Here is a 54,778-nt window from a genome sequence, read left to right as displayed (position 1 = left end):
CCTGGCGATGACCGGCTACGAACAGGTCCGCTCCGTCGCCGCCGCCATCGCCGGCGACCTCGACTCCGCCGACCGCGTGGAACTCTCCCTGCCCGAGACCGGAGTCTGCGGTGGCGCCGGCCTGTTCGACGCCCCCGGCACCGCCGAGGCCGACGGCGGCTGCTGCGCGCCCGCACCGCAGCTCGTCCGGCTCACCACCCCCGCCGCGGCCGAGGCGGCGTCCGAGGCGGCCACGGCGGGCGGCTGCTGCGGATCGTGACCGAGGCCGTGGGGGATCTCCTTCTGACTGTGCTCTGCCCGCGTGGCCGGTGCACCCCACGACGACGACAGGAGGCGCAGGCGTGGGTCAACCTGCCCAGCCTCCCGGGTGGGAGGGGCGTGCGGCATCTTCGAGATTGCTGTCGTGCGGGCGGTTCCCGCGAGCCGCTGGCGGCCCGGCCGCCGGGCGGGGCGCTGCGCAAGCGAGGAGATGCGCGGCGGTGCGCGACGCCCCGACGCTGGCCGTATGACTGACTTAGCCAACAACACGTACTTCATCACCGGTGGTGGCAGCGGCATCGGCTTGGCCACCGCCCGCCGCCTGCTCGACGAGGGTGCGAACGTGGTGATCGCCGGCCGCGACGCCGGCCGCCTCGAAAAGGCCGTCACCAAGCTGGACGGCGGCGACCGGGTCCTCTCCGTGACCGTCGACGTGTCCCGCCCGGCGGAGCTGGAGGCGGCCTACGACCAGGTCCGCGCCCGCTTCGGCGTCCTGCACGGCGTCTTCGCCAACGCCGGCATCGGCCTCAACGCCCGCACCGCGGACGTGACCGAGGAGGACTTCGACCAGATCGTCAGCACCAACTTCAAGGGCGCCTTCTTCACCGTGCAGAAGGCGCTGCCGCTACTCGCCGAGGGCTCCTCGGTGGTGCTCAACTCCTCGTGGCTGGTGCACCGCGGCATGGGCGCCGCCTCGGTCTACGCGGCCAGCAAGGCGGCCGTGCTGAACCTGCCGCAGACCCTCGCCCCGGACCTGGCGGGCCTCGGCATCCGGGTCAACGCGGTCACCCCGGGCCACATCCGCACCGAGATGTTCGACGCCGTCGCCCCGGCCGAGGAGGTCCGCGAGTTCTTCCGCGGCCAGGTCGCCCTCGGCTCCCTCGGCACCCCGCAGGACATCGCCGAGACGGTGCTGTTCCTGCTGTCGCCGCGCGCGGCGTACATCACCGGTCAGGAGTTCGTCGTCGACGGCGGTCTCGTCGGCTCCGTCCCCGCCTGACCGGCGCCGCCCCTCACCCGCGACCTCCGGCCGTCCTGACCTTCCCCGCAGGGGCCTGAAGCGGCACAGCACACGAACAGAGGCCCCAGCAAGGCCGCGCACTCGACCGAGCGCCGCCGTCTGGAGATCATTCACGCGACAAGGCTCAAAGGGTGTTGCAGAAGGCTCAGTTCTGGGCATTCTGCAACACCCTTCAGCACCCCGACCGGCGATCGAACGTAACTGACACCTCATCAGGGAAGTCAGCACGCAAGCGGAGAACCGCAGATCAGCGCACCCGCCCCCGCGGCTTCAGCGCCACGTCCGGCAGCGCCGGGGCCGGGATCGGCGGCCCGTCGTAGCCGTGCACGGTGCCGAACCGGTCGCCGCCCATCCAGTCCTCGCGGGCCCGGGCGATCTCCTCCTGGGTCCTGCCCACGAAGTTCCACCACATGATCAGCTCCTCCTCGAACGGCTCGCCGCCCAGGAGCATCAGGCCCGCGTCCGACTCCGCCCGGAGCGGGAGTTCGGTGCGGCCGCAGCCGAGGTAGAGCATGGAGCCGGGGAGGACCGGGACGCCGTCGACCTCGACCTCGCCGGACATCGAGAGCACGGCGTACTCGAAGTCGGGGTCCAGGGGGAGCCGGACCCGTGCGCCTCGGGTCAGGGAGAGGTCGGCGCCCACGATCGGGGTGTACGCGGTGCCGGGCGAGGTGGCGCCGTCGAGGTCGCCCAGGATCACCGTGGCCGTGAGGCCGGGGGCGGTGATCGTGGGCAGGTCGCTGTGGTGCTGGAAGTGGGGCTCGGTGAAGCGGTGCGCGTCCGGGAGCGCCACCCAGAGCTGGGCGCCGTGGAGCAGGGCGGCGTGCCGCGCAGGGCTCTCCTCCGAGTGGCTGATCGCCCGGCCGGAGGTCATGAGGCCGAGTTCGCGCGGGCGGATTGTCCGGAGGCTGCCGAGGCTGTCGCGGTGCAGGACCTCGCCCTCGTGCAGCCAGCTGACGGTCTGGAGGCCCATGTGGGGGTGCGGCGGCACCTGCATCCCGGGTTCGTCGGCGATGTCGTCGGGGCCGTAGTGGTCCACGAAGGCCCAGGCGCCGACCATCCGGCGGCCCAGGTTGGGCAGCAGCCTGCGGACCTCGGTGGACTCGCCGAGCCGCACCGTGCGCGGGGCCAGCAGTTCGCGTACGGGCTCCGCGACGACGAAACCCCGGCCCCCGCAGACGGTGGGGACGGCCTGGCGATCGAGATTGCTCATGGCGCTCAACCTATTCCGATGCGGGCGGGGGCGGGTGACACCCACGCCGAAGAATTAGTGGAATGTTAAACCACCTGTCGGTGTTGTGCGGACCGGACACCCGCCCGACCGAGGAGACGACATGAGCGACAGCTACTACGAGTTCGGTACCGCCGCCGAGCGCTGGGAGCGCGCGGGGTTCTTTTTCGACGCGAAGGAGTACGGGACCGCGGCCCGCATCCTGGACGGCCTCGTCGCGGAGGTCCCGGAGCAGGTGGCGCCCCGGCTGCTGCTGGCCCGCGCCTATTACCACTCGGCGAGCCTCGGGCGGGCCGAGACGGAGCTTCGGGCGGTTCTGGAGCGCGACCCGGTGGAGCACTACGCCCGGCTGATGCTCGGCCGGACCCTGGAGCGCCAGGGGCGGCAGGCCGAGGCGGACACCCAGCTGCGGCTGGCCGCCGCGCTCTCCGGGGAGCTCGGGCCGGCCTGAGCGCGTACCGGCACCCGCCGTATTTCGGGTGCCGGTAACGCCGGCCGCGTGATACTCCACAGGATCATGAACGACCTTGAGACGCCGCGCCTGTTCCTGCATCCGATGACCCCCGCCGACGCCGAGCACGTCGCCGCGGGTGCACCGCCGGCCGGTGCGCGCTGGGCCCCCGGCTACCCCTCCCCCGGCGAGCGGGGCGCCGCCTCGCGCTTCCTCGCGACGTGTGCGGACACCGGCGATCCGAGCCCGTTCTGCTCGTACGAGATACGGCTGCGCGCCGACGGTGTGGTCATCGGCGGCATCGGCTTCCACGGCGCGCCGGACGAGCGGGGCGGCGTCACGATCGGGTACGGGCTCGTGGAATCGGCGCGCGGGCAGGGTTACGCCTCCGAGGCGCTCCGGGCGCTGCTCCGGTTCGCCCGGGACCAGGGCGTCGCCCGGGTGCGCGGGGACGCCGACACCGGCAACCTCCCCTCGCAGCGCGTCATGACCGCGGCCGGGATGCGCCTCGTGGGCGAGGACGCCGCGCTGAAGTACTACCAGGTCGAGTGGGCGACCCGGTAAGCGGCGACGGCCCGGCAGCCTTGGGACTCGGTGACGCCATCGACCTGCGGGGTGGTGCGGGTCGGGTTGCCGTGAGAAGGGGGCGCGGTGTTCCATTCAGCAGGGCAACAGGTTCTGGGCAGGCCGCTACTGCCGCTGCCGTCTCGCTGGCCTCGGCCCGGACCTGATCGTGACGGGTCGTGACGGGGGAGTACGGGGATGCGTCCAGGCGCGGAGCACGGAGCGATGGTGGTACGTAGGGCCGTGCCGAGGGACCTCGAACTGGTTCTGACCGTTCTGGCCGGTGCTCGTGCCGGCCAGGAGCGGCAAGGGCTCCCTCCCTCGTGGCGCGCGCTTCCGCGGGCGGCCGCCGAAGCCGGCATCGCCAGGGGGGAGACCTATGTCGTGCAGCGTGCGGGAGACACCGTGGGCACGTTGGCCCTCGAGGACACCGACCCCGCGGTCTGGCCGGACTCGGAAGCGGTGGGGGCTGTGCATCTCCATCGGCTGGCTGTCGATCCGCGCCACCAGGGCCAGGGCATCGGCAGTTTCGCGGTTGACTGGGCCGCGCGGACCGCGGCCGCGCGGCGACGCTCCCTTCTGCGCCTTGACGCCGTCGCAGCCAACACGAGGCTGTGCACCTGGTACGAACGGCTGGGCTTCGCGGCGAAGGGTGAAGTGCTGCTCCCCGGATGGGTGCGCGCCAGCATGCGCTTCGAGCGCGAGGTGACCGGGCAGGCGGACCTGTGACACGTTGCCGCAACGGCCTCGTGCGGGCGGGAGTCCGCCGGGTGTCCGTCCGGCGGACTCCCGCCCGTCGCCGCGCGTACCGCGGCCGTCAGCCCATGGCGGCGGCCGCCCGGTCGGTCCGGCCGCCCGCGACCGCGTCGGCCTTCGGCACCAGCAGCCGTTCGGTGAGGTGGCCGAAGAACAGACCGAACGCGGTCCACAGCGTGGCCTGCACCGCGAGCGTGGCCAGCCGGAACTGCCACAGCAGCGTGGCCGGGAAGTCCTTGCCGACCTCGTTGAACGAGGGCAGGAACACATAGGCGAGGGCGATCAGCAGGACGTAGCCGGCCGCCGCCGCGACCGTCGCGTTCCAGTTGCCCAGGCGGGGTGCCAGCCGCTTGCCGGCGATGACGGCGGCGACCGCGAGCAGCACGCTGAGGGCGACCATCAGGAAGAACAGCGCGGTGCGTCTGCCGATGGTGTCGGGGTCGCCGACGGCCGGCGGGTTGGCCGGGTACTTCAGGAAGGGCACGACGTACACGCTGAGCAGTGCGGCGCCCGCGATCAGCGCGGCCGTGGCCCTCGGGCCGAACCGGCCCATCCGGCCCAGCGCGTAGCAGAAGACGAGCGCGGCGATGCCGCCGGCCGCGACGCCGAAGACGAGCACACCGGTGGCCAGGCCGGCGGTGGACTGCACGCCCCTGCTGACGAGTTCCTCGCCGGCGCCGTGGTGGTGGCCGTGGGCGCTGTGCGCGGCCTCTTCGAGGGCGATGGCCGCGTCGACCCGGGACTCGCCGAGGAAGTAGGCGACGAGCAGCGCGAGCGCGCCCGCGGCCAGTCCGGCCAGCATGCCGCGGACCAACAGGGCTCTGACGGATATGGAGTTCATGAGGATTCCCCTGGATCAGCCGGTAGGGCGGTCAGTGGCAGGGGAAGCCGAGCAGGTGACGGCCGTCGTGGACCCACTCGTGGACGCCTTCGCCCGAGATGAGGGCGGTGGCACCCTGTTCGGCGCCGACGAAGTAGAGCAGGACCAGCATGAGGATGCCGAAGAAGGCCGCCCAAGGGGCGATGGCCTTCAGGGAGATGGGGGTGACGGCGGGTGCGCCGGTTGCGGGGGCAGCACTCTGTGCCATGGCAGAACCTCCTGTGGGAACACGCGTCCCGTTCGTGGTGCCTGAGACGAAGGTGCTGGGTCTGACTTCCCGCGTGCGCGGGTACACAGTGGCGCGACCGTGCCGGATTCTCACCGGACTTCCGTCACACCCTCGTCATGTCGCCGCGACCATACCGCCTGAGCACCGGGCTCCGCCATGCCCCCCGCAAGCGGCCGGCGGGCCCTGGATGCCATGGTGTGCTCGGCCGTGGGGCCGGTGTTCCGGGAGTGGGGGGCGGGAATGACGGTACGGGTGATGTTGATCTCACCGGCGATGAACGCGGCGTTGCGTGAGGCCAGGTTCGCCGGTGACGCCGCGCTGGACGCGTCGGGTGTGGGTACGGCGCGGCTGGCCGCGCCACACGTCCCGGACGCGGACCGGGCGGTGCACGGCCCGTCCGAGCGGTGTGCCCGTACCGCGGACGCGCTGGGCCTGCGCTCGACGGCCGAACCCGCCCTTCGCGACTGGGAGTTGGGGCGCTGGTCGGGTGCCCGGCTGGACGAGGTGAGCGCGCGTGAGCCGGAAGGGGTGGCCGCCTGGCTGGCCGACCCCTCGGCCGCCCCGCACGGCGGTGAGTCGCTGCTCGGGCTGTGCGCGAGGGCGGGGGCCTGGCTCGACTCGTTGAACGGCGCCGGCCGGGTGCTGGCCGTCGCCGAACCGTCGTTGGTGCGCGCGGCCGCGGTCCACGCGCTCGCGCTGCCGCCGCAGGCGTTCTGGCGCCTCGACGTCGCCCCGCTCACGCTGACGGAGCTGAGCGGCCGGTCGGGGCGCTGGAACCTGCGCGTCGGCCTGCCGCTCAACCCCGCCGGGCTCTAGCCCCGGTACGTCTCCAGCAGCCTCAGCCACACCTCGCTGATCGTCGGGTACGACGGGACCGCGTGCCACAACCGGTCGACGGGGATCTCGCCCGCTACCGCCATCGTCGCCGAGTGGAGCAGTTCGCCGATGCCGGGGCCGACGAACGTGACGCCCAGCAGGACTTCGCGGTCGAGGTCCACCACCATGCGGGCGCGGCCCCGGTAGCCGTCCGCGTACAGCCCCGACCCGGCCACCGAGGCGAGGTCGTAGTCGACGGCGCGGACGCGGTGGCCGGCCTGTTCCGCCTCGGCCAGGGAGAGGCCCACCGAGGCGGCCTCCGGGTCGGTGAAGACGACCTGCGGGACGGCCGCGTGGTCGGCGGTCGCCGCGTGGGCGCCCCAGCGGGCGGTGTCCAGCGGCTTGCCCTGCGCGCGGGCCCCGATCGCGTCGCCCGTGATGCGGGCCTGGTACTTGCCCTGGTGGGTCAGGAGCGCGCGGTGGTTGACGTCACCGGCCGCGTAGAGCCAGTCCGTGCCCTCGACCCGGCAGGTGTCGTCGACGGTGAGCCAGGAGCCGGGTTCCAGGCCGACCGTCTCCAGGCCCAGGTCGTCGGTGCGCGGGGCGCGGCCGGTGGCGAAGAGGACCTCGTCGGCCTCGACGCTCTCGCCGTTGTCGAGTTCCACGGTGACCGGGCCGTCGCCGTCCGCGCGCCGTACGGCGGTGGCCGAGACCCCGGTACGGATCTCCGCCCCGGCCTCGGTCAGGGCCTCGGCGACGAGTTCACCGGCGAACGGCTCCATCCGGGGCAGCAGCCCCTCCCCGCGTACGAGCATGGTGACCTTCGCGCCGAGCGCGTTCCACACGGTGGCCATCTCGACGCCGACGACTCCCCCGCCGACCACGACGAGCCGGCCGGGGACCTCCTGGGCGCTCGTCGCCTCGCGGCTGGTCCAGGGGCGGGCGTCCTCGATCCCGGGCAGGCCGGGGACCACGGCCCTGCTGCCCGTGCAGACGGCGACGGCGTGCCGGGCGGTGAGCCGGTGTTCCGTGCCGTCGGGCGCGGTGACGGTGACCTGCCTGGGACCGGTCAGCCGGCCGTGGCCGCGGAAGATGTCGGCGCCGATCCCGTCGAGCCAGGCGACCTGGCCGTCGTCCTTCCAGTGCGAGGCGTACGCGTCGCGGTGGGCGAGGACGGCGGCGGCGTCCAGCGGTCCCTGGACGGCGCCGCTCAGGCCGGGGACGCGGCGGGCGTCGGCTCGGGCGACGACGGGGCGCAGGAGCGCCTTGCTGGGCATGCACGCCCAGTAGGAGCACTCACCGCCGATCAGCTCCGACTCGACCACCGCGGTGGTCAGCCCGGCGGCCCGAGCCCGGTCCGCCACGTTCTCACCCACCGGACCGGCTCCGATGACCACGACGTCGTACTCGACAGGCTCCGCTCCATGTGTCATGCCGCCCATTCTGGCGGGGGGTGTGGACGACGGCCACATGGGCAGGCACGGAATAGCACGAGAACGGGCACCGTTGACCCGGACACGTCTCATACGGGCACACGAAGAGGGAGCAACGCATGAGCACCGTAGAGCTCACCAAGGAAAACTTCGACCAGGTCGTCAGCGACAACGAGTTCGTCCTGATCGACTTCTGGGCTTCCTGGTGCGGCCCGTGCCGGCAGTTCGCCCCGGTGTACGACGCGGCGTCCGAGCGCCACACGGACCTGGTCTTCGCGAAGGTCGACACGGAGGCGCAGCAGGAGCTGGCGGCGGCCTTCGAGATCCGGTCGATCCCCACGCTGATGATCGTCCGGGACAACGTGGCGGTCTTCGCGCAGCCGGGCGCTCTCCCGGAGGCGGCCCTGGAGGACGTCATCGGCCAGGCCAGGAAGCTGGATATGGACGAGGTGCGCAAGGCGGTCGAGGCCGAGCAGAAGGCCAAGGCGGAGGGACAGCAGCAGTAGCTCCGGCCCTCCCCCGCCGGGCGGCCTCAGGTGTCCGCGGCGCGCTCCGCGACCCGGACCGAGAGGCCGTACGGGAGCTCGGAACCGTCGACGAGCAGGCCCTCGACGGCCTTGGTCCTCGGGTCGATGTCCGCCACCATGCCGTCCCCGGCGTACCGGGGGTAGCCGGTCTCGCCCGTCTCACCCGTGGCGGTGACCACGGCCGACCGGATGGCGGCGCCCGGTCCCCCGCCGTCGGAGCCGCCGGCCGCCGCGCCCCTGACGCTGGCCCCCGTCGCGCCTTCTCCGGCCGCGGGGGCCTTGTCGTCGGTGAACTCGGGGACGATGACGATTTCGTAGCTCTGCGGATCGTTCATGGTCATGACGCTAGGCACGGGCGGGGCGCCGCGCACGTCGTCGGTCCGGCTCAGCTGGATTCCCGTCGTACGGTGCGGGCGCGCAGCAGGTCGTGGCGTTCGGGCGGGGTCCTCGGGTGGCGGACCAGCCGGTCCACCAGGTCGGCCAGCGGCTGGGCGGTCGCCAGTTCCATCCGTACGCTGCTGAGTCTCGGCCGCAGCAGCCGCCCGAGCATCGAGTCGTCGGCGCCCACCACGGCGGCCTCGGCGGGTATCCCGACGCCGGCGTCCTGGAGTGCCCGCATCAGAAGCATCGCGTAGGTGTCGTCGTACGCGAAGACGGCGTCCAGGCCGAGTGCGGGCCAGCGGGCGGCCAGGGTCGCCGCCGACTCCTCCTCGTAGCGCAGCGGCAGCACCTCGATGCGGGCGCCGCCGTGCCGCGCGGCCTCCCGGGCGCCTGCCAGGCGTGGGGCGGCGAAGAGCGCGGTGGCGGGGTCTTCGGGCATCACCACGCCGATGCGGCGCCTGCCGCGTTCCAGCAGATGGCGCACGGCGCTGCCGCCGACCTCCCGCTGATCCATGATCAGGGCGTGCGCGCCCTCCACCGGGTGGGGGCCGAGGGTGATGACCGCCTTGGCGCCGGAGCGCCGGAGCACGGCCGTGCCGCGCGGGGCGAGGGGGACGGAGCCGGGCACGATGACGGCGGCGGGGCGCAGTTCCGCCCAGGCACGGGCGGCGTCGTCGGCGCCGAGGCCGAGCGAGCCGTACTGGACGACCGTGTAGTCGAGGCGCCGCAGCCCCGCCTCCAGTTCGCGCAGGAAGCGGAGGTGCAGGGGCCCGGTCGGCGCGTTGCCGGTGGGCAGCAGCACCATGCGCGAGTGGCCGGCGCGCAGGGTGCGGGCGGCGGCGTGGGGTACGTAGCCGAGTTCGTCGGCGGCCTCCCGTACCCGGCGGCGCGTCTGATCGCTGATCCGCACCTGCGCGTTGTTGTTGAGGACGTAGGACACGGTGGCCCGGGAGACGCCGGCGAGCCGCGCCACGTCGGCGCTGGTCGGCACGGGGCCTTCGGCGGGCTGATCGGGTAACTGACTCATGGCTCCGGGCAGTCTTCCAGACCGTTGCGGCGCACCGGCGCGCAGGCCGGGCGGGGGCACCGCCTGGGGCCTGTCTGACCATTCCCGTCGTCCGCCCGGAGGGCGGGCCGGGCGGCGTCAGGCGGGTGCTCTCGGCGTGCCGGCCCCAGACCCCTGTACTGGATGTACCGGGGTCTGGGGCCGGTGCGGCGAGAGTGCGTGCATGGCGTCGCCCGGCAGACGGGAATGGTCAGACAGGCCCTAGGGTGTTGCGATGACGATCCAGCACCGCAGCGACAGTTACGACGAGCCGGGCGGCTTCCCCGGCCGGACCGGGTCCGCAGCGACCGCCCAGGCCGATCCGCGCGATGTGGGTCCGGTCCGCACCTCGTACGGCCCCGACCGCGACGGCGCTCCCGACCCCGGGGAGATCGTCTGGACCTGGGTGCCGTTCGAGGAGAACGACGGGCGCGGGAAGGACCGGCCGGTCCTGGTCGTGGCGCGGGAGGCGGCGGGCACGCTGCTGGCCGTGCAGCTGTCCAGCAAGCAGCACGACATGGACCGGGAATGGGTGGCGCTGGGCGCGGGCCCCTGGGACAGCTCGGGGCGTCAGTCCTGGGTGGATCTGGACCGGGTCCTGCGGGTGCACGAGGACGGGATGCGGCGCGAGGCGTGCGCCCTGGACCGGGCCAGGTTCGACCTGGTCGTCGGGCGGCTGCGGGAGCGCTACGGCTGGACGTGAGGTCCCGGCGCCGGGACCTCACCCTCGGCTTCAGGGTGAGGGTCGGCCCCGGTCGGCGGACGGGGGCGGCTACCGGTCGGCGAACACCCGGTCGAATACCACTCGGGTGGGTGAATCGTCGTCGCGGCCGAGGATGCCGAAGACGACCTGCTCGAAGTGGCCGGCGAACCGGCCCTCCCCGGTGAGCAGCGCGCGGAAGGCTCCCGCCACCTCCGCCGGGTCGTTGCGGAACACGCCGCAGCCCCAGGCGCCCAGGACCAGCCTGCGGTAGCCGCAGACCGTGGCGACCTCCAGCACCCGTTCGGCGCGGGCGGCGAGCGCGGCCGGAACGCGAGGGGCCTCCTGCGGGGTGCGGGCGCGGATGACCCCCGCGTTGGGGGCCGGCGAGGTGAGGAATCCGGCCGTGTACGGGGCGTCGAGCAGCCGGCCCCGGTCGTCGCGGAAGACCGGCACACCGGGTGAGTGGACGACCCGGTCGGTGTAGAACGCGCTGCGTTCGGCGCGGTGGTGGGCGTAGAAGCCGGGCGCCCGCAGCAGCGTGGCGTACAGCGCGGAGCCCCGGCACAGGGCCTCTTCCTGGGCCTGGGCTCCGTTGAGGTAGCCGCCGCCGGGGTTGCGTGCGGAGGCGTAGTTCAGGACGGCGACCTCGCCGGGCCGTTCGCGGGTCATCCGGGCGGCGGCCCGGAGGCTGCTCTCGCCGGTGACCTCGATGACCGGGGTCCGGTCCCGCCCGGGGGCCGCCGGCACGGGCTCGGGGCCGTACAGCCGCGTGCCCGCGAGGGCTGCCGCCACGTCCTTCTCGATGCTGATCCGGCGTCCGTTCCCGGCGCGGTAGGAACCCGCCCGGACGATGGCCTCCGTCTCGCGCGCGATTCCGCGCAGCCGGGCGCTCATGACCCCTCCCCCTTATGGTGCATACGGGGCATGATCGGCGTTCTTCTCCCGGACACGCAATTGAATATCCGGCGAAGAAGGCACTCTTGTGCGATGCCTCAGCAGCGGTTTGGGTAGGACGGACGCACCGGAACAAGGAGGCCCGGCATGTCATCCGAAACACCCGGCGGCCATGGTCCGCCACCCGGTCAGGCCCCGCCCCTCGGTGAGGGCGAGGCGGAGGATTTACTGCGCGGCATCTGTTTCAAGACCGGCCCGCCGCGCACGGTGGGGGTCGAGCTGGAATGGCTCCTGCACGACCGTGACCAACCGCATCGCACCCTCCCGCCCGAGCTGCTGGAGGCGGCCGCAACGGCCGTCCGGGCGCTGCCCCTGAGCGCGGCGCTCACCTTCGAACCCGGCGGCCAGCTGGAACTCAGCTCGCGCCCCGCCGCTTCCCTGATGGCGTGTGTCGAGGACACCGCCGCCGATCTCACCGCCGTACGCGCCGCCCTCGGCGGACTCGGCCTGGTCCCGGCGGGCCTGGGCGTCGATCCCTGGCAGACACCGCGCCGGCTCCTGCGTCAGCCCCGGTACGAGGCGATGGAGAAAGCCTTCGACCGGTGGGGCCCGGCGGGCCGCGCCATGATGTGCACCACCGCGTCGGTCCAGGTCTGCCTGGACGCCGGGGAGGAGGAGCCCGGCCCGCTGGGGTACGCGCGGCGCTGGCAGCTCGCCCATCTGCTGGGCGCCGTCCTCGTGGCGGCCTTCGCCAACTCGCCGTTCCAGGGGGGCGGGCCGACGCCCTGGCGGTCCACCCGCCAGGCACTGTGGGCCACCCTGGACGCGAAGCGGACGCTGGCCCCGGACGGGCTGTTGCCGCCCCGGGACGGCTGGGCCGCGCACGTCCTGGACACGCCCGTGCTGTGCGTACGGGGCGAGGGGCCCTGGCACGTGCCGGACGGGCTCACCTTCCGCGGCTGGATGCGGTCCGGGGCGCCCGGACGCCGCCCGGACCGCGGCGACCTCGACTACCACGTCACCACGCTGTTTCCGCCGGCCCGGCCGCGCGGGCACCTGGAGCTGCGCATGATCGACGCGCAGTCCGGCGACGACGGCTGGATCGTGCCCCTCGCCGTCACGACCGCCCTGTTCGACGACCCGGAGGCGGCGGAGACGGTGTACCGGACCGTGAAGCCGCTGGCCGAGACGGCCGGTGCGGGCGCCGCCCCGCGCAATCCGCTGTGGACCGCGGCCGCCCGCGACGGCCTGGCCGATCCGGAGCTGCGCCAGGCGGCGGACGCCTGCTTCCGGCTCGCCCTGGAGGCGCTGCCCCGGATGGGCGCGAGCGGCGCGGTACGGGACGCGGTCGCCGGCTTCCACGACCGCTTCGTCGCCCGGGGCAGATGCCCCGCCGACGACCTGCGGGACCTGCTCACCACGGGCGGGGCGCGCCGCCCGGCCCATCCGAAGGGGACCCTGTCATGACCGAATCCCCCGCGCCCCCGCACGCCGGGGACGCCGAGGCGCTGCGCGGGCACGCGCTCGCCGCGTTGCTCACCGCCCGCAGACGCACCGCGCTCCTCACCGACAGCGTCGACGATCACGAACTGACCGCCCAGCACTCGCCGCTGATGTCGCCGCTGGTCTGGGACCTGGCGCACATCGGCAACCAGGAGGAGCTGTGGCTGCTGCGCGGTGTGGCGGGGCGGGAGGCGATGCGCCCGGAGATCGACGGGCTGTACGACGCCTTCGAGCATCCGCGCGCCACCCGGCCGTCCCTGCCGCTGCTGGCGCCCGACGAGGCGCGCTCGTACGCCTCGGAGGTGCGCGGCAGGGCGCTGGACGTGCTGGAGTCCGCCCCGCTCGGGGACGGGCCCGCGCTGGTCAGGTCCGGATTCGCCTTCGGGATGATCGCGCAGCACGAGCAGCAGCACGACGAGACGATGCTGATCACGCATCAGCTGCGCTCCGGTCCGGCCGCTCTGACGGCGCCGGAGCCGCCGCGCCCGGCGGACGACGCCCTGGCGCTGCCCCCGGAGGTCCTGGTGCCCGGCGGCCCGTTCACCATGGGCACGTCGGCCGAGCCGTGGGCCCTGGACAACGAACGCCCCGCGCACCGGCGGGACGTTCCCGGGTTCGTCATCGACACGGCCCCGGTGACGTGCGGCGCGTACCGGGCGTTCATCGAGGACGGTGGCTACGGCGAGCGGCGCTGGTGGTCGCCCGAGGGCTGGGCGATGGTCCGGGAGAACGATCTGGGCGCCCCGTTGTTCTGGCACCGGGACGCCGGGCAGTGGCTGCGGCGGCGTTTCGGGGTGACCGAGCCGGTGCCGGACGACGAGCCGGTGGTGCACGTCAGCTGGTACGAGGCCGACGCCTACGCGCGCTGGGCGGGCCGCAGGCTGCCGACCGAGGCGGAGTGGGAGAAGGCGGCGCGCCACGATCCCGTCTCCGGGCGCTCGCGCCGCTATCCGTGGGGCGACGAGGACCCGACGCCGGAGCGGGCCAATCTGGGGCAGCGCCATCTGCGGCCCGCGCCCGCCGGGGCGTACCCGGCCGGGCGGGCGCCGTGCGGGGCGGGTCAGCTGATCGGTGACGTGTGGGAGTGGACGGCGAGCGACTTCCTGCCGTACCCGGGGTTCACGCCGTTCCCGTACCGCGAGTACTCGGAGGTGTTCTTCGGCCCGGAGCACAAGGTGCTGCGGGGCGGTTCGTTCGCGGTGGACGCGGTGGCCTGCCGGGGCACGTTCCGCAACTGGGACCTGCCGGTCCGGCGGCAGATCTTCGCCGGGTTCCGCACCGCGAGGGACCTCTGATGTGCCGGCACATCGCCTACCTGGGGCCGCCGGTCGCCCTGGGCGAGGTGCTGTCGCGCCCGGCGCACTCCCTGGTGCGGCAGTCCTGGGAACCCCGCCGCCAGCGGCACGGCACGGTCAACGCGGACGGCTTCGGGGTCGGCTGGTACGCGGAGGGCGACCCGGTCCCGGGCCGCTACCGGCGCCAGGGCCCGGTCTGGGGCGACCAGACCTTCGCCGACCTGGTCCGGGTGGTCCGCAGCCACGCCCTGCTGGCCGCGGTCCGGGACGCGACCGGCGCCGATCCGGACGGGGAGGCGGCCGCTGCGCCGTTCGCCGTCGGCCAGGTGCTGTTCAGCCACAACGGCGCGGTGCTGGGCTGGCCCGGTTCGATGGCGTCCGTGGCGGCCACCCTGCCCCCGGCCGAGCTGCTGCGGCTGACCGCCCGCAGCGACTCCGCCCTGGTGTGGGCCCTGGTGCGGCACCGGCTGGCGACGGGCGACCCGCTCGCGCAGGCCGTGGCGGACACGGTGGCCGAGGTGGCGGAGGCGGCGCCGGGCTCCCGGCTCAACCTGCTGCTCACGGACGGCCGCGCCATCGTGGCGACCGCCTGGGGCGACACCCTGTGGCATCTCACCGAGCCCGGCCGGCACACGGTCGTCGCCTCGGAGCCCTACGACGACGACCCCCGCTGGTACGAGGTACCCGACCGCACCCTGCTGACCGCGACCGCCGGCGACGTCCTGCTGACCCCGCTGAAGGAGCCCCGCACGTGAGTCCCTTCCTGCTGACCCGCACCCTGCCCGAGGACGCGACGGACGCGGCGCTGCGCGCCGATGTGCTGCACGGCCTGTCCCGGCGCCCGAAGACGCTGCCGCCCAAGTGGTTCTACGACGCCCGTGGCAGCGAACTGTTCGAGGAGATCACCCGTCTCCCCGAGTACTACCCGACGCGCGCCGAGCGGGAGATCCTGATCGACCGGGCGGGCGAGATCGCCGCCGCTTCCGGCGCCCGCACCCTGGTCGAGCTGGGTTCCGGCTCGTCGGAGAAGACCCGGTATCTGCTGGACGCGCTGACGGATCTGCACAGTTACGTACCGGTCGACGTCAGTGAGAGCGCGCTGCGCGGCGCCGCGGACGCCCTGCTGAGGGAGCGCCCGCAGCTGTCCGTGCACGCGCTGATCGCCGACTTCACCGCCGGGCTGTCGCTGCCGGAGACGCCCGGGCCCCGGCTCGTCGCCTTCCTGGGCGGCACCCTCGGCAACCTGCTGCCGGGTGAGCGGTCGGTGTTCCTGAAGTCGGTACGCGATCTGCTGGTGCCCGGGGACACGCTGCTGCTCGGCACGGATCTGGTGAAGGACGAGGAGGTGCTGGTCGCGGCGTACGACGACGCGGCGGGAGTGACGGCGGCGTTCAACCGCAACGTGCTGTCGGTCGTCGACCGGGAGCTGGGCGCGGACTTCGTGCCGGAGGACTTCGCGCACGTGGCGCGGTGGAATCCGCAGGAGGAGTGGATCGAGATGCGGCTGCGGGCCCGCCGGTCCTTGACGGTGAAGATTCCGGAGCTGGATCTCGTGGTGCCGTTCGAGGCGGGTGAGGAGCTGCGCACCGAGGTGTCCGCGAAGTTCCGGGAGGACGGGGTGCGCGGCGAGCTGGCCGGGGCGGGGCTCCGCCTGGCCCACTGGTGGACGGACGCCGAGGGCAGGTTCGCGCTGTCCCTGTCCACGGTGGACTGACCGGGACGGTACGGGTACGGGGCCGGCGGTGTCCGGTCCCGTACCCGTACCGGGGGTCAGCTGCCGGCGAGCACGGCGGTGATCTTGTCGGAGGCGGTCTTCGCCTCGGTCGCCGGGTCACCGCCCTGGAGGACGGCCGTCATGTACGTCTTGATCGGGTTGTCGGCCTCGACCGCGGCCCACTGCGGGGAGTTGGGCGTGGCGTGGCCCTGCGCCGCGCCCTCGGCCATGGCGGCGGTGCTCTCCTCGCCCTCGATGACGCGGGCGAGGGCGGGCTTGTTGGGCACGTAGCTCATCGTCTTGGCCAGTTCCTCCTGCCAATGGGCCCCGGCGAGCGCCTTGATGACCTCGTAGGCGGCGGCGCGCTGGTCGGACTTCTGCGGGACGATGAGGTCGGAGCCGCCGGTGAACACCGAGCCGGGCGCCTTGGCGGTCTTGCCGGGGATCGGGAAGTAGCCGAGCTTTCCCTTGAGTTCGGGGTTCTTCTTCTCGATCAGGGTCGCCGTACTGGGGGTGGAGATGATCTGGGCGACATTCCCCTCGGCGAACACATTGGCCTGCGGGGGCTTTTCCTCGTCGGCGTCCTTGGGTCCGTCGCCCAGCGCCTGCAGCTCGGAATAGAACTTCATGCCCTTGAGCGCGGCGGGCGTGTCGAGTGTGCCCTCCCAGTCGCCTTCCGCGTCGCTGGCGAGTTGCCCGCCCTCGTCCCAGATGAACCCGGCGAGGACGTACCAGTTCTGCCCCGGCAGATACATGCCCTGGATTCCGTCGCGGTTCAGTTTCTGGGTGTCGGTGATCCACTGCGCGCGCGTCTTCGGCGGGTTCTTGATGCCCGCGTCCGCGAAGATGTCCTTGTTGTAGATCACGACGCGGTTGGCCGCGTACCACGGGATGCCGTACTGGACGCCGCCGATGCTCCCCGGCTCGGCGAGGCCGGGCAGCCAGTCCTCTCTGCCCAGGTCACGCATGGATTCGAGGGTGAGGTCGCGCAGGTTGCCGCTCTCGGCGTACTGGGCGACCTGGGTGTTGCCGACCTCGATGACGTCGGGGGTGTCCTTGCCGGCGAGGGCCTCCAGGACCTTGGGGCCGATGCCGCCCCATTCCTGGATCTTGAACTCCAGTTCGACCGAGGAGTGCTCGTCCTCGTACGCCTTCTTGAAACGGTCCAGGAAGTCGGCGGTAACGCTGTTCTTCATCAGCCAGATCGTCACCTTCTTGTCCCCGGAGCCGCCGGTTCCGGGGATGACGCCGCAGCCACCCAGCGCAGCAGTGGAAATCAGGGCGACAGCTCCGACGAGCATGCGGTTTTTCACGGTTCACCTTCTGCGGAACGGCAGGACGAAATTTGCGGACCCGGTGTGGGGGACTGCGGGCTGCGCTCGCACGGGCGTGGCTGGATTTTGGTATGGACCAATACTTTGGTCAAGCGCCGATCCGGACATGCGTGACGTCCGCGACCTCTCGCGAACCGGGCCGAGGTAGGGCACCTTGGTAGGGACGAGAGGAGACAAACCGTGTCGAATCACACGTATCGCGTCACCGAAATCGTAGGAACCTCCCAGGAGGGTGTGGACGAGGCCATTCGCAACGGTGTCGCAAGAGCCTCGGAAACGTTGCACAATCTCGACTGGTTCGAGATCACCCAGGTGCGCGGGCAGATCGAGGACGGACGGATCGCGCACTATCAGGTCGGCCTGAAAGTGGGCTTCCGGCTCGACGACCCGAAGTGACGCGCCGGCCCGTCATCCCGTGCGGGCGCGACCGGTTCAGGTGCGCCCCTCGCGCTCCTGCGCCTCCTTCAGCGCGGGCGAGGCCGGGGTCCAGCGGGCGCGCACGACGGTGAATCCGGCCAGCTCGGCGGCGTCGCAGACCAGCTCGTCGTCGTCCACGAGCATGCGCACCGTACGGTCTCGGCCGAGCCGCTCCAGGATCTCCAGCTTCGTCCGGCGCGCCGGACGGCGGTCGTCGTTGCGCCGCATGTGCAACCGCCCCTCGGGCAGCCCCTGACGGGCGAGCCAGGCCACGGTGTCCTTGCGGCACCGCTCCGGCCGCCCGGTGAGGTAGACGATCTCGCACTCCTCGGCGCTGCTCAGCGCGAGGCGTACGCCCTCGTCCAGCGGCGGGTCGTCCACGGCGGCGGCGAAGAAGGCGGCCCAGTTCCGGCGGCCCTCCAGATGGTGCTGGCGGTGCGCGGTGTCGGCGAGCGTACCGTCAAGATCGAACACGGCCACGGGCCGGACGTCGTTTCTCATGCGGCCAGCAAACCAAGCGGCGGCACCCTCCGGCGAGCCGGCACGACCACCGGCCGGCCGCCGGACCCGCACCGAGTACGGAGACCCCTCCCCCATGACCTCGCCCCACGATCCGTACGTCCGGGTCCGAGGCGCCCGCGAGCACAACCTGCGGAACGCCGACGTCGACATCCCCCGCGACACCCTCACCGTCTTCACCGGCGTCTCCGGCTCGGGCAAGTCCTCGCTGGCCTTCGGCACGATCTACGCGGAGGCCCAGCGGCGCTACTTCGAGTCGGTGGCCCCGTACGCCCGGCGGCTGATCCACCAGGTCGGCGCGCCCGCCGTCGGCGAGGTCACCGGACTGCCGCCGGCCGTCTCGCTGGAGCAGCGCCGATCGGCGCCGGGGGCCCGGTCGTCCGTGGGCACGGTGACGACGCTGTCCAACTCGCTGCGGATGCTGTTCTCACGGGCCGGGGACTATCCGGAGGGGGCCGAGCGGCTGGACTCGGACGCGTTCTCGCCGAACACCGCCGTCGGAGCGTGCCCCCGCTGCCACGGCCTCGGCCGGGTCCACCGCACCAGCGAGGAGCTGCTGGTCCCGGACCCGGACCTGTCGATCAGGGCGGGCGCGATCGCCGCCTGGCCGGGCGCCTGGCAGGGCAAGAACCTGCGCGATGTGCTGGACGCCCTCGGCTACGACGTGGACCGGCCGTGGCGGGACATCGACCCGGCCGACCGGGAGTGGATTCTGTTCACCGACGAGCAGCCGGTGGTGACCGTCCATCCGGTGCGCGAGGCGGGCCGCATCCAACGGCCCTACCAGGGCACGTACATGAGCGCCCGGCGCTATGTGATGCACACGTTCGCCGACTCGAAGAGCGCCACCCTGCGGGCGAAGGCGGAGCGCTTCCTGAGCAGCGAGCCCTGTCCGGTGTGCGAGGGCAGCAGGCTGCGGCCGGAGGCCATGGCCGTCACTTTCGCGGGGCGCACCATCGCGGAGCTCGCGGGCCTGGCGCTCACCGAACTCGCCGATGTGCTCGCGGCGGCGGGTGGCGACGGGACGGCCCGGGTGCTGACGGCGGACCTGCTCGCCCGCATCGGGACCGTCACCGAACTGGGCCTCGGCTATCTGAGCCTGGACCGCACGGCGCCCACGCTGTCCTCCGGCGAGCTCCAGCGGCTGCGCCTGGCGACCCAGCTGCGCGCGGGGCTCTTCGGCGTGGTGTACGTCCTGGACGAGCCGTCCGCCGGACTGCACCCGGCGGACACCGAGGCGTTGCTCGCGGTGCTGGGGCGGCTGAAGGAGGCCGGGAACACCGTCTTCGTGGTGGAGCACCAGATGGACGTGGTGCGGCGGGCGGACTGGCTCGTGGACGTCGGGCCGCTGGCCGGTGAGCACGGCGGCCGGGTGCTGCACAGCGGGCCGCCCGCGGGGCTCACGGGGGTCGCGGAATCGGCCACCCGGCGCTTCCTGTTCCCGGACGCGCCGCCCCCGCCGCGCGAGGTCCGCGCGCCCTCGGGGTGGCTGCGGCTGCGCGGGGTGGAGCGGCACAACGTGCGCGGGGTGGACGCGGCGTTCCCGCTGGGCGTGTTCACGGCGGTGACCGGGGTCTCCGGCTCCGGCAAGTCGACGCTGGTGGGGCAGGTCCTGGCGGGCGCTCTCGCGGACAGGGGGGCCGGCCCGGACTCCGGCGAGCAGGAGCAGGTGGTGGCCGGATGCGCCCGCGCCGAGGGGCTGGAGGCGGTGGACCGCCTCGTCCAGGTGGACCAGCGGCCCATCGGGCGTACGCCCCGCTCCAACTTGGCGACGTACACCGGGCTGTTCGACGTGGTGCGCAAGCTGTTCGCGGCCACGCCCCTGGCCCGGGAGCGGGGATACCGGGCCGGGCGGTTCTCGTTCAACGTGACCGGCGGGCGGTGCGAGACGTGCCAGGGCGAGGGGTTCGTCTCGGTCGAGCTGCTGTTCCTGCCGAGCACGTACGCGCCCTGCCCGGACTGTCACGGCGCGCGGTACAACCCGGAGACGCTGGACGTCACGCTGCGCGGGCTGGACATCGCCCAGGTGCTGGACCTGACCGTGGAGTCGGCGGCCGGGTTCTTCGCCGAGACGCCGGCCGCCGCGCGCAGCCTGGGGACGCTGCTGGACGTGGGGCTCGGCTATCTGCGGCTGGGGCAGCCCGCGACGGAGCTGTCCGGCGGCGAGGCGCAGCGGATCAAGCTGGCGGCGGAGCTCCAGCGGACGCGCCGGGGGCACACGTTGTACCTCCTGGACGAGCCGACGACGGGGCTGCATCCGGCCGATGTCGAGGTGCTGATGCGGCAGTTGCAGGGGTTGGTGGACGCGGGTTCCACCGTGGTGGTCGTGGAGCACGACATGGCCGTGGTCGCGGGTGCGGACTGGGTGGTCGACCTCGGTCCGGGCGGCGGTGACCGGGGCGGCCGGATCGTGGCGGAGGGGCCTCCGGTGGAGGTGGCGCGGGCGCCGGGGAGCCGTACGGCGGGGTACCTGCGGGCGGCCCTGGGGCTCGCCTGAGCGGCCGTCGGTCCTCAACTCAGCCGGGTGCCGGGCCGGTTGGCGGCCGGTGCGGGGAAGGGAAATGAAACAGTAAAGAATGTTGACAGTTATCTGGTCCATACCAATCATGGGCATGCCACGCGGTCGTACGTCGCCGTGCGGCATGTGACCCCCGGCCGGGAATCACAGGAACGGGCCGCGCCCCTCACCGGGCGCGGCCGAGCCGTGCATCCGCCCGTTGTCCCACCCCGCTGGGAGCTTCCCCATGAGACGTCCAAGCACCGTCGGCGCCGTCCTGAGCGCCTTGGCCACCGCCGTCGCGTCCGCAGGTCTGGTCCTCGGATCAGGCGTCGGCGCGCAGGCCGCCACCACCGCCGCCACTCCCATGCCCGCGCACGTCTTCGCCCCGTACTTCGAGGCGTGGAACGGCGACAGCCCGGCCGCGCTCGCCCAGGCGTCCGGTGCCAAGTACCTGACCATGGCCTTCATCCAGACGGAGTCCCGCGGCTCCTGCACCCCGTACTGGAACGGCGACTCGGGCATGCCGATCGCCCAGTCCGAGTTCGGCGCCGACTTCGCCACGATGCGGTCGCGCGGCGGCGACGTGATCCCGTCGTTCGGCGGCTACACCGCGGACAACACCGGTACCGAGATCGCCGACAGCTGCACCAGCGTGGACTCGATCGCCGCCGCGTACGAGAAGGTCATCACGACCTACGACGTGTCCCGCCTCGACATGGACATCGAGGACAACTCGCTGACGAACAGCGCCGGCATCGACCGCCGCAACAAGGCGCTGAAGAAGGTCCAGGACTGGGCCGCCGCCAGTGGGCGCCCGCTCCAGATCTCGTACACCCTGCCCACCACGACCAGCGGTCTGGCGAGCAGCGGTCTCGCGGTGCTCAAGAACGCGGTGTCCAACGGCACGCAGGTCGACGTCGTCAACCTCATGACGTTCGACTACTACGACGGCGCCGCGCACGACATGGCCCAGGACACCCAGACCGCGATCACCGGTCTGAAGGGCCAGCTGGCGAAGCTCTACCCGTCGAAGACCGACGCCCAGCTGTGGGGCATGACCGGCATCATCGAGATGCCCGGCATCGACGACTACGGACCCGCCGAGACCTTCACCACCGCCAACGCGCCCGTGGTGTACGACTGGGCCGTCTCCAAGGGCGTCGGCACCCTGTCGTTCTGGGCGCTCCAGCGCGACAACGGCGGCTGCCCCGGCACCGGTGGGAGCGACACCTGCTCCGGCATCGCGCAGGACACCTGGTACTTCACGCACACCTTCGCCCCGTTCACCCGCGGTGGCGGCGGCCCGGTGACCGACGACTATTCGGTGGGGGTGACGCCCTCCTCGGCCACGGTCGAACCGGGCAGTTCGACGACCGCCACCGTACGGACGGCGGTGACCTCGGGCGCCGCCAGGACGGTCGCGCTGACCACCCGCGGTGCCCCGGCCGGGGTCACCGCCACGCTCAGCCCGACCTCGGTGACGGCGGGCGGCTCCGCCACGCTGACGCTCGGCGCGGCGGCGTCGACGGCTCCCGGCACGTACACCGTCACCGTGACCGGCACCTCCGGCACCCTCAGCCACTCCGCCTCGTTCACCCTGACGGTGCCCGGTGCCGGCGGTGGCACGGGCGCGCTGGTCAACGGTGACTTCGAGACCGGCGCGCTCGGCCCCTGGACGTGCGAGTCCGGTGGCGCGGTCGTCTCCTCGCCGGTGCACGGCGGTGCCCACGCACTGTCCGTCGCGGCCACCTCGTCGCAGACCGGCGAGTGCGCCCAGACGCTCAGCCTCTCCCCCAACACCGAGTACACCCTTCAGGGTTACGTCCAGGGGAACTACGCCTACATCGGCGTCCGGGGCGGGGCGACGGCGAGCACCTGGGGCCTGTCGAGCGGCTACACCAAGCAGTCGGTGACCTTCACCACCGGTTCCAGCGGCGCGGTCACGGTCTATCTGCACGGCTGGTACGGCCAGGGCACGGTGTACGGGGACGACCTCTCCGTGACCGAGTCCTGACCGCGCGGGGCCCGGAGGCGGGCGGCCTCCGGGGCCCTCGGCCGTGCGGTGGATCAGCGGCGGGCCTTGCGGGTCGCCCGCAGCCACTCCTTGTTCATGGCCGAGATCGACGGCAGCGGGATGCCCTTGGGGCAGGCGGTGGCGCACTCGCCGGTGAGCGTGCAGCCGCCGAAGCCCTCGCTGTCCATCTGCTCCACCATGTCGAGCACCCGGGTCTCCCGCTCGGGGGCACCCTGCGGAAGCACGTTGAGGTGGTTGACCTTCGCCGAGGTGAAGAGCATCGCCGAACCGTTGGGGCAGGCCGCGACGCAGGCACCGCATCCGATGCACTCGGCGTGCTCGAAGGCGAAGTCGGCGTCCGGCTTCGGCACCGGGGTGGCATGCGCGTCCGGGGCCGTCCCGGTGGGAGCGGAGATGTAGCCGCCGGCCTGGATGATCCGGTCGAAGGCGGAGCGGTCCACCACCAGGTCCTTGACGACCGGGAAGGCGGAGGCGCGCCAGGGTTCGATGTCGATGGTGTCGCCGTCGTGGAAGGCGCGCATGTGCAACTGGCAGGTGGTGGTGCGGTCGGGACCGTGCGCGTCACCGTTGATGACGAGGCTGCACGCACCGCAGATGCCCTCGCGGCAGTCGTGGTCGAAGGCGACGGGGTCGTCGCCGGCGAGGATCAGCTCCTCGTTGAGGGTGTCGAGCATCTCCAGGAACGACATGTCCTGCGAGATGCCGTCCACCTCGTACGTGGACATGGCGCCGGGGGCGTCGGCGTTCTTCTGGCGCCAGACGCGCAGGGTGAGCTTCATGCGTAGCTCCGCTGAGTGGGGTGGACGTACTCGAAGACGAGGTCTTCCTTGTGCAGGACGGGGGCCTCGCCGGTGTCGGTGAACTCCCAGGCGGCGCCGTAGGAGAACTCCTCGTCGCGCCGGGCGGCCTCGCCGTCCGGGGTCTGGGACTCCTCGCGGAAGTGGCCGCCGCAGGACTCGGCGCGGTGCAGGGCGTCGAGACACATCAGCTCCGCCAGCTCCAGGTAGTCCACGATGCGATTGGCCTTCTCCAGTGACTGGTTGAACTCGTCGCCGGTGCCCGGCACCTTGATGCGGCGCCAGAACTCCTCGCGGATCAGCGGTATCCGGGCGAGCGCGGTGCGCAGCCCCTCCTCGTTGCGGGACATCCCGCAGTACTCCCACATGAGTTCGCCGATCTCGCGGTGGAAGGAGTCGGGTGTGCGGTCGCCGTCGACGGCCAGCAGCAGGTTGAGCCGGTCCTCGGTCTCGGCGACGGCCTCCTCGACGGCCGGGTGCGAGGCGTCGACGTCTTCGCGGTGCGGGTTGCGGGCGAGGTAGTCGTTGATGGTGGACGGCAGGACGAAGTAGCCGTCGGCGAGCCCCTGCATCAGCGCGGAGGCTCCGAGGCGGTTGGCCCCGTGGTCGGAGAAGTTGGCCTCGCCGATCGCGAAGAGCCCCGGGACCGTGGTCTGGAGGTCGTAGTCGACCCAGAGCCCGCCCATCGTGTAGTGCACGGCCGGATAGATCCGCATCGGGGTCTCGTAGGGGTCCTCGGCGGTGATCCGGGCGTACATGTCGAAGAGGTTGCCGTACTTCTCCTCGACCCCGGCCCGGCCCATCCGGCCGATGGCCTCGGCGAAGTCCAGGTAGACGCCCTGGCCGCCGGGTCCGACGCCGCGGCCCTCGTCGCAGACGTTCTTCGCGGCGCGCGAGGCGATGTCGCGGGGCACCAGGTTGCCGAAGGAGGGGTACTGGCGCTCCAGGTAGTAGTCGCGCTCGTCCTCCGGGATCTCGTTCGCGGGCCGGGTGTCGCCCTTGGCCTTCGGGACCCAGATGCGGCCGTCGTTGCGCAGCGACTCGCTCATCAGCGTCAGCTTGGACTGGTGGTCGCCGGTGCGCGGGATGCAGGTGGGGTGGATCTGCGTGAAGCAGGGGTTCGCGAAGTAGGCACCGCGCCGGTGGGCCCGCCAGACGGCGGTGGCGTTGGAGTTCATCGCGTTGGTCGACAGGTAGAAGACGTTCCCGTAACCGCCACTGGCGAGGACCACCGCGTCCGCGAAGTAGGTGTCGATCCTCCCGGTGACGAGGTCGCGGGCGACGATGCCGCGCGCCCGGCCGCCGACGACGATCAGGTCGAGCATCTCGGTACGGGGGTGCAGTTCGACGTTGCCCGCGGCGATCTGCCGGGACAGCGCCTGGTAGGCGCCGAGGAGCAGCTGCTGTCCGGTCTGGCCGCGGGCGTAGAACGTGCGGGAGACCTGGACGCCGCCGAAGGAGCGGTTGTCGAGGAGGCCGCCGTACTCGCGGGCGAAGGGGACGCCCTGTGCGACGCACTGGTCGATGATCTCGACGGAGATCTGGGCGAGCCGGTGCACGTTGGACTCGCGGGCGCGGAAGTCGCCGCCCTTGACCGTGTCGTAGAAGAGGCGGTGCACCGAGTCGCCGTCGTTGCGGTAGTTCTTGGCGGCGTTGATGCCGCCCTGCGCGGCGACCGAGTGGGCCCGGCGGGGCGAGTCCTGGAAGCAGAACTGGACGACGTGGTAGCCCTGTTCGGCCAGGGTCGCGCCGGCCGAGCCGCCGGCCAGGCCGGTGCCGACGACGATGACGGTGTGCTTGCGCCGGTTGGCGGGGTTGACCAGCTTGGCCTCGAAGCGTCGGGTGTCCCAGCGCTCCGCGACGGGGCCGGCGGGGGCCTTGGTGTCGGCGACGGGTTCGCCGGTCGTGTAGTGCGTGTAGTCGTTCATGTCAGCTCACGACTCCGGTCATGACGGCGACGGGTACGGAGATGAAGCCCACCGTCAGCACCAGCGCGAGGACGTCGGCGAGGGTCTTCAGGGCGCGGTCGCGGCTCGCGCGGCCGGCGCCGAGGGTCTGCGCGGCGCTCCAGAACCCGTGCCGGACGTGGAGTCCCAGGGCGAGCATCGCGACGATGTAGACGACGTTGCCGTACCAGGTGGAGAAGGTGTCGATGACGTTCTGGTACGGGTGGCCGGACTGGAATCCGCCGGAGTGCACGGTGCCGGTCGTCAGGTCCAGGATGTGCCAGACGATGAACAGCCCGAGGATGACCCCGCCGTAGCGCATGGTGCGGGTGGCGTAGCTCGCACGCGGCCGCTTGTGCACGTACGTGCTGGGCCGGGCCCGCAGGTCGCGCCTGCTGAGCTGGTACGCGGAGACCGCGTGCAGCACCACGGCGGCGACGAGCACCACGCGCACGATCCACAGCGCCCACTCGTGGTGCAGGAAGGGCTCGCCCACCACCCGCAGCCAGTGCGCGTAGCCGTTGAACTCGTCGGACCCGAAGAAGATCTTCAGGTTTCCGATCATGTGGACGACCAGGTAGAGGAGCATGACCAGACCGCTGACGGCCATGATCACCTTCTTGCCGACGGTCGAGCCCCAGAGCGTGCGCGTCATGGACGGCCGTCGGTCCGTCCGGGTTGCCAATGCCATGGACACGACGCTAGGGCCGGAGGGCCCGATCAGTCCAAGTCATGGAACAGCTGATCTCCATAGCCGGGGCCTATGAAGCGCGGTAGCGTGGGGTGATGCAGTTCCAGCAGCTCACCTATTTCGTGGCCGTCGCCGAGGCCCGGCACTTCACCCGCGCCGCCGAGGAGGTGCACGTATCGCAGCCCTCGCTCTCCCAGCAGATCCGGGCCCTGGAGAACGAGCTCGGCGCCGAGCTGTTCAGCCGGGCGCGCGGCAACATCACCCTGACGGACGCGGGCGAGGCGCTGCTCCCGCTGGCCCGGCGCATCCTGGCCGACGCCGACACGGCGCGCCACGAGGTGCAGGAGCTCGCCCAGCTGCGCCGGGGCCGGGTACGGCTGGGGGCGACGCCCAGCGTGTGCACGGGCCTGCTGCCGGAGGTGCTGCGCGCCTTCCACGACCTGCACCCGGGCATCCAGCTGCTGCTGGAGGAGGGCGGCTCGCACGATCTCGTACGGGAGCTGGCGCGCGGGGCGCTCGACCTGGCCCTGGTGGTGCTGCCGTTGCCGGCCGCGTCACCGGCGCTGACCACGGTCGAGCTGCTCCAGGAGGACCTGGTCGTCGTCTCGTCGGCGCAGCGCCCCCGGCCGGGGCGGGGCGGGCGGGTCCGGATCGCGGACCTGGAGGGCGAGCCGCTGGTGATGTTCCGGCACGGCTACGACCTGCGGGAGCTGACGGTGGCCGCCTGCCGGGCCGAGGGCTTCGAGCCGTCGTTCACGGTGGAGGGCGGCGAGATGGACGCGGTGCTGGGCTTCGTCCGCGCGGGCCTGGGCATCGCGGTCGTCCCGGCCATGGTCGCGGCCCGGTCCGGGGCCGACCTGCGGACGACCCCGCTGGCCCGGCCCGGGCTGCGCCGCACCATCGCACTGGCGCACCGCAGCGACGTGGCCCCGCCGCGCGCGGCCCGCGAGCTCCAGCGGGTCCTGCTGGGTCAGACAGGCCCAGGGGGCGGGCGGGCGCGGCGAGCCCCTGAGGGACGCCGCGCCCGCCCGGCTCACACCGCGTCGGCCAGCAGCAGCGAGTGGATGCGGTCCGGGGCGCCGGGGCGGGCGTAGTACCAGCCCTGGGCCGTGTCGCAGCCCAGCTGCCGCAGCTGCTCGGCCTGGGCGCCCGTCTCCACGCCCTCCACGGTGACCGCCAGGTCGAGGCTGTGGGCGAGCGACACGATCCCCTCCACGATCTTCAGGTCGACCGGGTCCGCCGGATGGTGCTGCATCCCCTGGGTGAAGGACCGGTCCAGCTTCAGCACGCTCACCGGCAGCCTGCGCAGGTTCGCCAGGTTGGAGTAGCCGGTGCCGAAATCGTCCAGTGCGATGTCGACGCCCATCTCGGCGAGTTGGCGCAGCGGCTTCAGCACGTCCTCGTCAGCCCCGATGAGCGCCGACTCGGTGACCTCCAGGCAGAGCGCGCCCGCTTCGAGCCCGGAGCGCTCCAGGACCTCGACGGTCTCCGCGACGAGCTGCGGGTGGTGCAGCTGGGCCGGTGAGAGGTTGACGTTGATCCGCAGCGGGCCGCCGTCGGTGTGCCGCTCCTGCCAGAAGTTGGCCTGCCGGACCGATTCCTCCAGGACCCAGCGGCCGAGCGGCACGATGAGCCCGGTGTGCTCGGCCAGCGTGATGAACCGGTCGGGCCCCAGCACCCCGTGCTGCGGATGGCACCAGCGCACCAGGGCCTCGGCGCCGTGCACCGTACCGTCGTCGAGGTGCACCAGCGGCTGGTACTCGATGAAGAACTCACCGCGTTCCAGGGCGGCCGGCAGCGCGGTGGTGAGACCGTGCCGGGTGATGGCCCGGGCGTCCGCCTCGGCGTCGGCCAGCTCGAAGCGGTTGCCGCCCGCGGACTTGGCCCGGTACATGGTGATGTCGGCGCTGCGCAGCACCTCGGCGGCGCTGCGCTCCCCGGCGGGGCCCTCGACGACGCCGATCGAGCCGCGCACCGTCAGTTCGCGCCCGTCGAGCCGGATGGGCGTGCCGAGGACGCCGAGGATGCGGCAGGCGAGTTCGTCGACCTCGGCGGGGCTGTCGAAGCTCGTCGTGAGCGCCACGAACTCGTCGCCGCCGAGCCGGGCGACCATCTCGCCGGAGGCGGTCGCGCAGCTCTGGAGGCGGTCCGCGACCTCCACGAGCAGCCGGTCGCCCGCGGCGTGGCCGAGGCTGTCGTTGATCGCCTTGAAGCCGTCCAGGTCCAGGTAGCAGAGGCCGAAGCGGCTGCCGTCCCCGGCTGAGAGCGCTTTCTCCAAGCGCTCGAAGAAGAGCGTCCGGTTCGGCAGGCCGGTGAGCGCGTCGTGGGTGGCCTCGTAGCGGAGGCGCAGATTGAGCAGGCGGCGCTCGGTGGTGTCCTCCAGCAGCGCCAGCTGGTATTCGGGCCGCCCCTCCGCGTCGCGCAGCAGCGACACCGTCAGATTGGTCCAGAGCACGGTGCCGTCGTTGCGGTAGTACGGCTTCTCGACCCGGTAGTGCTCGCGTTCGCCGCGTACCAGCTCGTTGTAGTACTTCCAGACCTGCGGGGAGTCCTCGGGGTGCACCCACTCGTTGACGCGGTGGCTCAGGACGTGGTTCTCCAGGCCGCCGAACATCCGGGTGAGGGTGTCGTTGACCTCCAGCACATTGCCGTCGAGGTCGGCGATGCCGATGCCGATGGCCGCGTCCTTGAAGACGGCGCGGAAGCGTGCCTCGGTGGCGTGCAGGGCCTGTTCGGCGTGGGAGCGGGCGGCGAGCGCCGAGCGGGCGATGGCCTCCTGCTCGGCCAGCGTCCGCTCCCGCAGGGCCTGCGTGAAGCCGGCGGCCACCGCGTGCTGGATGCGGGCGCAGCGGGACCGGCTGTCCTCGGTGGTCAGGGCCGCCGGCCCGTTGCTGCCGCAGTAGAGCACCAGGTACGAGTCGACGACGCCGAGCGTGGAGCTGAGCGCGTCCGGGTCGGTGCAGTGGGCGGCGACGAGCGCGCCGCCCACCCCGGTCGCCGCGGCCGCGTCGAACGGGCGGGCGTGCAGGGTCTCGCTGAGCGTACGGGCCAGCGGCAGCAGGTGCTGTTCGAACTCGGTCCGGGTCAGGGAGGTGGCCGTCGACGGGAAGATGGCCCGGCTCCAGATGGTGGCGAATCTCCGGAGCCGGTCCTCGGGGCCGTCGGGCGCCGCCTCCGGGGTACCGGACGACTGGGCGGGAATGCTCACGCCTTGCGTCCCACTCCCGCGATGCCCGAGAAGGCGTATGGGTCCTCGTTCTCGGGGGCCGCGGCGTTCTCGGGGCGCCACTCCGGCATCGCGACGAGGCCGGGCTCGACCAGGTCGTAGCCGTCGAAGAAGCGGGCGACCTCGTCGCGCGTGCGCATGATGAGCGGGTTGCGGATGTTGCGGTACACGCCGACCGCGCCGCCGGCCTCCTCGCGGCTCAGCGGAATGCCCTCGTACGCGGCGTGGGTAACGATCAGGAGGCTGCCGGGGGCGAGCATGTCGCGGAGTGCGGCGACGGCGCCCTGCGGGTCGTCGGAGTCCTCGATGAAGTGGAGGACGGCCACGAGCAGCAGCGCCACCGGGCGGTCGAAGTCGAGGAGTTTGCTCACCTCGGGGCTGTCCCTGATCTCCTGGGGCCGGCGCAGGTCGGCCGAGGCGATCGTGGCACCGTCGTTGCCTTCGAGGACGGCCTGGCTGTGCGCGACGGCGACCGGGTCGTGGTCGACGTAGGCGACCTTGGCGGCGGGGTCGATCGCCTGGGCGACCTCGTGGACATTGCCGAAGGTGGGTATCCCGGAACCGATGTCGAGGAACTGGCCGACCCCCTCGCTCAGCGCGTAACGCACCGCGCGGCGCATAAAGGCCCGGTTCGCCTGCATCACCTTGGGAAGTCCCGGCATGAACTCCATGGCCTTCCGGGCCGCTTCCCGGTCCACCTCGAAATTGTGCGAGCCGCCCAGATAGAAGTCATACATTCGGGACACGCTCGGCACCGAAATGTCAATGCCTTGCGGTGCCCAGGCGGGACGCTCCATCGATGTCTCCAACAAGTCGCCACGGCGATCCGGCCATGTCCATGGTCAGTGTGGACCAGAGGCTACTGATCGACCGCCAAGAGAGCGAGCGGAAACGGAAATTAGCCGTCCGTTATTGGTCACACTCCCATGGCATGTGCAACCGACTGGTCGCTGCCCGTTACATTCGCCGAACGAGAGGGATCAAATAGTTCACTCCCGGACTACTTTGGCGCGCCGGCGAAGTCCGCGTCGGCGAAGCCCGGACACCATGTCCCGGGAGAGCCTTGGACGTTGGCGTTCGAGGGCCGGACGCCCTCGGGGCAGGGCAGGGGCCTCCGGGCGCCCGCGGACCGGCGCGCGCCTTCCCCTCGCCGCCCCGACGCCGGGAATGCGCGGAACCGGTGACACGGCCTTTGACGCCATTCCCCGAGGGAGGGGCGACAATCGGCCATTTCCGGAGACCGGGACTCCGCACGCGCCTGTTCCATTTCACCGGCGCCAAACCCCATGCACCCCAGGTCCCCTCCATCAGGGGAATCCGGAGGAGGTCCGGCGTGCCGCCGCACGGCCCGGAACATGCTCCCGGTCGTGTACGGATCACTCTTCTGGCGGCTGGCCGCGGCGCTCGCGCTCACCTGGCTGCTGACCGCCCCCGCCCCCGCGACCGCCGACAGTTGCGCGTACGCCTCCATCGGTGAGGAGGACGGCGGCACGGCGGTGGCGGTCAGCGGCGACGGCAGCTGCTTCGCCGGCCCGGAGCCGGAGCCCACTCCGACCCCCACGCCGAAACCGGAGCCGCCCCCTCCGCCACCGCCGCCCCCGAAGCCGGCACCACCACCGCCGCCTCCGCCGCCCCCGGCGCCCGAACCCGAACCGGCACCACCGCCCCCGCCGCCGCCCCCTCCCCCACCGCCGGCCCCGAAGCCCGAGCCGAAGCCGGAGCCGAGCCCCTCGCCATCGGTACGGCCCTCGCCCTCCGTCCACGTCGCACTCCCCGCCTACCGCCGGCCGGTGCGGAAGACGCCGCAGCGTCACACCTCCCTGGTCACGCTCACCTTGATGGTCACGGCTCCCGCGGTGTTCGCCGTCGCGGTGCTGCGCCCCCGTTCCCGATGAATCCCGGAGACGCCCATGTCGGAATGGCTCGTCCTCACGCTCGCCATGGTCGCGGCCACCGCCGTGGTCCTGACCATCGCCGTTCTCAGCAACCGCAGACTCCCGGAGGACGACGACCCGTCCGAAACCCCCGACGTCATCGAGTACATGACGATGATGATCGGAGTGATCTACGCCATCGTGCTGGGCCTCGCCATCGCGGGCGTCTGGGAGGGCCGGAGCGCCGCGCAGGAGTACGTGCGCCAGGAGGCCCAGGCCCTGCACGAGGTGAGCGCGCGCTCCGCCGTCTATCCGCAGGAGGTGCGCACCCGCATCCGGGCCGACGTCGACGCGTACGTGAGCTATGTGGTGCACGACGAGTGGCGGACCATGACCGAGCACGGGAGGCTCAGCGACCACGGCACCGAACTGCTGGACAAGGTACGCGCCGACGTCACGGACTACCGGCCGAGGACGGACCACGAGGGTCAGGCGTACCAGCCCCTGGTGGACCAGGTGGCCGCCGCCGACGACGCCCGCAGCTCACGGGGGGAGAGCGCGGGCGCGACCATGCCGGGGGTGGTGTGGTTCGGGCTGGTCATCGGCGCCCTGGTGACCGTGGGGCTGATCTTCACCCTGCAGATCCGGCGGACGTTCCGGGAACTCCTGCTCGCCGGGCTCTTCAGTGTGCTGATCGCCTTCCTCCTCTTCCTGATCTGGGACTTCGACTCCCCGTTCGGACGGGGCTTCTCCGCCACCGCCGCACCCTTCCTCGACCTCTTCCCGGGGGCGGCGGACGGCTGACCGAGGACCGATGCGCCGCCCGGGGGACAGCGGTGCCCCATTCGCCGGACCCCGATCGCGGGCGAAATGCACCACTTCTAGCGTGGGCGGCGTTCGAGGTGCATTTCTGACGCTTTGTGGAAATCCGTTCCGCAGCTGCTCCTCGGGGACCCGGAGGATTCACCATGCGCGCAATACGTGTCGCCCCCGTCGCTCTGCTCGGCGCCGCCGCACTCGCCCTGACCGGCCCGGCCGCGACCGCGTACGCCGCGACCGCGGGCGGTCCGTCGGGGGGCGGGAACGGATACACCGTGACGCCGTCGGTGGTGGCGCCCGGGGGCAAGGTCACCCTGGCGGCCCGGGGTTGCTCGACGACCGCCACGGCGTCCTCGGGGGTGTTCGACACCGTCACCATCCCGATGAACGGCAGCGCCCAGGCCACCGTCGACCGGGACGCCAAACCGGGCGCCGCCTACGAGGTGACGTTCATCTGCAACACCTCGCCCAGTTCCACGGCCAAGGTGAACCTCACCGTCAGCGCGGCCACGGGCGCGCCCACCACGAGCTCGACCAGCACGAGGGCCGCCACGGCCGCGCCGGCCGGTGTGCAGGGCGGTCTGGGCGGCAGCATCGACAGCGTGAACTCCGGTGAGATCGTGGCGGGCACCGCGCTCGCCGTGGCCGCCGGCGCCGGTGTCGTGTTCTTCGTACGCCGCCGCAGGGAGAGCCGCTCGCACTGACCGGTACAAGCGGAATGGGCAACGAGAGCCGCCCCGGGTCCTGGCACGGGACCCGGGGCGACTTCGTTATCGGTCCGGCGGGAGTGTTCTGGCGGTCAGGCCGCCCCATGGCCCGTCCTCCGGCGGCGCATGATGTACACGCCTCCGCCGAGGGCCGCCGAGGCGACGAGACCGGCGCCGACGCCCATCTCCGCCGGGGTCGCCGCCATCGAGCCGCCGAGCCCGCCCTGGGCCCCCCGGCTGTCGAGCACGGTGAAGCGGTGACTCGCCGTCCGGTCGGTGCCGTCGCACCGGACCGTCAGGTTGTACGTGCCGGGCGTCGCGTCGTTGAAGATGCGGACCCGGGCGTGGCCGACCCGGCCGGCCGAGAGCCGGGTGGTCCGGAACGCGTTGGACGAGACGCTGCCGCCCCGGCCGCAGCCCTCGGCGCTGACCTGCATGGCGGCGCCCTGGTGCACGCGCTCGGGGTCGACGGTCACGTTGTTCGGGCCGTTGTTGCGCCCGTTGCCGTTGTTGTTCCCGTTGTTGTTGCCGTTGCCGTTGTTGTTGCCGTTGTTCCAGCCGCCCGGGTCGTTCCAGTCGTTCTGGTTGTTGCCGTTGTTCTGATTGTTGTTCTGGTTGTTGTTCTGGTTGTTCCCGACGTCTCCGCCGGCGGCGGCCATCGGGGCGCCGGCCCCGAGGGCGGCGACGGCGGCCGCCGCGACCACCAGAGCGCGTGTAGCACGCATCGTTCCAACCTCCACCGGGAAGCGCCCCGGGGCTCTGTGCGCCGGGATGGATCGACGAGAACGCCTCCCATGACGAACCCTCACCAGAACCTTGATCGCCCGCATTTCGGCGCTGCTCCGGACCGGTGATCCGACACGCCGTGCGGGCACCCCACCGGCTGACGGATGCCCAGGTCACGGGCCGTCAGAAGTTTTATCCGCGCGCTACTCCGATAAGCATCCGGGTGGTCCGCCGCCACCCGTTCGCCCTTCTCTGATCGCCGCCCGGTGGCACCGCGCCTAGCGTTCTGCTCGTCGCGACGAAGGGAGAACCATGGGCCGGGACAACTGGCGACCGGAACGCATCCGACACTCGCCGTGGGGGGCGCTCGCCCTGGCGATGCTCTCCGGCCTGGCGCTCATGCGCAACGGGGCCGACCTCTCCCCCGGCCCCCCGCAGCCGGTCGCCGCCGCCTCGGTGGGCCACCGGAACAACGCCCCCGCCGCCCCGGCGGCCGGCCAGGCGGTCAAGCCGCTCCCGTTCGCGCCCGTCGCCCGTGTGGCGATCCCCTCCATCCAGGTCGACGCACCGGTCATCGACGTGAATCTCGACCCGGACGGCTGGATCGAGACCCCGCCGCCGGAGGACCCCAACCTGGCCGGCTGGTACCAGAACGGCATCGCACCCGGTCAGACCGGCACCTCCGTCATCGTCGGCCACGTCGACAACAAGGCGGGGCCCGCCGTCTTCTACGGGCTCGGTTCGCTGACCAAGGGCGACCGCATCGAGGTCGACCGCAGCGACGACCGGGTGGCGGTCTTCGAGGTGTACGGCGTCGAGGTCTTCGCCAAGAACGACTTCCCCGGCGCCCGGGTGTACGGCGACACCGGGCAGCCCGAGCTGCGGGTCATCACCTGCGGCGGCGGTTACACCAAGGCCAACGGCTACGACGGCAACGTCGTGGTCTTCGCCCGCCTGGTGGACACCCGCTGACGCCCCCCGTCAGCGTCGTCGCGGCACCGTGAGCCGGTATCCGTCGTCCAGCAGCTCCGGCAGATAGCGGCGCAGCGCCGCCACGCTCTGCGAGCGGTCGCCGCCCGCGTCGTGCGAGAGCACCACGACCCCGGGGCCGGCCCCCTGCCTGACCCGGTGGACGATGGTGTCCGTGCCCGGCACGGTCCAGTCCAGGGTGTCCACGGTCCAGGCCATCGGTTCCATGCCCAGCGCGGCGCCGATCTCGAAGGAGTCGCGGTTCCAGGCCCCGTAGGGCGCCCGGTACCAGAGCGGTGCCGCGCCGGTGATCTCCTCGATGACGTCGCTGGTACGCCCCAGCTCATCGGTGATCCCGGCCCGGGAGAGCTTGGTGACCAGGGGGTGCGTCCACGAGTGGTTGCCCACGGTGTGCCCCTCGTCCGAGATCCGGCGGACGAGGTCGCGGTTGTCGTTCGCCATCTCCCCGCAGAGGAAGAACATCGCCCGTACGTCGTGCTCGCGCAGCGTGTCCAGGATCTGCGGGGTGTAAAGCGGGTCGGGCCCGTCGTCGAAGGACAGCACCATGGCGTGCCCGATGTCGGTCAGCTGCTCGAACGGCCGGGTGCGGACCGGCGGGGCCGCCGGGCGGTACCGGGGCGGCGTCTGTCCCGTCATGGGCCGCAGCCTATAGGCGAGCGGCCGGCCGCGGAAGGCGGCGGCCGGGGAGCCCGCCGCACCCGCGACGGGAGCCGCCGGACGGGCCGGGGAGGCGGCGGGGTCCGCCGCGACGAGCCGTACGGCGGTGGCGGCGCCCAGGCCCGCGGCCAGCCGCAGGACCGTTCTCCGCAGGAGCGGCCTGTGATCACTCTTCATCCCCTACTGCTCGCACGCCCGCCCCGTCACCCGCCTCAGCGACACCGGCCACCGGATCTTTTGCACCCGGATGGCGGGAAGGCCCCGGCGCCCGTGGTGAGCGGGGCCCGGCCGCCGGGAGGCCGGGCCGGAAGCAGCGGGGCGAGCCGATAGCCTCACTGCCGTGACAGATCAGCACTCCCACCAGTTCGAACGTGGCACAGACGGGCCGAAGGTGATCGTCGCGGGCCTCGACGGTTCCGAGTCGTCCATGCGCGCGGCGGCCTACGCGGCCGGGCTCGCACGGCGCCAGCGGGCCATGCTGGCCCTGGTGTACGTCCAGCCGGTGCTGGCGGCGGGCGCCGCGCTCGGGGCTCCGGTCGGCGACGCGACCGCCGAGGTGGCCGAGGGGCTGGTCGAGGAGATCCGGCAGTCGACGGCCCGGATGAAGGACATATGGGATGTCCGCTGGGAGTTCCACACATTCCGGGGTGACCCGTACAACGGTCTGGTGACCGCCGCCGACGAACTGAAGGCGGACGCCGTGGTGGTGGGCGCGTCGGAGTCGGCGGGGCACCGCTTCATCGGTTCGGTGGCCGTCCGCCTGGTGAAGGCGGGCCGCTGGCCGGTCACCGTCGTGCCGTAGAGCGCGGGCCCGGGCCGCCGCCCGACCGTTCACCGCACCATTCGCCGCTCTGAGCGACCGCTCGTCGCACGGGGCGGCGTTTGTCCTGTTCCTCGTGGCCTGAATGCGCTCGTATACGCCAGGTCGGCAGCGAGGCGGGACCTTGGCGGGAAGGGCGTTCACCATGACCACGACGAAGACCGACGAGCGGGCGCTCGCGGAGCTCCAGCGTGAACACGGACACGCCCTGTTCCACTTCCTGCTCGGTCTGACCTTCGGTGACCGGCAGCGGGCCGAGGACCTGCTCCAGGAGACGCTGGTGCGGGCCTGGCAGCACCCGGAGGCGTTCGACGGCCCGTACGAGTCCATGCGGCCCTGGCTGTTCACCGTGGCGCGCCGGCTGGCGATCGACGCCCGGCGCTCCCGGCTGGCCCGGCCGGCCGAGGTGAGCGACGCCGGGCTGGAGTGCGCGCCGGCGGGGGCCGATACGGCGGAGTCCGCGGTCGCGGCCCTCGATGTGCGCGAGGCGGTGCGTGCCCTGAGCCCGGAGCACCGGTCGGTGCTGGTGCAGATCTACTTCCGGGGGCTGAGCGTGGGCGAGACGGCCGAGGTGCTGGGCATACCGGCGGGCACGGTCAAGTCGCGTTCGCACTACGCGCTGCGCGTGCTCTCCCGCAATCTGCCCGGCTACACGCGGCGCCCTTCCCAGGGGCGGACGGTCGTCGGCGCCTCGTGCCTGTGACGTACCCGGTGCGGCGGATACTGCCTTTCCGGCCACACCGGACGCGCTCCCCCGGTTCAATGCTGCGTGGGCGATCGGCCGGGCGGCTTGCCGGCCGTACGGTCCCGAGACCGAGGGAATGGGGCGATACGGGATGCCTCCGGAACGTCATGAGGGGTCCGGCGCGGGCGGGCTGCCGGTGCCGATGGCCTGGATGTACGCGGAGTACCTGGCCGACGAGCTGCTGCGCACCGGCGACCTGATGGAGCCGGCGACGCTGGAGTTCCGGGCGGGGCGGGACGCGCTGGCCCTGACCATCTTCCTGCTGGACGGTGCGGTGGCCGGGGTGCTGCCGGCCGCGCGGGTGGACGAGCTGCGGCTGCTCACCGCGTCCGGGACGCCGTGGCGCCGCTGGGTGCGCGCCCGGCTGGCCGCTCCGGTGGCGGGCGGCACCGGGGCGGATCTGGCGCTGGCCCGGGGGGCCTGGCGGTGGCTGGAGGAGACCGAGCTGCTGGCCGCAGGTCCGGAGGCGGTGGGGCAGCTGCCGCCCTGGGAGCCGGACGGGGGCGCCGAGGCGGACGCGGAGGAGGAGGCGCAGGTGTGGACCCCGGCCTGGCAGCTGGGCCTGCCCCTGGGGCATCTGGCGGTACACCTGTACTAGGGCTCCTGTCGGCCGGGCCGGGGCCCCCTGTCAGACCACCCGACCGAGGTGGCCGTGCTCGCCGACCGAAGCACCAGTGCCCCGAGCCGGCTCAGCGGCACACGGAGCTGCGAGCCCTGGGCGCCGAGCAGTTCGAACACCCCCGGTCGACGCGTAGATGCAGGTCCTCGTAGTCAAAGGTGAGTGGATCCATGGCCAGACGATGGACCGGCTCCCGTGTCACAGCGCGGGCAATCCGGCTACGGCTGCCGTCGCCACGATCAGCACACCCACGACGTCGGCAGTGATGTCCCAGTACCAGGAGCGGCGTTCGGCCTCGATGTCCAGGACGAAGACGGCCGGGTCGTCGGGGGCGTAGTGGATCGTGATGTCACGGCCCCATGAGCGGTCGGGATTCCGCAGCCCGGACTCGCAGTAGGCGGTCACCTCCCTGCCGTCGAGGGTGGTGAAGGCGACCACCGGCACCAGGCGGGTGGAGGTGTGGCCGTCCTCGTCGGCGGAGACGCTCTTGAGCACGGCGACGACGCGCCCGGGCACGGAGGCCATGGCGGCGAGCGCGTCGATGCGGCGGTTCCTGTCCCGCAGGTTTCCGGGCAGGTGGTACAGGCCGGAGAGGGCCAGGGGTCCGCAGAAGCCGACCAGCGCCCACGGCCACCCCCGGTCGGTCGCGGCCACGGTGACCAGTCCGGCGTAGACGAGGAACAGTGCGAAGGCCGGCGGGCCCAGTCCGCGCCCGCCCTCCGAGAGGTTGCGGGCGAACCGGAAGGCGTGGGGTTTGCCGTTCGGGTAGTGGACCGCGATCTCCCGGCCGGTCCAGGCCGCACTGATCACCTCGCCCCGGTCACCGTCGTTGGTGACGGTGAACTCCTCTCCCGTGGCCGGGTCCCGGAAGGAGACGACCACGCCTATCCCGCTCTTCGGGGAGCTTCCGTGCCGGGGCACGTCCACCCGTTCGATCCGTCCCTTCGTCCGGACCGTCCGCTGCGCCCGGGTCGCCCCGGCCAACGACCTCCCGAATCCGATCAGCGCCCACGCGCCGAACACGCCACACCAAAGCGCCAGAAAACCGTGCTGGTCCATCCGTCACTCCTCCTGCTGTTCGTGGGCGGCCACCGGTCGGCCCCTCGCCGTCCGGATCAGTGCGGTTCCAGGGCGCCTCACCGCGCGGGGGCGCGTCGCACCACGTGGCCCCGGCCGTCCGCCTCCAGTGACGCCGTTCCCCCGGCGCCGGTCACCACGACCCTGATGACGAGAGAACCGGTCAGGCGGTCGGCGGTGATCCGCCAGGTGCGCGGGGTGCGGACACCGAGGCCGGCCGTGGCCTCATCGACGAGGGCGGGGAAGCGGTCATGGCGCAGCGTCCGGGCGTCGAATCCCGGAGTACGCGTGCCGGCGGGCGAGAACACGATCGACAACAGGCGCTCCTGCACGACGACGGTGAGCGCCCGGCGCGCGTCCCCGCCCTCGGTGAGCGCGTCGAAGGCCCGGTCCAGCTCCCCCGGGTCGAGGAACGACCGGCCGGGGCCGAGGGTGGCCGTCGCGGACGCCGAAGTCACGACCGTGGTCGACGAACCGGAGGAGCCGGAGGAACTGGAGGAGACCGACGGGCGCGCGGCCGGAGGCGGCTCCGCGCCGGCGTCGTCACCGAAGAGGGCCGCACGGAAGAGCAGCACCACGGCAGCCGCGCCGAGCAGCAGGCCGAGGAACCCGACGAGACCGAAGGCACAGCCCTCCGGGGGCTCGGCCACCGCGGCCGGTCCCGGCACCGAATCGAGGCGGGCCGAAGCCGCCCGCTCCTCCCACTCCGGCGTCGGCCGCTCGACGATGCGCACCCGCCAGGGCCGGTCCGGCGGGTACTGGACCACCACTGCCCCGCCCGGCCGGTAGCCGGGCAGGTCCACGAGGTTGATCTCCTGCGTGATGTCGACCCGGTACGCCGGCCCGTCCTCCGGCGCCACGGTGAGGTCGAACCGCACCGGCGGGTCGCTCGTCTCACCGCCGACGGCCTTCCGGCTCTCGATCAACGCGAGCGCCGTGCGGGGCTCGACCGCGGCCTCCCGGGCCCGCCCCGGCATACCGGCGAGGAACAACAGCAGCCCGTAGAGTGCGGGCAGCACGAACCCGGATACGAACAGCGGCACGTTCTCGATGATCCCGCCCACGACGAGCGCGGCGATCGACGCTCCGGTCACACCTCCCGTCAGGAACCCCCGGACGAGCGCGAGGGGCGTGCTGGCCGTGGGCGGAGCCACGAGGGCCGGAGTCGTCATACGGGCGATTGTGCGGTGCTCGGGTGACGGCCGGTAGAGCTGGGCATGACCTTCCGGAAGTCAGGACCCGTGCACCCCGGCGCGGTACTTCGGCAGCCGCACCGTGATCCGCATCCCGGCGCCGATGCCCGTCTCGATGACGAGCCCGTACTCGTCCCCGTACACCTGGCGGAGCCGTTCGTCCACGTTGAGCAGGCCGATGCCGGTGGATCTGCCGCCCTCGCCGCGCAGGATGTGGCGCAGCCGCTGGGGGTCCATGCCGGTGCCGTCGTCCTCGATGACCACCTCGGCCTCGGAGCCGGCGTCCAGGGCGCTGATGGTGATGCGGCTGGAGGTGACGGCGCCTTCGAGGCCGTGTTTGACGGCGTTCTCGACGAGCGGCTGGAGGCAGAGGAAGGGCAGGGCGACGGGCAGGACCTCGGGGGCGACCTGGAGGGTGACGGAGAGCCGTTCGCCGAAGCGGGCCCGGACCAGGGCGAGGTACTGGTCGATGGAGTGCAGTTCGTCCGCGAGGGTGGTGAAGTCGCCGTGGCGGCGGAACGAGTAGCGGGTGAAGTCCGCGAACTCCAGGAGCAGTTCGCGGGCCTTCTCCGGGTCGGTGCGGACGAAGGACGCGATGGCGGCCAGTGAGTTGAAGATGAAGTGCGGGGAGATCTGGGCGCGCAGGGCCCTGATCTCGGCCTCGATGAGCTGGGTGCGGGAGCGGTCGAGCTCGGCCAGTTCCAGCTGGACGCAGACCCAGCGGGCCACCTCGCCCGCGGCCCGGGCCAGGACCGCCGATTCGCGCGGGGCGTAGGCGACGAGGGTGCCGAGGACGCGGTGGTCGACGGTCAGGGGCACGGCGACGGCCCACTTCAGCGGGCAGTCCAGATCGTCGCAGCCGCTGTGGAAGGCGGTGTCGCGGCCGGTCTCCAGGACGCCCGCGACCTGCTCCATGACGTCCCGGCCGTGGTGGTCGCCCTCGCCGTCCCAGACGAGGACCCCGTCGCGGTCGGTGAGGCACAGCGCGTCGGTGCCGAGGAGTGAGCGCAGTCGGCGGGCGGACCTGCGGGCGCTGTCCTCGGTGAGCCCGGCGCGGAGCGGGGGCGCGGCCAGGGACGCGGTGTGCAGGGTCTCGAAGGTGGCGTGTTCGACGGGCGTGCCGACGTCGCTGGTGCGCAGGGGCCGGGCGGTGCGGCGGCCGAGCAGGAGGCCCCCGCCGAACAGCAGCAGGGCGAGCACGACGATGACGGCGTAGCCGGCCCCGGTCACCGGTGCCTCCCCGTGGTGAGCGCCTCGGGCAGGTGGAAGCGGGTCATCGCGGCGTTGGTGCCGGGCGGTATCCGGCTCGGCGTGGCGAGCGAGACCAGGATCATGGCGAGGAAGCCGACGGGTACGGACCAGACGGCGGGCCAGGCGAGCAGGGCGTGCGGCCAGCCGGGCGGGCGTACCGCGCCGCTGACCGTGATGGCCACGGAGACCAGCGCGGAGCCGCCGCCGAGCAGGAGACCGGCCACCGCCCCGGGCGGGGTGAGCCGGCGCCACCAGATGCCGAGGACGAGCAGCGGGCAGAAGGAGGACGCGGAGACGGCGAAGGCCATGCCCACGGAGTCGGCGACCGGGACCCGGCTGACCATCAGCGAGCCGGCCAGGGGCACGGAGATCGCGAGGACGGTGGCCAGCCGGAAGTGCCGCACCCCGCGCGAGGGCAGCACGTCCTGGGTGATGACCCCGGCGACGGCCATGGTGAGCCCGGACGCGGTGGAGAGGAACGCGGCGAACGCGCCGCCCGCGACGAGCGCCCCGAGCAGGTCGCCGCCGAGTCCGCCGATGACCCGGCCGGGCAGCAGGAGGACGGCGGCGTCCGCGTCGCCGCCGTGGATCAGCTCGGGGGCGTACAGGCGGCCCAGCGCGCCGTAGACGGGCGGCAGGAGGTAGAAGACGCCGATGAGGGCGAGGACGGCGACGGTGGTGCGGCGGGCGTCGCGGCCGTTGGGGCTGGTGTAGAAGCGGACGACGACGTGCGGCAGGCCCATGGTGCCGAGGAAGGTGGCGACGATGAGGCCGTAGGTCGCGTACAGCGGGTGGTCGGCGCGGAACGCGGAGAGGTGTTCGTCGAAGGTGATGCGGGGCTGTCCGTCGCCCTGCCAGGCCAGCACCAGGAAGAGCGCGGGGACGAGGAGCGCGGTCAGTTTCAGCCAGTACTGGAAGACCTGGACGAAGGTGATCGAGCGCATCCCGCCGGCGGCGACGGCGAGGACGACGACGGAGGCGACGAGCACGTCGCCGAGCCAGCCGGGCGCCCCGGTGAGGATCTTGAGGGTGAGTCCGGCGCCCTGGAGCTGGGGCACCAGGTAGAGCCAGCCCGCGCCGACGACGAGGACGCTGACGAGCCGGCGCACCTGCCGGGACTCCAGGCGTCCTTCGGCGAAGTCGGGCAGGGTGTACGCCCCCGAGCGGCGCAGCGGAGCGGCGACGAAGACCAGCAGGACCAGATAGCCGGCGGTGTAGCCGACCGGGTACCAGAGCATGTCGGGCCCGTGCACCAGGACCAGGCCCGCGATGCCGAGGAAGGAGGCGGCGGAGAGGTATTCGCCGCTGATCGCGGCGGCGTTGAGCCGGGGGCGCACGGTGCGCGAGGCCACGTAGAAGTCGGAGGTGGTGCGGGAGATCCGCAGTCCGAAACCGCCGACGAGGACGGTGGCCAGGACGACGACGGCGACCGCCGCCACCGCGTACGTGCGGCTCACGGGGCGGGGCGGCCTTCCACGAGCCGGGCGAAGTCGCTCTCGTTGCGCTCGGCGCGCCGCACGTACCACCAGGCGAGCACGGTGATCGGCGGGTAGGCGGCGAAGCCGAGGACCGCCCAGACGACGGCGGAGCTGTGCAGGGCCTCGAAGACCAGGGGCAGGGTGCCCACGACGGCGGCGAGGACCGCGAAGGCGGTCAGTCCGGCGCGCAGTTGCCCGCGCATCAGCGAGCGGACGTAGGCGCCGCCGAGCGCGGTCTGCTCGTCGATCTCCGACTGGGTGCGGTAGCGCGGCAGCGGGCGCACCCGCCGGGGCTCCCCCGTCACCACTTCGCGCCGGGGCGTGGGCTCTGCGGACATGGGGCCGGAGTTTAGGCGGCACCCCGCCCCGCTGGGAAGGGGTTTCGGGGCGGGTAGCGGCTGGTCAGCGCCCGGTCCCGCGCATCAGGAGGTCGCGCAGCGCGCGGGTGTGGCGGCGGCTGACGGCGAGCTCCGCGGTGCCGATGCGGACGCTCATGCTGCCGGCGTCCAGGCGCAGTTCGTCGATCCGGCCAAGGGCCACGAGGTGGCGGCGGTGGATGCGGACGAAGCCGCGGGACCGCCAGCGTTCCTCCAGGGTGGTGAGGGGGACGCGGACGAGGTGGCTGCCGGTGGCGGTGTGCAGCCGGGCGTAGTCGCCCTGGGCCTCGGCGTACGCGATGTCGTCGACCGGGACGAAGCGGATGACGCCGCCCAGTTCGACGGCTATCTGGTCCTGCGCGGTGTCGTGGACGACGGGGGCCGCTCGGTCCTGGACCTGTTCGGCGACGCGTCGTACGGCCTCGGCGAGGCGTTCGCGGCGGACCGGTTTGAGGACGTAGTCGACCGCCTTGAGGTCGAAGGCGTGCACGGCGAAGCCCTCGTGGGCGGTGACGAAGACGATGAGCGGCGGCGCGGCGAACCCGGCGAGGAGCTGGGCGACGTCGAGCCCGGTGAGGCCGGCCATGTGGATGTCCAGGAAGACCACGTCGATGGCGGACGGGTCGTCGGGGCCCGCGTCGACGGCGCTCCCGATGCGGCGCAGCGCCTCGGTGGCCCCGGTGGCGCCCTCCGCGCTGCGGATGCGGGGGTCGGCGCGCAGGAGGTAGAGCAGTTCCTCCAGGGCGGGTTCTTCGTCGTCGACGGCGAGTACGCGGAGCATGAGGCCGGAGTGTAGGGCGTGCTCCCGCGAAGCGCGCCCCTACTTGAGCAGCCGGGACAGGCGGCGGTCCGCGAGCGGTCTGCCGCCCGTCTGACAGGTCGGGCAGTACTGGAGCGAGGAGTCGCTGAAGGAGACCTCGCGGATGGTGTCCCCGCAGACCGGGCACGCCTGGCCGGTGCGCCCGTGCACGCGCATCGCGCTCTTCTTCTCGGCCTTGAGGCGCCCCGCCTCCACCCCGCCGGACCGGGCGACGGCCTCCTCCAGGGTGGTGCGCAGGGCCTCGTGGAGCCGGGTGATCTCGTCGTCGGTGAGATGCGCGGTGAGCTTGAACGGCGACATCCTCGCGACGTGCAGGATCTCGTCGCTGTACGCGTTGCCGATGCCGGCGATGAGCGTCTGGTCGCGCAGGGCGCCCTTGATCTGGCGGCGTTCCCCGTCGAGCAGCGCGGCGAACGCGTCCCGGTCGAATGCCGGGCCGAGCGGGTCGGGTCCGAGGCGGGCGATCCCGGGGACCTCGGCCGGGTCGTGCACGAGGTGGACGGCGAGGCGTTTGGTGGTGCCGGCCTCGGTCAGGTCGAAGCCGTCGCCGCCGGTGAGCACGGTGCGCAGGGCGAGCGGGCCCTTGCCGGGGCGGGGCGGGGCGGCCGGGAAGGCGTCGTTCCAGCGGAGCCAGCCGGCCCGGGCGAGGTGGGTGATCAGGTGGAGCGGGCCGACGCCGATGTCGAGGAACTTGCCGTGCCGCCGCACGTCGGTGACCGTGCCGCCGTGCAGGGCGGTGAGGGGCGGGTCGTAGGTCTTGAGGACGCTGATCGCGAGCGGCAGGACGCGGTCGATCTCCTTGCCGACGAGGTGGTCGTCGAGGAAGAGCCGCAGGGCTTCGACTTCCGGCAGTTCGGGCATGGTTCCAGCCTGCCGCAGCGGCGCCCGGGACGCCTACCGAAGGCCGTACACGCGTTCGGCGGTGGTGGCGAGCACGGCGGCCCGCTCGTCGTCGCTCAGGTCCTGGATCAGGAGGCGCGCGGTGTCCAGGACCTCGGTGTAGGTGGCGGCGAGGCGGCACACCGGCCAGTCGGAGCCGAACATGAGCCGCCCGGGCCCGAAGGCGTCGATGACGGTCTCCGCGTAGGGGCGCAGGTCGTCCGGGGTCCAGGTGTGCCAGTCCGCTTCGGTGACCAGCCCGGAGAGCTTGCAGACGGTGTTGGGGAGGGCGGCGAGGGCCCGTAGATCGTCGGCCCAGGGCCGGGTGCGCCCGGTGGCGATCGGCGGCTTTCCCGCGTGGTCGAGTACCAGGACGAGATCCGGGAGCGCGGCGGCGGCCCGGGTCGCGGCGGGCAGCTGGTGCGGGAGGATCACCAGGTCGTGGACGAGCCCGGCGTCGGCCACCGCGGCCAGACCGCGCAGCACCTCGGGCCGCAGCAGCCACTCGGGGTCCGGTTCCGCCTGGACCTGGTGGCGCAGCCCGACGAGCCGGTCGCCCCCGGGGAGTTCGCGCAGGGCGGCCAGGGTGTCGGCGATGTCCGGAGCGGTGAGGTCGGTCCAGCCGACGACCCCGGCGACCAGTTCGCTGCCGTCGGCGAGCGCCAGGAGCTCGGGCGTCTCCCCGGCCACGGTGACGGTCTGGACGAGCACGGTGGCGCCGACCCCGGCCGCCCGGGCCTCGGGCTCCAGGTCGGCGAGGGTGAAGTCGCGGCGCAGGGGGGCCATCGCCTCACCGGTGATCCAGTCCTGGTCGCGTACCGCGAGGTCCCACACGTGGTGGTGGGCGTCCACGACCCGGGGCCCGGCCGTCATCTCACAGCTCCCAGACGACGGGGAGCCCGGCTTCGGCGCCCTCGGCGGAGTAGTCGTGGGCCACGTCGAGGAGGCCGTCCATCCGGGCCTGCCAGGCGACGTTGACGGGCAACCGCTCCAGCTCCGCGAGAAGGCGGGCGTAGTCGTCGCACTCGATGAGGTGGAAGAGGTCGGTGCCGCTGCGCCAGATCGTCCAGGAGCGGGCGCCGGCCGCACGGATCGCCCGGGTCAGCTCGGGCGGGACCTCGCGGTGCGCGGCCTCGTACTCGGCGATGCGGTCGGCGCGGACCTCGGTGTGCAGGGCGATGCGCATGTCAGTGTCCGTTCCCGGGCAGCAGGCCCTGGTCGCGCAGGTCGTCCCAGAGCGCGTCGGGGATCTCCCGGTTCAGCTGTACGGCGGCGTCGCGCACCTCGTCCGGGGAGCGGGCGCCGACGAGCACCCCCGCGACGGCGGGGTGGGTGAGGGGGTAGCGCAGGGCGGCGGCGCGCAGCGGCACACCGTGGGCCTCGGTGACGCCCCTCAGCCGGAGGGCACGGTCGAGGAGGGCGATCGGGGCGGTGGCGTAGTCGTAGGTGGCGCCGGGGCGCGGGTCGGCGAGGAGGCCGGAGTTGAAGACCCCGCCGACGACGACGCTCCGGCCGCGTGCGGCGGCGGCCGGCAGCAGGCCGGTGAGGGCCGACTGGTCGAGGAGGGTGAACCGGCCGGCGCACAGGACCACGTCGACGTCGGTGTCGCGGACGAAGCGGGTGAGCATCGCCGTCTGGTTCATGCCGGCGCCGATGGCTCCGACGACCCCTTCGGCGCGCAGTTTCTCCAGTTCCGGGTACGCCTCGCGGAAGGCGGGTTCCGCGTGGTCGTCGGGGTCGTGGAGGTAGGCGATGTCGATGCGGTCGAGGCCGAGGCGGTCGAGGCTGTCCTCGATGCTGCGGCGGACGCCGGCCGCGCTGAAGTCCCAGCGGCGGCGGTGCGTGGCGCGTACGGCGAAGCCCTCGGAGAGCCCGTCGGAGGCGGCGGTCTCCGCGGCGGGCAGCGGTTCGAGGACGCGGCCGACCTTGGTGGACAGCGTGTACGCGTCGCGGGGGCGGCGGCGCAGGGCCTCGCCGAGGCGGCGTTCGGAGAGGCCGAGTCCGTAGTGCGGCGCGGTGTCGAAGTGGCGGATGCCCGCGTCCCAGGCGGCGTCGACGGTGGCCGCCGCCCGTTCCGGTTCGACTTCGCTGAAGAGGTTGCCGAGGGCGGCCGCGCCGAAGGAGAGTTCGGTGATCCCGACCGTGCTGCCGCCCAGTCTGTTGCGCCGCATCCCGTCGCCGCCCTCCTCGATGATCGCTGCCACCCAGCGAATATTCATCGGATGACTCGGGCGCGTCAACACCCGTGACACCATTGATTGCGGCGCCGAACGACCCCAAGGCGTCGACCTGTCCGATCTATGCCTTGATCACCTCGGCGAGAAGCGCGGCCAGCTCCTCGTCGGCGCACCGCGCGAGACCGTCCAGGCCGGGCAGCGCCCTGCCGTCGCCCACGATGCCGATGTGCACGCGCGAGCCGTACGTCGTCAGCGCGACGGCCATCGACTGCCCCCGGGCCAGCGGCGCCATCGGGTACAGGGCGCTCAGCGGGCAGCCGGCCAGCGAGAGGCGGGAGCGCGGCAGGGGCACGCTGGTGACCAGGACGTCGAAGAGCATCCGGGCCGCGTTCCCGGCCAGCGGGGCACCGAAACGGTGGGCCAGCGACGGCAGCTGATCGGCCAGCACGGCGACCGCCCCGGCGCCGCGCAGCGGTCCCGCGGCCTTGTTGCGGTCCATCGCCTCGCGGACGGCGCGCAGCCGCTCCCGGGGATCGGGCTCCGAGACGGGGAGGTCCAGGAGGTAGGCGGAGAGCCGGTTGCCGGTCGCCACGGCCGCGCCGCCCGGCCGGCGCCGCGAGACCGGGACCAGGGCGCGCGGGTCGTCGCGCGGCGGGGTCTCACCGCGCTCCAGCATCCAGCGCCGCAGCGCGCCCGCCACGACGGCGAGCAGCACGTCGTTCCCGGTCCCCCCGGTCACGCGGCGGACGCGCCGCACGGCGTCGAGGTCGAGGTCGGCCGTGGCGAGCCGCCGGGTCCCGCTGGAACCGGCCCGGAGCACCGGTGCGCCACGCGGGTCGAGGCGGCCGGCCCGGACCAGCGAGGCACCGACTCCGAAGGCGCGGCCCAGGTCCTCGATCCGGCCGAGGGCGAGCCCGGCAACCTGGCGCGGGCCCGGCATCCAGGACCGGGGCGGCACCGGGCGCGGCCGGGCGGAGGGGTGGGGCCGGGCGGTGGCGGTGGCGATCTGGTCGAAGATCCCGGCCCCGATGGCGACCGCCCGCATCCCGTCGGCGAGCGCGTGATGGAGCTTGACGAGCACGGCGAACGGGCCGCCGCCCGGTGCGTCGACGAGGTACATCTCCCAGGGCGGCAGGCCCCGGCGGAGCGGCCGCTCCATCAGTTCTCCGGCGAGCCGGGTGGTGGCCGCCATGAAGCCCGCACCGCCGGGCGCCGTGTCCTCGGCGGGCAGCCGTACGCTCCGGACGTGCCGGTGCACGTCGAAGTCCGGATCGGTGGACCAGGCCGCACCGCCGACGGGCAGCAGCACGTCGCGTACCCGCATGCGCAGCCGGGGGACGGCGGCGGCGCGGGCGCCGAGGAGGTCGAGCAGCGCGTCGGGGCCGGGGCCGGCGCCGGGGGGTGACGCGAAGACGGCGAGCGCGCCGAGGTGCATGGGATGGGCAGCGGACTCGAGGTGCCAGAAGGCGAGATCGAGGGGTGCCAGTAGCTCAGTGCCCAACGGGTCCTCATGTCATCGAAGACGGGAGACCGACCGGCTCGCAGTCAATCTCCGACGGTCCATCACGGTCAAGTACAGACAGGTTACGTTCAGTTACGGTCTCGTTGCGCGCGACGTCGCGGCCGTCCGGAGGAAGGGCGGGCGGCGGGTCAGTCGCGTGGCGGAACGACGAATTCGCTCCAGACGCACTTGCCGGTGCCCCGGGACTCGACGCCCCAGGCGTCCGCGAGCTGGTCGACCAGCAGCAGCCCGCGGCCGGAGACTCCGGCCTCACCGGCTTCCCGGCGGCGGGGCAGGGCGCTCGACCGGTCCTCGACGTCGACCCGGAGCCGTCGCTCGGGACCGGTGAGGACCCGGATCGTGACGATGGCGCCGCCATCGGTGTGCATCAGGGCGTTGGTGACCAGTTCGTCGGCGGCCAGCTCGACCTCGTCGGCCCGGTCGCCGGCGCCCCAGGCCCGGACCGCCGCGCGGATCATGTGGCGGGCCGAACTGAGCGCCTCGGGGTCGTTCTGGGCGACGTGCTGCTGGAGCCGGCCGCCGGGCTGCGGGGCCTGCGCGGCCTTGCGGCGCAGGAGCAGCAGCGCCACGTCGTCCTCACCGCCGCGCTCGTCCACGGAGGCGCAGAGGCGGTCGGCGAGCTGGTCCAGGTCCTGCGGGCCGTTGGTGACGAGGGCGGTGAGCCGCTGGGTGCCCTCGTCCAGGTCGGCGCCGGGGAGTTCCACCAGTCCGTCGGTGAACAGCACCATGGTCTGGCCGGGGTCCAGCTCGACCGTGCCGACCGGGTATTCGAGCCGGCCGAACTCGGCGGAGAGCCCGAGCGGCAGACCGCCCTCGGAGGGCACCCTGCGGCAGCCGCCGTCGGCGTCGCGGACCAGCGGGTCGACGTGTCCGGCGCGCACCAGCTGGACCACGCCGGTGGTCAGGTCGGCCTCGGCGTAGGTGCAGGTGGCGAAGCGGTCGGTGTCGAGTTCGTGCAGGAAGACGGAGGCCCGCGCCATGACCGTGGCGGGGCTGTGTCCCTCGGCGGCGTACGCCCGCAGCACGATGCGCAGCTGGCCCATCACGGCTGCCGCGTGGGTGTCGTGGCCCTGCACGTCCCCGATGACGGCGCCGACCCGGCCGCCGGGCAGCGGGATGACGTCGTACCAGTCGCCGCCGATGTCCCGGCCGAGGCGGGCCGAGCGATAGCGGACCGCGATCTGGGCGCCGGGCACGTCGGGAATCCGGCGCGGCAGCATGGCCTGCTGGAGCCCTTCGGCCAGGTCGTGCTCCTGTTCGTAGAGCATGGCCCGCTGAAGGCTCTGGGCGATGGAGCTGCCGAGGGCCAGCAGCAGGTTCCGCTCGTCGGCGGTGAAGCCGTCCTTGCCGCTGTAGAGCAGGCCGAGTGCGCCGATGGGGCGGGCCTGGGCGATCAGCGGGAGGTAGGCGGCGGAGGTGATCCCGAGGTGGCTGATGTGCGGCCACAGGACGGGGTAGGAGGCGGCGAAGTCCTCGGCCGACTCGATGAAGCGGGGGCCGAGCGTGCGGACGACCTCGCTCATCGGGTACTGCTCGTCCGTCCGGGTGTACCGGGTACCGGGCACGAACGACCCCTCGGGCCCGTCGGCCACCAGGTGGATGCGCCCGGCCTCGGTGAGCCCCATGACCAGGCTGGTCGCGCCGAGCAGGGCCAGGCCCTCGGAGTTCTTGAGGACCTCGATGACGTCCTTGACGGTACGGGCGTGGGCCAGTGCGGCGGTGGTGGCGTCGACCAGGCTGGTGCGGCGGCGCAGCTCCTCGTCCAGCTCGCGGCGGGCGGCGGACTCGGCGAGTTCGGGGCCGGCGTCCCTCACGATGCCGATGATCCGGCGGGGCCGGCCGCTGTCGTCGCGGCGCACGAAGCCCTGGGTGTGCGCCCAGCGCAGAGCGCCGTCGCGCGACTGGAGGCGGAAGTACGCCCCGTAGGTGCTCCGGCCGCTCTTCAGCGTCTCCGAGACCATGGCGTCCAGCCGGACGCCCTCGTCGGGCGGCACGCGCAGGCCCAGCGTCTCCGGCCGGTTGTCGTATTCGTCGGCCCTCAGATCGAACACGTCGAGGGCGGGCCGGTCCAAGTGCATGAGGCCGCTGTCGAGGTCCCAGTCGAAGCTGCCCATTCGGTTCAGGGCGAGACTGAGATCCGGGTGGGCGGGCCAGTCGTCCGGGAGTGACAGGGCACCCGCTGCCCGATCATCCATGTGCGTCACTCTGCCACTATTTGTCCGATTCTTCGACTGAACCGTCCACGTGGTGAACGTGCGATAGGACACACTTGCGGAGCGTGCCGAAGGGCCGCACAGCAAGGATTTCGCGGGCACCGGCGCGGGAGGAAGGTCCGAATACCGCCCGGTAGGGCCGCCCCGCCCCGAAAGCGGGTCTGAGCAGGGGCTAACGTGTGCGACGGGGTCGACTAAGCCTTGCCTTACCAACCGGCCCCGCTTCTGCTCACCCGTTCGAAGGAACAGCTCGCCATGACACGCCCCGTCCGCGTCGCCATCGTCGGAGCCGGTCCCGCCGGCATCTACGCGGCGGACGCGCTGCTCAAATCCGACGCGGCCACCGACCCGGGCGTCTCCATCGACCTCTTCGAGCGGATGCCCGCTCCCTTCGGCCTGATCCGCTACGGCGTGGCGCCCGACCACCCGCGCATCAAGGGCATCGTGCAGGCGCTGCACCAGGTGCTGGACAAGCCGCAGCTGCGCCTGTTCGGCAACGTCGACTACCCGAACGACCTGGGCCTCGACGAGCTGCGCACGTTCTACGACGCGGTGATCTTCTCGACCGGCGCCGACGCGGACCGCGCGCTCGACATCCCGGGCCACGACCTGGACGGCTCCCACGGGGCCGCCGACTTCGTCTCCTGGTACGACGGCCACCCGGACGTGCCCCGTACCTGGCCCCTGGAGGCCGAGAAGGTCGCCGTGCTGGGCGTCGGGAACGTGGCCCTGGACGTGGCCCGCATCCTCGCGAAGACCGCCGACGAGCTGCTGCCCACCGAGATCCCGGCCAACGTCTACGACGGCCTGAAGGCGAACAAGGCGCTGGAGGTGCACGTCTTCGGCCGGCGCGGCCCGGCACAGGCGAAGTTCAGCCCCATGGAGCTGCGCGAGCTGGACCACTCGCCCAACATCGAGGTCATCGTCAACCCCGAGGACATCGACTACGACGCGGGTTCGATCGAGACCCGGCGCGGGAACAAGCAGGCCAACATGGTCGCCTCCACGCTGGAGAACTGGGCGATCCGCGACGTCGGCGACCGGCCGCACAAGCTCTTCCTGCACTTCTTCGAGTCTCCCGTGGAGATCATCGGCGAGGACGGCCGCGTCACCGGCCTGCGCACCGAGCGCACGGAGCTGGACGGCACCGGCAACGTGCGCGGCACCGGCACCTTCCACGACTGGGACGTCCAGAGCGTCTACCGGGCGGTGGGCTACTACTCGCGCGAGCTGCCGAAGCTGCCGTTCGACGTCGCGTCCGGCACGGTGCCCCACGCCGCGGGCCGGGTCCTCGAAGGCGGCGAGCCGATGGAGTCGGTGTACGTCACCGGCTGGATCAAGCGGGGCCCGGTCGGCCTGATCGGTCACACGAAGGGCGACGCCAACGAGACGGTCGCCTGCCTCCTCGACGACCACTCCGCCGGGCGGCTGCCCGCCCCGGAGCGGCCCGAGCCGGAGGCCGTCACCGCCTTCCTGGAGGAGCGCGGCGTCCGCTACACCACCCGTGAAGGCTGGTACCGCCTCGACGCGCACGAGCGCGCCCTCGGAGCCGAGCAGGACCGCGAACGCGTCAAGGTCGTGGAGCGCGAGGCGATGCTGGACGCCTCGGAGGCCGGTAACTGACACCACGGCGACGGCCCCGCACACCGGAAGAGGTGTGCGGGGCCGTCGCCGTGCGGGCCGTCGGGGCCGGTGTGCTTCACGGGGAGGCGTGCGCGTCACGGGAGCGCTCACGCACCCGGTCCGGATAGCGCTCCGTGAAACGGACGGCGAGCACCAGCAGGACCACCGGGATGATCCAGTTGAACCAGTCGCGCCCCGACGAGGTGTGCAACGCGAGCAGCCCCAGCAGGGCGGTGGCCGCGAAGACCGCACCCCACAGCAGCGTCAGCACTCGGTTGACGTGGCGGAACACCGGCGAACCCCACACCTCCCGCGGCGTCGTCTCACGCGCGTACTGCTCGGTGAAGGGGACGAACGCCAGCGAGCCGAGCGCCACCACCGCGATCACGGCACTGGACAGCACCTGGGCGTACCTCTCCACCCAGTCCAGGTCCTGACGGTCCAGGAACAGCGCCAGGACGCTCAGCAACGCGAAGAAGACGATGCCGGTGACCTCCAGGACCTTGAGGGAACCCCGGCGCATGTCCGGCAGGTTGAGCACCACGGCGGCCACCAGGCCGGCCAGGGCGGCGTACTCCCAGGTGCTGGGAGAGGCGACGACGACGAAGACGACCCAGGGCGCGAACGCGAAGAAGAGATTCCCCGTCCGCCGCCCGGAACGGGTTTCGGACACCGGACACCTCCGAAGGCCTGGCCCGGCGCGGCGACCTGCCGCGCCTTCCATGGTGGGCCCGGGGACGGCCCGCCGCACTCCGCGGCCCGCGTTGCGACGGTTCCCGGCCGGGGATTGAATGAGGAGTCAGCCGGGCGCTGGTGTCCTGGGCCCCGGTGCGCGCGCCCCACGTCCCGGCAAGGGAGGCCGCCATGGCCGCACATGCCGCACACGCCTTCGACCCGAGCCGGGTCGTCCACCTCTCGGGGCGCTTCGCCCCCGTGACCGAAGAGGTCGACGAGGCGGATCTTGAGGTGACGGGCGCGCTGCCCGGCGAGCTGGACGGGGTCTTCCTGCGCAACGGCCCCAACCCCCGCTTCACGCCGATCGGTTCGTACCTCTACCCGATCGACGGCGACGGCATGCTGCACGGCGTGTGGATCTCCGGCGGCCGGGCCCGCTACCGCAACCGGTTCGTCCGGACGCCCGCCGTGGTCGCCGAGGAGCGGGCCGGGCGGGCGCTGTGGGGAGGCATCGAGTCGATGATCCTGCCGCAGGAGCCGGACGTCGGGCCGGAACTGGCCGGCACCTTCCGCGACATGCCCGACATCAACGTGGTGCGCCACGCGGGACGGCTGCTGGCGCTCGCCGAGTCGGACTGCCCGTTCCTCATGACGCCCGACCTGGCGACCGTCGGCAAGGAGACGTTCGGCGGGGCGCTGCCGGCGGGCATCACCGCGCATCCGAAGACCGACCCGATCACGGGCGAGATGCTGGTCTTCTGCTACGGACTGGAGCCGCCCCACCTCACCTGGTCCGTGATCGGCCCCCTGGGCGACGTGCTCCGGGGTCCCACCCCCGTGGACGGGGCCGACGAGCCGATGATGATCCACGACATGGCGATCACCCCGCGCTTCCTGGTGCTGGTGCTGGCCCCGGTGTTCTTCGACATCGCCGCGGCCATGAACGGCGGCTCGATGCTCGACTGGCGTCCCGAACGCGGCACCCGCCTCGCCCTGATCCCGCGCGACGGCGGCCCGGTGCGCTGGGCGTCGGACGACGCGTTCTGGCTGTGGCACACGGTCAACGCCTACGACACCGAGCCCGGCGGCGGCGACGTGGTGCTGGACTACGTGCAGTGGACCCGCCTGTCGCTGGGCGCGCCCGCCGAGGGGGCGGGGCCCAACCACGCGGGTCTGGTGCGCGCGGTCATCGATCCCGTCGCGGGCACCATGCGCCGGACCGTGCTGGACGACGTCCGGATGGAGCTCCCCCGCACCGACGACCGGCTGATCGGCAGGCGCCACCACCAGCTGGCCGTCGCCTCGGACTCCGGCGGGCCGGATCTGCTGCCGGGCGAGTACGACGCGCTGCGCTGGTACGACGGCAACGACCCCTCCGGCCCGCACGTGGTGTGGCGTGCCGGGGACCTGTCGGTGGGTGAGCCGGTCTTCGCACCCGTCCCCGGCACCGGGCCGGGCGAGGGCGGCTACTGGATGACGTACGCCACCGACCGCACCGACGGGACCAGCTGGCTGCTCGTCATCCCGTCCGAGGACCCGGCGTCGGGTCCGGTGGCCCGGGTCCGCATCCCGGTCCGCGTCCCCCTGGGCCTCCACGGCAACTGGCTGCCCACCGAGGAGTGAGGCCCGCCGCCCCTCACCACCGCGCGGCCGGACCGTCGTCGGCGCCGCGGGGCAGCCGGATCGAGGTCGGCGGCTCGTCGGACCCGGGTTGCCGGTCCGGCATCGACGGCACCCCGGACGGCTCGTCCGTGGGCTCCCCGGTGGGTGCCGGGCAGGGCGTTTCCCCCGGTTCCCGGGCGGGTGCGTGGCCGGCCACCGCCGGCTCACCGGGCGGTGTGGGCGTCTCCGGTGCGGGAGCGTCGAGCGTCGGGCAGTCCTCGGGCGGCCGGGACGGCGTGGGCTCCGGTGACTTCTCCGGGCGGGCGGACTCCGTAGGGGACTCCGGCCGCTTCGTGCCCGGCGGCGGTACGTCGGGGAGCGGGCCGGTGATGTCGGTGTCGGGGGTGTAGGGCGGCGGCTCCTCGGGAACGCGGTCGCCGGTGCCCTCGTCGCCGGCCGGCCGGGCGATCCAGCTGTGGTGCACCAGGTCGGCGATCACCAGCTCCGTCACGGGCCGCGCCGCGGGCTCGACCACGACGGTCCGCGCCGGGTCGAATCCCTCCCACCGCTCCCCCGTCCCGGCCGCCGGGCCGCCCGGGCCGGCCGGCGGGTCCAGCGGGTTGCCGCAGACGCAGCGGACCCGGGGCAGCCCCCGGTCGTCCACCATGACCGCGGTGCCGGCCTGCAACACGGACTGGTAGGTGGTGACGGAGCCGTCCCGGAAGCCGTGCCCGGTCACCCGGGTGTCGGCGCGCAGCAGGACGGGGG

The 54,778-nt window shown here is 72.8% G+C and carries 55 protein-coding genes (2 of these 55 running past the window's edge); 25 read left to right on the top strand and 30 right to left on the bottom strand.

The genetic code is table 11. From position 1 onward, the window contains the following. Both ACFUJY_RS21800 and ACFUJY_RS21795 read left to right on the top strand, forming a co-directional pair. Positions 1–259 carry the end of an FAD-dependent oxidoreductase gene (locus ACFUJY_RS21800; protein WP_383302070.1) on the top strand. The gene continues 1,142 nt to the left of window position 1, outside the view, so the window shows 259 of its 1,401 coding nt (coding positions 1,143–1,401); its start codon lies beyond the left edge, outside the window; the stop codon is at positions 257–259. A 246-nt stretch (positions 260–505) separates the two neighbouring features. Next, entirely contained in the window at positions 506–1,258 is a 753-nt protein-coding gene (locus ACFUJY_RS21795) for an SDR family NAD(P)-dependent oxidoreductase (protein WP_383302067.1), read from the top strand. A 268-nt stretch (positions 1,259–1,526) separates the two neighbouring features. Here ACFUJY_RS21795 and ACFUJY_RS21790 read toward each other — a convergent pair whose 3' ends face one another. Further along, a complete protein-coding gene (locus ACFUJY_RS21790) occupies positions 1,527–2,492 on the bottom strand; it encodes a pirin family protein (protein ID WP_383302064.1) in 966 nt (321 codons plus the stop codon). A 121-nt stretch (positions 2,493–2,613) separates the two neighbouring features. Between ACFUJY_RS21790 and ACFUJY_RS21785 the strand changes: the two genes are divergently transcribed. The 3 genes from ACFUJY_RS21785 (at position 2,614) to ACFUJY_RS21775 (ending at position 4,254) form a co-directional block, all read left to right on the top strand. After that, a complete protein-coding gene (locus ACFUJY_RS21785; RefSeq protein WP_383302061.1) occupies positions 2,614–2,961 on the top strand; it encodes a tetratricopeptide repeat protein in 348 nt (115 codons plus the stop codon). A gap of 66 nt (positions 2,962–3,027) precedes the next feature. Then, positions 3,028–3,525 carry a GNAT family N-acetyltransferase gene (locus ACFUJY_RS21780; RefSeq protein ID WP_383302059.1) on the top strand — a complete coding sequence of 166 codons (498 nt, stop codon included), beginning with the start codon at positions 3,028–3,030 and terminating at the stop codon, positions 3,523–3,525. Between the two features lie 243 nt (positions 3,526–3,768). After that, positions 3,769–4,254 (top strand): GNAT family N-acetyltransferase, encoded by a 486-nt coding sequence (locus ACFUJY_RS21775; protein ID WP_383302056.1) that lies wholly within the window; start codon positions 3,769–3,771, stop codon positions 4,252–4,254. Between the two features lie 88 nt (positions 4,255–4,342). Here ACFUJY_RS21775 and ACFUJY_RS21770 read toward each other — a convergent pair whose 3' ends face one another. Both ACFUJY_RS21770 and ACFUJY_RS21765 read right to left on the bottom strand, forming a co-directional pair. Next, positions 4,343–5,122 carry a CbtA family protein gene (locus tag ACFUJY_RS21770; RefSeq protein ID WP_383302053.1) on the bottom strand — a complete coding sequence of 260 codons (780 nt, stop codon included), beginning with the start codon at positions 5,120–5,122 and terminating at the stop codon, positions 4,343–4,345. A 31-nt stretch (positions 5,123–5,153) separates the two neighbouring features. Beyond that, positions 5,154–5,369, bottom strand: coding sequence for a CbtB-domain containing protein (locus tag ACFUJY_RS21765; RefSeq protein WP_383302050.1), 216 nt, complete (start codon positions 5,367–5,369; stop codon positions 5,154–5,156). A 261-nt stretch (positions 5,370–5,630) separates the two neighbouring features. On the opposite strand from ACFUJY_RS21765, the gene ACFUJY_RS21760 reads away from it, so the two are divergent. After that, complete coding sequence (locus ACFUJY_RS21760; RefSeq protein ID WP_383302048.1) at positions 5,631–6,206, top strand: histidine phosphatase family protein; 576 nt, start codon at positions 5,631–5,633, stop codon at positions 6,204–6,206. Here ACFUJY_RS21760 and ACFUJY_RS21755 read toward each other — a convergent pair. Next, positions 6,203–7,639 carry a dihydrolipoyl dehydrogenase family protein gene (locus tag ACFUJY_RS21755; protein WP_383302045.1) on the bottom strand — a complete coding sequence of 479 codons (1,437 nt, stop codon included), beginning with the start codon at positions 7,637–7,639 and terminating at the stop codon, positions 6,203–6,205. The genes ACFUJY_RS21760 and ACFUJY_RS21755 overlap by 4 nt on opposite strands. A gap of 119 nt (positions 7,640–7,758) precedes the next feature. Here ACFUJY_RS21755 and trxA point away from each other — a divergent pair, with 119 nt between their 5' ends. Continuing rightward, positions 7,759–8,145, top strand: coding sequence for a thioredoxin (gene trxA, locus ACFUJY_RS21750; protein WP_383302042.1), 387 nt, complete (start codon positions 7,759–7,761; stop codon positions 8,143–8,145). A gap of 26 nt (positions 8,146–8,171) precedes the next feature. On the opposite strand, the gene ACFUJY_RS21745 is transcribed toward trxA, so the two are convergent. Together ACFUJY_RS21745 and ACFUJY_RS21740 are read right to left on the bottom strand one after the other, a co-directional pair. After that, a complete protein-coding gene (locus tag ACFUJY_RS21745) occupies positions 8,172–8,507 on the bottom strand; it encodes a hypothetical protein (protein ID WP_383302039.1) in 336 nt (111 codons plus the stop codon). 44 nt (positions 8,508–8,551) lie between these two features. Continuing rightward, entirely contained in the window at positions 8,552–9,574 is a 1,023-nt protein-coding gene (locus ACFUJY_RS21740) for a LacI family DNA-binding transcriptional regulator (RefSeq protein WP_383302036.1), read from the bottom strand. A gap of 253 nt (positions 9,575–9,827) precedes the next feature. Here ACFUJY_RS21740 and ACFUJY_RS21735 point away from each other — a divergent pair, with 253 nt between their 5' ends. Further along, positions 9,828–10,295 carry a type II toxin-antitoxin system PemK/MazF family toxin gene (locus tag ACFUJY_RS21735; protein WP_383302033.1) on the top strand — a complete coding sequence of 156 codons (468 nt, stop codon included), beginning with the start codon at positions 9,828–9,830 and terminating at the stop codon, positions 10,293–10,295. A gap of 69 nt (positions 10,296–10,364) precedes the next feature. Here the strand turns inward: ACFUJY_RS21735 and ACFUJY_RS21730 are convergent, their stop codons facing one another. Further along, on the bottom strand, positions 10,365–11,189 hold the full coding sequence (locus tag ACFUJY_RS21730) for a TIGR02452 family protein (RefSeq protein WP_383302030.1): 825 nt from the start codon (positions 11,187–11,189) through the stop codon (positions 10,365–10,367). A 147-nt stretch (positions 11,190–11,336) separates the two neighbouring features. On the opposite strand from ACFUJY_RS21730, the gene egtA reads away from it, so the two are divergent. From egtA to egtD, 4 genes are read left to right on the top strand one after another with little or no spacing between them, the layout of a single operon-like run. Continuing rightward, positions 11,337–12,656, top strand: coding sequence for an ergothioneine biosynthesis glutamate--cysteine ligase EgtA (egtA, locus tag ACFUJY_RS21725; RefSeq protein ID WP_383302027.1), 1,320 nt, complete (start codon positions 11,337–11,339; stop codon positions 12,654–12,656). Next, positions 12,653–13,987: an ergothioneine biosynthesis protein EgtB gene (gene egtB, locus ACFUJY_RS21720; protein WP_383302024.1), complete on the top strand. Its 1,335-nt coding sequence runs from the start codon at positions 12,653–12,655 to the stop codon at positions 13,985–13,987. Before egtA ends, egtB begins: the two co-directional genes overlap by 4 nt. Next, positions 13,987–14,742, top strand: coding sequence for an ergothioneine biosynthesis protein EgtC (gene egtC, locus ACFUJY_RS21715; RefSeq protein WP_383302021.1), 756 nt, complete (start codon positions 13,987–13,989; stop codon positions 14,740–14,742). The genes egtB and egtC overlap by 1 nt, the downstream gene beginning before the upstream one ends. Continuing rightward, positions 14,739–15,701 (top strand): L-histidine N(alpha)-methyltransferase, encoded by a 963-nt coding sequence (gene egtD / locus ACFUJY_RS21710; protein WP_383302019.1) that lies wholly within the window; start codon positions 14,739–14,741, stop codon positions 15,699–15,701. The genes egtC and egtD overlap by 4 nt, the downstream gene beginning before the upstream one ends. Before the next feature lie 56 nt (positions 15,702–15,757). On the opposite strand, the gene ACFUJY_RS21705 is transcribed toward egtD, so the two are convergent. Next, positions 15,758–17,014, bottom strand: a complete 1,257-nt coding sequence (locus tag ACFUJY_RS21705; protein WP_383302016.1) for an extracellular solute-binding protein — start codon at positions 17,012–17,014, stop codon at positions 15,758–15,760. Positions 17,015–17,215: 201 nt separating this feature from the next. Between ACFUJY_RS21705 and ACFUJY_RS21700 the strand changes: the two genes are divergently transcribed. Next, positions 17,216–17,431, top strand: coding sequence for a dodecin (locus tag ACFUJY_RS21700; RefSeq protein WP_143622752.1), 216 nt, complete (start codon positions 17,216–17,218; stop codon positions 17,429–17,431). Positions 17,432–17,467: 36 nt separating this feature from the next. Here ACFUJY_RS21700 and ACFUJY_RS21695 read toward each other — a convergent pair whose 3' ends face one another. Then, positions 17,468–17,953 carry a hypothetical protein gene (locus ACFUJY_RS21695; protein ID WP_383302013.1) on the bottom strand — a complete coding sequence of 162 codons (486 nt, stop codon included), beginning with the start codon at positions 17,951–17,953 and terminating at the stop codon, positions 17,468–17,470. A 94-nt stretch (positions 17,954–18,047) separates the two neighbouring features. On the opposite strand from ACFUJY_RS21695, the gene ACFUJY_RS21690 reads away from it, so the two are divergent. Together ACFUJY_RS21690 and ACFUJY_RS21685 are read left to right on the top strand one after the other, a co-directional pair. Next, positions 18,048–20,468: an ABC transporter gene (locus tag ACFUJY_RS21690; protein ID WP_383302010.1), complete on the top strand. Its 2,421-nt coding sequence runs from the start codon at positions 18,048–18,050 to the stop codon at positions 20,466–20,468. A 247-nt stretch (positions 20,469–20,715) separates the two neighbouring features. After that, positions 20,716–22,485 carry a glycosyl hydrolase family 18 protein gene (locus ACFUJY_RS21685; protein WP_383302007.1) on the top strand — a complete coding sequence of 590 codons (1,770 nt, stop codon included), beginning with the start codon at positions 20,716–20,718 and terminating at the stop codon, positions 22,483–22,485. Between the two features lie 53 nt (positions 22,486–22,538). On the opposite strand, the gene ACFUJY_RS21680 is transcribed toward ACFUJY_RS21685, so the two are convergent. From ACFUJY_RS21680 to ACFUJY_RS21670, 3 genes are read right to left on the bottom strand one after another with little or no spacing between them, the layout of a single operon-like run. Further along, positions 22,539–23,285, bottom strand: a complete 747-nt coding sequence (locus ACFUJY_RS21680; RefSeq protein ID WP_383302006.1) for a succinate dehydrogenase/fumarate reductase iron-sulfur subunit — start codon at positions 23,283–23,285, stop codon at positions 22,539–22,541. After that, the gene (locus ACFUJY_RS21675; protein ID WP_383302004.1) at positions 23,282–25,231 is read right to left on the bottom strand and encodes a fumarate reductase/succinate dehydrogenase flavoprotein subunit; all 1,950 of its coding nucleotides are present in this window, start codon (positions 25,229–25,231) and stop codon (positions 23,282–23,284) included. The genes ACFUJY_RS21680 and ACFUJY_RS21675 overlap by 4 nt, the downstream gene beginning before the upstream one ends. A 1-nt stretch (position 25,232) precedes the next feature. Continuing rightward, positions 25,233–25,940, bottom strand: coding sequence for a succinate dehydrogenase (locus ACFUJY_RS21670; RefSeq protein WP_383302002.1), 708 nt, complete (start codon positions 25,938–25,940; stop codon positions 25,233–25,235). A gap of 95 nt (positions 25,941–26,035) precedes the next feature. Between ACFUJY_RS21670 and ACFUJY_RS21665 the strand changes: the two genes are divergently transcribed. Continuing rightward, on the top strand, positions 26,036–27,034 hold the full coding sequence (locus tag ACFUJY_RS21665) for a LysR family transcriptional regulator (RefSeq protein ID WP_383301999.1): 999 nt from the start codon (positions 26,036–26,038) through the stop codon (positions 27,032–27,034). Here ACFUJY_RS21665 and ACFUJY_RS21660 read toward each other — a convergent pair. After that, entirely contained in the window at positions 26,974–29,148 is a 2,175-nt protein-coding gene (locus ACFUJY_RS21660) for a putative bifunctional diguanylate cyclase/phosphodiesterase (protein WP_383301996.1), read from the bottom strand. The two genes, ACFUJY_RS21665 and ACFUJY_RS21660, sit on opposite strands and share 61 nt — an antisense overlap. Beyond that, on the bottom strand, positions 29,145–29,963 hold the full coding sequence (locus tag ACFUJY_RS21655) for an SAM-dependent methyltransferase (RefSeq protein WP_383301993.1): 819 nt from the start codon (positions 29,961–29,963) through the stop codon (positions 29,145–29,147). Before ACFUJY_RS21655 ends, ACFUJY_RS21660 begins: the two co-directional genes overlap by 4 nt. A gap of 570 nt (positions 29,964–30,533) precedes the next feature. On the opposite strand from ACFUJY_RS21655, the gene ACFUJY_RS21650 reads away from it, so the two are divergent. From ACFUJY_RS21650 to ACFUJY_RS21640, 3 genes are all read left to right on the top strand, one after another. Continuing rightward, positions 30,534–31,061, top strand: coding sequence for a hypothetical protein (locus tag ACFUJY_RS21650; protein ID WP_383301991.1), 528 nt, complete (start codon positions 30,534–30,536; stop codon positions 31,059–31,061). A 15-nt stretch (positions 31,062–31,076) separates the two neighbouring features. Next, positions 31,077–31,844 (top strand): hypothetical protein, encoded by a 768-nt coding sequence (locus ACFUJY_RS21645; protein WP_383301989.1) that lies wholly within the window; start codon positions 31,077–31,079, stop codon positions 31,842–31,844. A 164-nt stretch (positions 31,845–32,008) separates the two neighbouring features. Then, a complete protein-coding gene (locus ACFUJY_RS21640) occupies positions 32,009–32,563 on the top strand; it encodes a hypothetical protein (protein ID WP_383301986.1) in 555 nt (184 codons plus the stop codon). 95 nt (positions 32,564–32,658) lie between these two features. Here the strand turns inward: ACFUJY_RS21640 and ACFUJY_RS21635 are convergent, their stop codons facing one another. Further along, on the bottom strand, positions 32,659–33,291 hold the full coding sequence (locus tag ACFUJY_RS21635) for a hypothetical protein (RefSeq protein ID WP_383301985.1): 633 nt from the start codon (positions 33,289–33,291) through the stop codon (positions 32,659–32,661). Positions 33,292–33,604: 313 nt separating this feature from the next. Between ACFUJY_RS21635 and ACFUJY_RS21630 the strand changes: the two genes are divergently transcribed. Then, the gene (locus tag ACFUJY_RS21630; protein ID WP_383301983.1) at positions 33,605–34,264 is read left to right on the top strand and encodes a class F sortase; all 660 of its coding nucleotides are present in this window, start codon (positions 33,605–33,607) and stop codon (positions 34,262–34,264) included. Positions 34,265–34,273: 9 nt separating this feature from the next. Here ACFUJY_RS21630 and ACFUJY_RS21625 read toward each other — a convergent pair whose 3' ends face one another. Continuing rightward, positions 34,274–35,116: a polysaccharide deacetylase family protein gene (locus ACFUJY_RS21625; protein ID WP_383301980.1), complete on the bottom strand. Its 843-nt coding sequence runs from the start codon at positions 35,114–35,116 to the stop codon at positions 34,274–34,276. A gap of 163 nt (positions 35,117–35,279) precedes the next feature. Between ACFUJY_RS21625 and ACFUJY_RS21620 the strand changes: the two genes are divergently transcribed. The 3 genes from ACFUJY_RS21620 to ACFUJY_RS21610 all read left to right on the top strand — a co-directional run bounded on the left by ACFUJY_RS21620 (position 35,280) and on the right by ACFUJY_RS21610 (position 37,102). Further along, positions 35,280–35,741 (top strand): universal stress protein, encoded by a 462-nt coding sequence (locus ACFUJY_RS21620; RefSeq protein ID WP_026171102.1) that lies wholly within the window; start codon positions 35,280–35,282, stop codon positions 35,739–35,741. Between the two features lie 163 nt (positions 35,742–35,904). Further along, entirely contained in the window at positions 35,905–36,462 is a 558-nt protein-coding gene (locus ACFUJY_RS21615) for a sigma-70 family RNA polymerase sigma factor (RefSeq protein WP_383301978.1), read from the top strand. Between the two features lie 133 nt (positions 36,463–36,595). Continuing rightward, positions 36,596–37,102 (top strand): hypothetical protein, encoded by a 507-nt coding sequence (locus ACFUJY_RS21610; protein ID WP_383301975.1) that lies wholly within the window; start codon positions 36,596–36,598, stop codon positions 37,100–37,102. A gap of 219 nt (positions 37,103–37,321) precedes the next feature. Here ACFUJY_RS21610 and ACFUJY_RS21605 read toward each other — a convergent pair whose 3' ends face one another. The 12 genes from ACFUJY_RS21605 to ACFUJY_RS21550 all read right to left on the bottom strand — a co-directional run bounded on the left by ACFUJY_RS21605 (position 37,322) and on the right by ACFUJY_RS21550 (position 50,092). Further along, positions 37,322–38,182 carry a DUF3592 domain-containing protein gene (locus ACFUJY_RS21605; RefSeq protein WP_383301973.1) on the bottom strand — a complete coding sequence of 287 codons (861 nt, stop codon included), beginning with the start codon at positions 38,180–38,182 and terminating at the stop codon, positions 37,322–37,324. Positions 38,183–38,259: 77 nt separating this feature from the next. Continuing rightward, complete coding sequence (locus ACFUJY_RS21600; RefSeq protein WP_383301970.1) at positions 38,260–39,372, bottom strand: hypothetical protein; 1,113 nt, start codon at positions 39,370–39,372, stop codon at positions 38,260–38,262. Between the two features lie 60 nt (positions 39,373–39,432). Then, the gene (locus tag ACFUJY_RS21595; RefSeq protein ID WP_383301967.1) at positions 39,433–40,623 is read right to left on the bottom strand and encodes a sensor histidine kinase; all 1,191 of its coding nucleotides are present in this window, start codon (positions 40,621–40,623) and stop codon (positions 39,433–39,435) included. After that, positions 40,620–42,101 carry a cation acetate symporter gene (locus ACFUJY_RS21590; protein WP_383301964.1) on the bottom strand — a complete coding sequence of 494 codons (1,482 nt, stop codon included), beginning with the start codon at positions 42,099–42,101 and terminating at the stop codon, positions 40,620–40,622. Before ACFUJY_RS21590 ends, ACFUJY_RS21595 begins: the two co-directional genes overlap by 4 nt. Then, positions 42,098–42,460 (bottom strand): hypothetical protein, encoded by a 363-nt coding sequence (locus ACFUJY_RS21585; RefSeq protein ID WP_383301962.1) that lies wholly within the window; start codon positions 42,458–42,460, stop codon positions 42,098–42,100. Before ACFUJY_RS21585 ends, ACFUJY_RS21590 begins: the two co-directional genes overlap by 4 nt. A gap of 64 nt (positions 42,461–42,524) precedes the next feature. Further along, positions 42,525–43,280 (bottom strand): LytR/AlgR family response regulator transcription factor, encoded by a 756-nt coding sequence (locus tag ACFUJY_RS21580; RefSeq protein WP_383301959.1) that lies wholly within the window; start codon positions 43,278–43,280, stop codon positions 42,525–42,527. Positions 43,281–43,319: 39 nt separating this feature from the next. Continuing rightward, positions 43,320–44,180 carry an Fpg/Nei family DNA glycosylase gene (locus tag ACFUJY_RS21575; protein WP_383301956.1) on the bottom strand — a complete coding sequence of 287 codons (861 nt, stop codon included), beginning with the start codon at positions 44,178–44,180 and terminating at the stop codon, positions 43,320–43,322. A 33-nt stretch (positions 44,181–44,213) separates the two neighbouring features. Beyond that, the gene (locus ACFUJY_RS21570) at positions 44,214–45,071 is read right to left on the bottom strand and encodes an amidohydrolase family protein (protein ID WP_383301954.1); all 858 of its coding nucleotides are present in this window, start codon (positions 45,069–45,071) and stop codon (positions 44,214–44,216) included. Between the two features lies 1 nt (position 45,072). Then, positions 45,073–45,384: an L-rhamnose mutarotase gene (locus tag ACFUJY_RS21565; protein WP_383301951.1), complete on the bottom strand. Its 312-nt coding sequence runs from the start codon at positions 45,382–45,384 to the stop codon at positions 45,073–45,075. Between the two features lies 1 nt (position 45,385). Beyond that, entirely contained in the window at positions 45,386–46,369 is a 984-nt protein-coding gene (locus ACFUJY_RS21560; RefSeq protein WP_383302223.1) for an aldo/keto reductase, read from the bottom strand. Positions 46,370–46,496: 127 nt separating this feature from the next. After that, positions 46,497–47,876, bottom strand: a complete 1,380-nt coding sequence (locus ACFUJY_RS21555) for a wax ester/triacylglycerol synthase family O-acyltransferase (protein WP_383301948.1) — start codon at positions 47,874–47,876, stop codon at positions 46,497–46,499. Positions 47,877–48,025: 149 nt separating this feature from the next. Beyond that, entirely contained in the window at positions 48,026–50,092 is a 2,067-nt protein-coding gene (locus ACFUJY_RS21550) for a SpoIIE family protein phosphatase (RefSeq protein WP_383301945.1), read from the bottom strand. A 273-nt stretch (positions 50,093–50,365) separates the two neighbouring features. Between ACFUJY_RS21550 and ACFUJY_RS21545 the strand changes: the two genes are divergently transcribed. Beyond that, a complete protein-coding gene (locus ACFUJY_RS21545; protein WP_383301942.1) occupies positions 50,366–51,733 on the top strand; it encodes an FAD-dependent oxidoreductase in 1,368 nt (455 codons plus the stop codon). Positions 51,734–51,809: 76 nt separating this feature from the next. On the opposite strand, the gene ACFUJY_RS21540 is transcribed toward ACFUJY_RS21545, so the two are convergent. Beyond that, positions 51,810–52,406, bottom strand: a complete 597-nt coding sequence (locus tag ACFUJY_RS21540) for a hypothetical protein (RefSeq protein ID WP_383301939.1) — start codon at positions 52,404–52,406, stop codon at positions 51,810–51,812. A 191-nt stretch (positions 52,407–52,597) separates the two neighbouring features. Here ACFUJY_RS21540 and ACFUJY_RS21535 point away from each other — a divergent pair, with 191 nt between their 5' ends. Further along, positions 52,598–54,031: a carotenoid oxygenase family protein gene (locus ACFUJY_RS21535; RefSeq protein WP_383301936.1), complete on the top strand. Its 1,434-nt coding sequence runs from the start codon at positions 52,598–52,600 to the stop codon at positions 54,029–54,031. A 13-nt stretch (positions 54,032–54,044) separates the two neighbouring features. Here the strand turns inward: ACFUJY_RS21535 and ACFUJY_RS21530 are convergent, their stop codons facing one another. Next, positions 54,045–54,778, bottom strand: partial view of a DUF6777 domain-containing protein gene (locus tag ACFUJY_RS21530; protein ID WP_383301934.1) — the 3' portion only. Its footprint extends 433 nt past the window's final position; only the last 734 of its 1,167 coding nucleotides appear in the window; its start codon lies beyond the right edge, outside the window; it ends in the stop codon at positions 54,045–54,047.

It is taken from the genome of Streptomyces sp. NPDC057249, from assembly GCF_042669245.1.
Classification (GTDB): Bacteria; Actinomycetota; Actinomycetes; order Streptomycetales; family Streptomycetaceae; genus Streptomyces.
Note: the sequence above shows the minus strand (reverse complement) of the source record. Positions and strands in the feature narration are given on the sequence as shown.

Coding starts and splice junctions, on each gene's coding strand:
- ACFUJY_RS21795 (WP_383302067.1), top strand. CDS start 506: ATGACTGACTTAGCCAACAACACGTACTTCATCACCGGTGGTGGCAGC.
- ACFUJY_RS21790 (WP_383302064.1), bottom strand. CDS start 2,492: ATGAGCAATCTCGATCGCCAGGCCGTCCCCACCGTCTGCGGGGGCCGG.
- ACFUJY_RS21785 (WP_383302061.1), top strand. CDS start 2,614: ATGAGCGACAGCTACTACGAGTTCGGTACCGCCGCCGAGCGCTGGGAG.
- ACFUJY_RS21780 (WP_383302059.1), top strand. CDS start 3,028: ATGAACGACCTTGAGACGCCGCGCCTGTTCCTGCATCCGATGACCCCC.
- ACFUJY_RS21770 (WP_383302053.1), bottom strand. CDS start 5,122: ATGAACTCCATATCCGTCAGAGCCCTGTTGGTCCGCGGCATGCTGGCC.
- ACFUJY_RS21765 (WP_383302050.1), bottom strand. CDS start 5,369: ATGGCACAGAGTGCTGCCCCCGCAACCGGCGCACCCGCCGTCACCCCC.
- ACFUJY_RS21760 (WP_383302048.1), top strand. CDS start 5,631: ATGACGGTACGGGTGATGTTGATCTCACCGGCGATGAACGCGGCGTTG.
- ACFUJY_RS21755 (WP_383302045.1), bottom strand. CDS start 7,639: ATGACACATGGAGCGGAGCCTGTCGAGTACGACGTCGTGGTCATCGGA.
- trxA (WP_383302042.1), top strand. CDS start 7,759: ATGAGCACCGTAGAGCTCACCAAGGAAAACTTCGACCAGGTCGTCAGC.
- ACFUJY_RS21745 (WP_383302039.1), bottom strand. CDS start 8,507: ATGACCATGAACGATCCGCAGAGCTACGAAATCGTCATCGTCCCCGAG.
- ACFUJY_RS21740 (WP_383302036.1), bottom strand. CDS start 9,574: ATGAGTCAGTTACCCGATCAGCCCGCCGAAGGCCCCGTGCCGACCAGC.
- ACFUJY_RS21735 (WP_383302033.1), top strand. CDS start 9,828: ATGACGATCCAGCACCGCAGCGACAGTTACGACGAGCCGGGCGGCTTC.
- ACFUJY_RS21730 (WP_383302030.1), bottom strand. CDS start 11,189: ATGAGCGCCCGGCTGCGCGGAATCGCGCGCGAGACGGAGGCCATCGTC.
- egtA (WP_383302027.1), top strand. CDS start 11,337: ATGTCATCCGAAACACCCGGCGGCCATGGTCCGCCACCCGGTCAGGCC.
- egtB (WP_383302024.1), top strand. CDS start 12,653: ATGACCGAATCCCCCGCGCCCCCGCACGCCGGGGACGCCGAGGCGCTG.
- egtC (WP_383302021.1), top strand. CDS start 13,987: ATGTGCCGGCACATCGCCTACCTGGGGCCGCCGGTCGCCCTGGGCGAG.
- ACFUJY_RS21695 (WP_383302013.1), bottom strand. CDS start 17,953: ATGAGAAACGACGTCCGGCCCGTGGCCGTGTTCGATCTTGACGGTACG.
- ACFUJY_RS21690 (WP_383302010.1), top strand. CDS start 18,048: ATGACCTCGCCCCACGATCCGTACGTCCGGGTCCGAGGCGCCCGCGAG.
- ACFUJY_RS21685 (WP_383302007.1), top strand. CDS start 20,716: ATGAGACGTCCAAGCACCGTCGGCGCCGTCCTGAGCGCCTTGGCCACC.
- ACFUJY_RS21680 (WP_383302006.1), bottom strand. CDS start 23,285: ATGAAGCTCACCCTGCGCGTCTGGCGCCAGAAGAACGCCGACGCCCCC.
- ACFUJY_RS21675 (WP_383302004.1), bottom strand. CDS start 25,231: ATGAACGACTACACGCACTACACGACCGGCGAACCCGTCGCCGACACC.
- ACFUJY_RS21670 (WP_383302002.1), bottom strand. CDS start 25,940: ATGGCATTGGCAACCCGGACGGACCGACGGCCGTCCATGACGCGCACG.
- ACFUJY_RS21665 (WP_383301999.1), top strand. CDS start 26,036: ATGCAGTTCCAGCAGCTCACCTATTTCGTGGCCGTCGCCGAGGCCCGG.
- ACFUJY_RS21655 (WP_383301993.1), bottom strand. CDS start 29,963: ATGGAGCGTCCCGCCTGGGCACCGCAAGGCATTGACATTTCGGTGCCG.
- ACFUJY_RS21645 (WP_383301989.1), top strand. CDS start 31,077: ATGTCGGAATGGCTCGTCCTCACGCTCGCCATGGTCGCGGCCACCGCC.
- ACFUJY_RS21640 (WP_383301986.1), top strand. CDS start 32,009: ATGCGCGCAATACGTGTCGCCCCCGTCGCTCTGCTCGGCGCCGCCGCA.
- ACFUJY_RS21635 (WP_383301985.1), bottom strand. CDS start 33,291: ATGCGTGCTACACGCGCTCTGGTGGTCGCGGCGGCCGCCGTCGCCGCC.
- ACFUJY_RS21630 (WP_383301983.1), top strand. CDS start 33,605: ATGGGCCGGGACAACTGGCGACCGGAACGCATCCGACACTCGCCGTGG.
- ACFUJY_RS21625 (WP_383301980.1), bottom strand. CDS start 35,116: ATGAAGAGTGATCACAGGCCGCTCCTGCGGAGAACGGTCCTGCGGCTG.
- ACFUJY_RS21615 (WP_383301978.1), top strand. CDS start 35,905: ATGACCACGACGAAGACCGACGAGCGGGCGCTCGCGGAGCTCCAGCGT.
- ACFUJY_RS21610 (WP_383301975.1), top strand. CDS start 36,596: ATGCCTCCGGAACGTCATGAGGGGTCCGGCGCGGGCGGGCTGCCGGTG.
- ACFUJY_RS21605 (WP_383301973.1), bottom strand. CDS start 38,182: ATGGACCAGCACGGTTTTCTGGCGCTTTGGTGTGGCGTGTTCGGCGCG.
- ACFUJY_RS21600 (WP_383301970.1), bottom strand. CDS start 39,372: ATGACGACTCCGGCCCTCGTGGCTCCGCCCACGGCCAGCACGCCCCTC.
- ACFUJY_RS21585 (WP_383301962.1), bottom strand. CDS start 42,460: ATGTCCGCAGAGCCCACGCCCCGGCGCGAAGTGGTGACGGGGGAGCCC.
- ACFUJY_RS21580 (WP_383301959.1), bottom strand. CDS start 43,280: ATGCTCCGCGTACTCGCCGTCGACGACGAAGAACCCGCCCTGGAGGAA.
- ACFUJY_RS21575 (WP_383301956.1), bottom strand. CDS start 44,180: ATGCCCGAACTGCCGGAAGTCGAAGCCCTGCGGCTCTTCCTCGACGAC.
- ACFUJY_RS21570 (WP_383301954.1), bottom strand. CDS start 45,071: ATGACGGCCGGGCCCCGGGTCGTGGACGCCCACCACCACGTGTGGGAC.
- ACFUJY_RS21565 (WP_383301951.1), bottom strand. CDS start 45,384: ATGCGCATCGCCCTGCACACCGAGGTCCGCGCCGACCGCATCGCCGAG.
- ACFUJY_RS21560 (WP_383302223.1), bottom strand. CDS start 46,369: ATGCGGCGCAACAGACTGGGCGGCAGCACGGTCGGGATCACCGAACTC.
- ACFUJY_RS21550 (WP_383301945.1), bottom strand. CDS start 50,092: ATGGATGATCGGGCAGCGGGTGCCCTGTCACTCCCGGACGACTGGCCC.
- ACFUJY_RS21545 (WP_383301942.1), top strand. CDS start 50,366: ATGACACGCCCCGTCCGCGTCGCCATCGTCGGAGCCGGTCCCGCCGGC.
- ACFUJY_RS21535 (WP_383301936.1), top strand. CDS start 52,598: ATGGCCGCACATGCCGCACACGCCTTCGACCCGAGCCGGGTCGTCCAC.